We start from the raw sequence: 52758 nt of genomic DNA, 5'->3' as shown, positions 1-52758 counted from the left end.
TATAATTGATTTAATAAATCAAAGAAAATAAAATTAAATTATGCTCACTGAAAAAACTAAAAAAGAATTATTAAGACTTAGCAAGGTAAATGATTACACAATAAATAAAATAGAAACAAACCAAAATTTCAAACATCAATCCAAATGTGGAGATCAAATTTTGTTCCAAATAATAAGAACAAATAATGGAAAATTTAATTTAAAACATCATGCATCTGGATGTATGATTTTACTTGCAAGCGCCAACGCTTTAAATAAATTGTGCAATAACAAAGCAAAGTCTGAAATTCTAAATTTAGTGCAAAAAGTGTTAAGCGGTAATTTTGCAAATCTAGATGAAATTGACGTAAGTCTAAAAATTTTTGACGTATTTACAAATACAAATAGAAAAGACTGTTTTTTACTGCCATACAAATCATTAAAAGATAGTTTGGAAAATTACAAGCCTTCAAGGAGAGCTATTAGATGAAAATCTATTCACACTCATCAGTCGGATATGAAGGAGAACTAATTGAGATTGAAATAGATATTAAAAAAGGAATTTCTGGAATTGATATCGTAGGACTTGCTGGGAGTGAAATTAAAGAATCAAGAGAAAGGGTAAAATCGGCTATCAAAAATTCAAATTTTCATTTTCCTAAAGATAGAATATTAATAAATCTTGCACCGGCTGGAATTAAAAAGCTTGGAACAGCTTTTGACCTTTCGATTGCTATTAGTATTATTAAAGTCCAAGAAAGCAAAGATAATAAAAATTTGGAAATCTTAATATTGGGAGAATTACAATTAGATGGCAAAATAAGATCAATAAAAGCAGTTTTACCAGCCATTGCACTTGCTAAAGAAAAGGAAATAAAATTTGCAATAGTTCCCTTTGAGAATTTAGAAGAAGCTAGGCTAATAGATGGCTTGAATATTTGGGGTGTTAAAAATTTAAAAGAAACTATAAAAATATTAGAACAATTAAACGACAATATGCTCCCCCCAAGAACAAATACTAAACTCCAATCAAAAATTGAAGAAGATTATATTATAGATTATGACTTTAAAAACATAAAAGGACAACAAAGAGCAAAAAGAGCAATTGAAATAGCAATTGCTGGTGGACATAACATCATGTTATTTGGTCCACCTGGAAGCGGAAAAACACTTAGTATTAAATGCGCACAATCTATTCTTCCCCCACTTACAAACAAAGAACTTATAGAAACAAACAGAATATGGTCAATATCCGGGAAATTAATAGACAGAAAGATAATCAAACAAAGACCTTTTAGAAATCCCCATCATACTGCCAGCAAAGAAGGAATAATCGGAGGGGGGCCTAACCCTTTACCTGGAGAAGTGTCTCTTGCTCACAACGGAATATTATTTTTAGACGAAGCTTTAGAATTTAAAAAATCTATATTACAATCTTTGCGCGAACCCATTGAAGACAAATCAATTTCAATCTCAAGAGCAAATTCTAGAGTATTCAAATACCCAGCCAATTTCCAATTAATGCTTGCAATGAATCTTTGTCCTTGTGGAAATCTTGGTAAAAAAAATACAGATTGTTTTTGCTCACAACAAGAAATTTCAAATTATTGGAAAAAACTTGGAGCCGCAATGCTTGATAGAATTGATATTAGAGTTCCAACAAGAGCAATTAATAATGAAAATTTACTCGGCAAAACAAGCGAAAGTTCAAGTGAAATAAAAAAAAGAATAATAAAAGCAAGAAACATTCAAAATATAAGATACGAAAATTTTGCAAACATAAATAAAAATTCTGATCTTAATTCCGATTACATTGAAAAATTTTGTGAATTAAGTGCAATTTTAAAAAATGATTTGATTTACATTCTAAACAAACTCAACATATCTTCAAGAGCAACACATTCAATACTAAAAATTGCAAGAACAATCTCCGATTTAAAAGAAGAAAAAAATATTTCAAGAGAAGCCTTGCTTGAAGCAATTGAACACAGAAAAAACGGAGAAAATATGCTTGAAAAATGAAAACCCCTAAAATATTTGGGGTCTTAATACTAAAATTCTATTTTATCAATATAGCTTTTAAGCTGATTAGCAGAACTGTTAAACCTCTCAAGCTCTTTAGGGCTTATCTTAAAGTTTAAAACTTCTTTGACTCCTTCTTTGCAAACTATAGCAGGCGCTCCAATATAGATGTCTTTAATCAATCCCCCATACTGACCATTAATATAAGAAGATATTGGCAGAATAACATTCTGGTCTCCAATTATTGCATTTACAATATTCTTAATACCAAGTCCAATAGCATAATAGGTTGCTCCCTTTAACTTAATAACTTCATAAGCAGCATTTACAACCTTTTTATGAATTTCATCAAGCTCAGACTCAGTTATTTTACCTTCAGCAAGGTATTCTGATAAAGGCTTCATTGCTATTTTTGTTTCATCCCAAGTAACAAAAGAACTGTCACCATGCTCACCCATAATATATGAATGTATATTTTGAGTATTAACATTAAAACGATCACTTAAAAAATATCTGAGTCGAGAAGTATCAAGAATAGTACCAGTACCAATAACTTTGTGAATAGGAAATTTGGAATATTTCATCGTAACATAAGTCATAATGTCTACAGGATTACTTGCAACTACAAAAATACCATCAAAACCACTAGACACAACATTAGTTACAATATCTTTAAAAATTTTAGAATTTTTATCAACTAAATCAAGTCTTGTTTCACCGGGTTTTTGATTAAGTCCTGCTGTAATTACAACAATATCTGCATTAGCACAATCTTTGTAAGTACCAAACAATACATTAATATTCTTCTTTAAAAACATTTGGCCATGATTAAGGTCCATGACCTCCCCTTTTGCTTTATTTTCATTCACATCAATAATCATAAGTTCATGTACAAGCGAATTGTCTATTGTCAAAGCATAAGCAAAGCTTGAACCCACCCCACCAGCTCCAATAAGAACAACTTTATTAGACTTAAGCATAAAGTACTCCATATAAATTAAAACTCTATACAACTAATTTTAAATAAGCAACGATAAAAATATTTTATCGCATTTCCAAGGGCTTTGCCAATCACGTAGCACAAAAAATTAAAAACAAATTTAATTATCATTGGATTTTAGAACTGCAAGAAAAGCGCTTTGTGGAATTTCAACATTTCCTACCATCTTCATTCGCTTTTTACCTTCTTTCTGCTTTTCTAAAAGTTTCCTCTTACGAGTAATATCACCACCATAACACTTGGCAGTAACATCTTTTCTAACAGGAGAAATTGTCTCTCGAGCAATAACATTAGAGCCAATAGCGCCTTGAATAGCTATTCTAAATTGTTGTCTTGCTATTTCATCTTTCAACTTTTTACAAATTCCAATAGCCTTAGTTCTGGCACTGTCTTTAAAAACCAATTGAGAGAGTGCATCAATTCTATCCCCATTGACCAGTATATCTAATCTTACTAAATCTGTATATTCATAATCTAAAAGTTCATAATCAAAAGAAGCATATCCACGACTCACAGATTTAATCTTATCATAAAAATCAAAAAGGATTTCAGAAAGAGGCATTTTATAAATAAGTTCAACACGCTTAGTGTCAAGATAAATTAAGTTTGTCTGAACTCCTCTTTTTAATAAACACACACTCATAATATTCCCTAAGAATTCTTTAGGAACAATAATATTAGCCTTAATATAAGGCTCAAGAACGCTTTCAATAGATTCATTTCCAGGAAATTGCTCAGGAGTTTCAATAAAATAAGATTCTCCCTTTTTAGGAATTATTTTGTATCTAACAGAAGGAGAAGTTAATATCACATTTAAATTAAATTCACGCTCAATACGTTCTTGAATAACTTCTAAATGTAAAAGCCCAAGAAATCCACATTTAAAACCATGTCCAAGTGCAGATGATGAATCTTTCTCAAATGTTAAAGACGCATCATTAAGTTTTAATCTGTCCATTGCCTTTAAAAGATCATCATATTGATTAGCATCAACGGGATACACTGAAGAGAACACTACGGGCTTAACTTCTTTAAATCCCTCAAGAGGAGATACTGCTGAAAAATCACAAAGGGTTACTGTATCCCCAATTTTAACATCTGATATATTTTTTATTCCTGCAATAAAATATCCAACATCTCCTGCTTCTAAGCTATCTTTTCTTTCAAGTGATATTTTAAAAATTCCAATCTCTTCAATTAAATGCTCGCTATTAGTATGCATTAACCTAATCCTATCGCCCGTTTTGATTTGTCCTTCAAAAATTCTAAAGTGGACAACCACTCCTCTATAAGAATCATAATGTGAATCAAAAATTAATGCTCTTAAGGGATCCTTAATACTTCCCTTAGGAGATGGCACATACTTACAAATAGCTTCAAGCAAATCATCAATTCCTATTCCATTTTTAGCAGAAATCGAAATAGCAATTTCTTCATTTAATCCTAAATCATTTTTTATTTGCTTTTTTACAAAATCAACATTAGCATTTGGAAGGTCTATTTTATTAATAACAGGAATAATTTCTAAATCGTGCTCAAAAGCCATATAAAAATTAGAAACTGTTTGAGCTTGTATTCCCTGACTTGCATCAATTAATAAAAGAGCACCCTCACAAGATGAAATTGCCCTTGAGACTTCATAAGAAAAATCAACATGGCCTGGAGTATCTACAAAATTTAACTCATAAAAATTGCCATCATTACTTTTATAAGTAATTGTTACTGCCTGACTTTTTATTGTAATTCCTCTTTCTCGTTCAATATCCATACTGTCAAGCATTTGACTTTTAAAATCACGATCGGATATTATTTTGGCCTTTTGAATAAATCGATCGGCTAATGTAGATTTTCCATGATCAATGTGTGCAATAATGCAAAAGTTTTTCTTGCGAATACTAATACTAATCCTCCCAAACTACAAGTCAAGATTTAAAAATTAATTTTTTTCAAATATACAAAATTTTTAATTTGACTTCTTGATTTCGCAATATAAGGAGAAAATCTTGGTGCAAGATCTACTATTAATTTCCAAGTATCTATTGCTCTAAATTTATAATTGCCATTAGAATATGCATAAGTAGCAGCAGCAACATTATAAACTATTTTCCAAAAATCTGTAGATTCAAAAGCATTTTTTATTGCCTTATACTCATTAATTTTTTGAACAAAAGATCTTAAATTTTTAAACTGATACACAGGTTCATAATAACAAACATAATCATACATTCTTGTTAAAATTCCTACTGCGGCTATAAGTCCATGAGTAATTGAAAGTTCATAAGCTTTTAAACGCAAATAAACTTTTGACAATAATTGATGAGCATCAATAACATTATAGTTTTTAAATCTGTAAAGATTAAAAGTAAAATCAATACCAAAAGCTCCTCTTACTTGTTTTAAATAAGAAGTTAAATAAAATGAAACATTAAATTCATTATTTGGCACACTATTTTCGCCTTGAGAATAATCATGATAGCTATAATAATCTTTTTTAGTTGAAAACTTGTTTAATATATCATTCAAATAATCAATCGTATCAACATAATTATTCTCAAGTTCAGCCATTTTAGCTAAAGAAAAAAGTATTTTTTTTTCAAAAGATTCATCTAATAAATAATCTTTATCTTCAAAAGACTTGTAAAGGTTTAATTTTTCAAGAATAGCATTGCCAGACATGCCATAAGCTACTGACAAATAATAACTGGCCTCAGGATAAACACCTTTTCTAAGCAAAGCTTCCTGCAAATAATTAATAGCATGTGTAAGATTAGACTTACTAAATTCAGATTTAGAATAAAGAAATTGCCTGCCTTTTTCAAGTAAAATCCAATACGGAAAATTTTTATTACTTGAAGAATTCAAAGAAATAGAAAAAGGCAACGCAAAAAAAAATAAAACCACATTCCTCATAATAATAAATATATTAAATTAACTCATAAATTACGAGAAAATTTAATATTAAAAGAAATAATAAATCAAAATTAAACAAACTTAAATATCATTAAAAATACCATTACAAAAAGAGCAACAGATTCGATTAATCCTAAAACTAATAGATATGTGGCAAATCCTTTTCCGGTCTCAGAAAACGCATCGCAAGCACCCGCTGCGGCTTTACCTTGAGCAAATCCAGAAACAGCAATAGCAAACCCACCACCAATACCAGCTCCAAGCAACAACCATGGATTTGTCTGCATCATTACCTCATATAATGTGTTCATCAAAATATATCCATATATTATTTGAGTCAGCGGTGCTGAAACAAAAACGATCAATAAAAATGGCGCCGGCTTTCCTTGCATATAGCACCTCTTCCATGCTCCAATAGCAGCACTACCTGCTGCACCCATACCCAACGCAGAACCTATTGCTGAGATTGTTAAAGCTGAATTAACCCCTATTAAACCTATATCCATAAGTACTCCTTTTTTATTTATTTTTTCATTTTTCTAAAAGGCCTATAAGCATATCCAATCCATTCTTGCCCTAAATGGTTTGAAAATTCAAGCATATTAAGCCTTAATCCATGAACAATTACTGAAAGCAAAGATAGCATTATATTTAAAACATGCCCAAAAAGTATAACAATAATTCCAGCTACTATAAAACCAATATTAGAAGATTTTAACAAAGGTATTGACATAGTATTAAAACTTGCTGAAATCGAAAGTCCTGCAAGTCCAACTGCAAAAAGTCTAATATAAGATATTATATCTGCAAACCCCGACACAGTGGTTAAAAACTGCTCTATAATACCTCCAAAACTTTTAAATATACACTTGAAAAAATTTGAACCATCCTGCTTACCAAAAACAAATACAAGTGCAATGCCAAAATATATTACATTATAAACAATATTATACATGGGGAATCGAGATTGACTTAGTATTAAATTCAAAACAAGATAATAAAGTCCAACTATACACATAATCCAACCAATCTGTGCAATTGAATGAACGTGGGGTTTTTCTTTTACTTGTCTGAAAAAATTCCAAGCATGCGCTAATGAAATTTGCAAAACTCCTATTGAAAAACAGATAAAGATAATATTTTGTACACTATTTTTATCTGTCAAATAACTAACTTTAAATGAATTTAAAACGGGAAACATTTCAAGAATTAAAGGACTACCAAACCAAGTCCCAGTCATAGCCCCATAAAGTATCGATGATACACTTAGATAAAATATCAACCCATGAACTGGCGTTAAGGGTTTACCTTTAAGAAGAAAACTCAAAGTAAGTAAAATTCCTATCAAAAAAAATATCACTCCATAAGCCGCATCACCTATTATCATACCAAAAAACACAAAGAAAAATAACATAAAGATAAAACTTATATCTCTTTCTTTATACCCAGGAATTGTCTCTAAAATATTAAAAATAGGTGCAGCTAAACTGGCAATTCCTTTTCTTTTTATATAAGTTGGAATAATATCATTTTCTTCGGGATCTGCAAATTGAGCTGCAAAACCTGCTTTTAAAACTGCATTTTTAAGAGCTTCTTGACTTTCAGCTGGAATAAATCCTGTAATATACGAAAAATCTTCAAAATCAGTTTGCATATCAGCTAAAACTTGCTCAAACTCTACGATTTGATCGTAATTTTTTATCTCATCTCTTAAAATATCAATATATTTATTAAAAAGAGAAATTTGAGTCAACTTTTGATCTAAAATTTCATCAACAACCTTTAATTTATTATTAATATAATTAAGATCAAAATTAAATTTAAATTCGTCAGCAATTTCAATTTTTTGCTCAAACTCGCCAACATTCACAAAATAAGAAGTGTTTTTTACGTTTTTAATCAAAAACACATTAACATTGGGATCTTTTAATAAATTTTTATATTCACTTTTTTGGATTTTAAAAAATTGAATATAAATGTTAGATTCTTTCAATTTGTTAATATTTTCTAAAGAAAAATTTCCCCAAACAGAAATCAAATTCCTTTCATGCAATAAAGATCTTTTAATATCTTGAAATTCTTTAATTTCATTTCCCAAATTAACTATGCTTTTTGCAATATCTAAAAAATTTCCATTAGAAGATTTTAAAGCTTTAACACCCCCCCCATCCTCTTTAAGCAGAGAAAAAGCTTGTATTAAAATTCGTCTATTATCAATGCTTTTTTTTAAAGATTCTGAATTCTTATTGCAAGAATTAATATGAACTGCTCCAAAATCTCTTAAAATCTCTAAAGATTCTTTTTTATATTTTGATAAAGTTAAAAGTAAAACTTTTTTCATTTTTACAATCATAAGCTGTTCCTATTTTTTTTTATCAAACTAGATTTAGCAATTTTACCTCTTACAACAGCAGCAGTTTGCTGATCTCCAAGATATATATTAATTTTTTTTATATTAGCCTTAGCTGTTGGTATCATAACTTTCTCAAATAAATTGACTCTCTGAGATGTTACTCGAAACTCTTTTAAAAGCAAATCGATCTGTTTTTTTAAAATTTTGAGTTCTACGTCAATTTGAATCATAACTTTAAGAATCTCAATTCCCTTATCTACCCAATAAGGGGTAAAAAGTAAATCATGCTTTATTTCCTTATATTCAATAGAATCGAATATAGGGATTACAACCCCCGCAATATTTAAAGACTTTTTGACTACTGTTTTTACTTGAATCCAACTCTCAAAAGGAAACTTTTCGCTAAAAAGAGAAATCCAATTAGAAATACTCTCCTTAAGTTTTTGTTGCTCAAGATTTTTAATTTTGTAAGAATTCTCAATTTTGACAATTTCCATATAAAGCTGTTGCTTCTTAAGCTGCAAAGTAGGCAAATATCTCTTAAACATTTTGAGTTCATCTTTTTGCTTTTTAAGATCATTTTTGGTCAATTTAATTTTAGACATAATCAACAAGTCTCTTTTTAGGCCAATATTTTTCAATAAGGTCTTTTTTTATTCCCGTTTCTTTTGGGCTAAAACAACTAGCAAGAATATCCCAACCCAAATCCAAAGCCTCTTCTAAGGGAATATTAACAGACAAATCCATCATCTTACTTTCAAACATATTGCTATACTTGAGTAATTTTTCATCCCACTTAGTCATATTAAATCCCATAGCCTTTTTTTCTACAGACTCTTTTGAAGATGCATAAAGTTTGATCATTGAATCCATTATAGTCCTATGATCGTCTCTAGTTCTATTATTTACCATTTGTTTAAGTCTTGAAAGCGACCCAAAAGGTTCTATTCTGCCACCTTTTAAATAATACTGACCTTCTGTAATATAACCGGTGTTATCAGGAACAGGATGAGTAACATCATCACCCGGCATTGTTGTAACCGCAAGTATTGTAATCGATCCTGCACCTTCAAAATCAATAGCCTTCTCATAACGATATGCAAGCTGAGAATATAAATCGCCAGGATAACCTCTGTTAGAAGGGACTTGTTCCATTGTAATGGATATTTCTTTCATTGCATCAGCAAAATTTGTCATATCTGTAAGAAGTACTAAAACCTTTTTACCTTTAAGAGCAAACTTTTCAGCAACAGAAAGCGAAATATCAGGAACAGTTAAAGATTCAACAACAGAATCATTAGCGGTATGAACAAAAAATATTGCCCTACTTAAAGCGCCCCCTTTTTCCAAGGAATCTTTAAAAGTTAAATAATCATCATTCTTAAGCCCCATTCCACCAAGAATTATTAAATCAACTTCTGCTTGAAGTGCAATTCTTACAAGCAGCTCATTATAAGGCTCGCCAGAAACAGAAAAAATTGGTAATTTTTGAGATTCAACAAGGGTATTAAAAACATCTATCATTGGAAGCCCTGTCCTTATCATATTTCTGGGAACAATACGTTTTGTAGGATTTGCAGAAGGACCCCCAATTTCAATCAAACTATCATCAAGAGAAGGGCCCCCATCTCTAGGATTCCCAGAACCATCAAAAATTCTGCCTAACAAATTGTCGGAAAATGAAACCTGCATTGAATGCCCTAAAAACTTTATCTCGTCTGAGGTAGAAACACCTCTTGTACCACCATAAACCTGAAGAGAAACTTTTTCTCTATCAAGTTTAATTACTTCGGCTAGAGAACTTGTATCTTTTGCTTTCACAATAGCAAGCTCACCATACTTAATACCTTGAGCTGTAACAGTTATTACATTGCCCGCTATAGACTCTATTTTACTGTAGATTCTTTTCATATATATATTTCTCCAAACCCCCTAAATTGCCTTTTTAAAATTTATCAATTCACTCAAAGCATGCTCCAATTTATTAAACTTATAATCCTTAAAAGAAGAAAGATTCATGTCTAAAAGATTTTGCCTCAATTCATTTATAAAATCTCTTGCTTGAAGCTTATCGGGAAACTCAAAGTTAGTTTTAAGAATGTTGTAAACTATATCAAACATATAATTTTGACGCTCAGAATTTACAGCAGCATCAACAGAATCAAATGAATTTTGCTGTAAATAGCATGAATCAAGAAGTTCAGACTTTAAATAAATTAAAAAATCCTCATTACTTATGCCCTCTTCCCCAACAACTTTCATCATTTGATTAATTTCATTACCTTTTACCAAAAAAGATCTTGCATATTCGGTCTTTTCAGAATCAATAACACCTTTATATTTGCTCCAAGATTCAAGAGGGCTAATAGCTGGAAATTTTCTAGCATCAGACCTTTCTCTTGTAAGTCCGTGAAATGCTCCTACAACCTTTAAAGTTGCTTGAGTAACTGGCTCTTCAAAATTACCTCCAGCAGGGCTTACAGAACCACCAACTGTTACAGATCCAATACCACCGTTATTAAGAACTACAATGCCTGCCCTTTCATAAAAGGAAGCAATAATAGATTCAAGATACGCAGGAAAAGCCTCTTCACCAGGAATTTCTTCAAGACGACCAGACATTTCTCTCATAGCTTGCGCCCATCTTGAAGTTGAATCTGCCAAAAGAAGAATATCAAGGCCCATTTGCCTGTAGTACTCACCAATAGTAATAGCAGTATAAACAGAAGCTTCTCTGGCTGCAACTGGCATTGAAGATGTATTACAAATAATACAAGTCCTATCCATTAAAGATTTACCGGTTTTTGGATCCATTAACTCGGGAAATTCTTTAAGAGTTTCTACTACTTCTCCTGCTCGCTCACCACAAGCTGCAATAATCACTACATCAACATCAGCATTTCGACTTGTAACCTGCTGAAGAACCGTTTTTCCAGCCCCAAAAGGCCCCGGAATGCAAAAAGTCCCCCCTTTAGCAACTGGAAAAAATGTATCTATAATTCTAGTTTGAGTCAACATAGGTTCACTAGGAATAAGCCGTTCCTTATAATTAGTAATAGGAACTTTAACGGGCCAATGAAAAGACATTGTAATATTATGTCTCATACCAGAATCATCTTCAATTACAGCAATTTGCTCATCAATCGAATAATCACCATCATTTACAATCTCCACAATTTTATAAGAATCCCTTTTATAAAATGGTACCATTATCTGATGGTGAACAGTTCCCTCAATTACAAAACCTAAAAAATCTCCTGCAATAACGATGTCTCCAACTTCGGAAGTTTTTTTAAAATTCCACTTTTTATCTTTATTCAAGGGCCTTAGATATACTCCCCTTTCTAAAAAAAATCCACATTGCATAGCCAATTCGGGCAAAGGATTTTGAAGCCCATCATACACTTGAGTTAAAAGACCTGGTCCAAGCTCAACTGTTAAAAGTTTGTCTGTAAATTCAACTAGATCTCCAACAGTTATCCCTTTTGTCAATTCAAAAACTTGTGCATCAACTTCATTGCCTCTAATACGAATTACTTCTGCTTTTAAATTTCTACCAGCAGTCTTTACAAATAAAACTTCATTCATAGAAACTGAACCTTCTACCTCAATAGTAACTAAGTTTCCATTAACTCCAACGACTTTTCCTTTTGTATTCATCTAAATTCCTTTTCTAAACTTTTTCATTAGTTTGATCAATTAAATTTTTACAAATATTGTCAAAATTTTGAATACCCAATTTTTCTCTAAATAAATTATGCCTTAAAAATAACCTTAACTTTAAAAAGTAAATTATTAATTTCTCAAAATCAAATTCATGCCCAACCTCAAGATCAGTTAAAAATTGCCACTTAAGAAGGTCAAAACTTAATTCTATTTCAAAAGGATTTTCTTTCAAGCAGATGTTTTTCAAAATACTCAGATAATAACTTGAAAAATAAGTAGATTCTAAATAAAAATCCTTAGACAACCCCAATTTTTCTGCCCTTAAAGACGCAAGTGTATATCTTATTGTATCCTCAAAATCAAGAAAAAGATCAATAACTCTTGACTTACCTCTATCTACCTTAAATTCTAACAACCCTTTTAAAAAATCGAAGTCCTTTTTACTTAAAGAAATTTCAACATTATTAAAAAAATCTGAAACACTATAATTTTTCAAAGATTTTAAATCAATGTAGGGCAAAGAAGATAAAACATAATAATATGAATCCAACACAAAAGTCTCCTAGACCACTTTTATAACTTCCTTAAATCTTGGATTAAGATAATCAAAAAGAATGTCTGCAATAGTTTCAGCTGAAAAATCATAATGCAAACCAATATTCTTTTTTTGAATCTTAAAACCCTTACTTATCCCCCTGAAAGGCCTAAGCTCCATCCCTTCCTTAAGCTTATGGCCAAGCTTTAATCTTAATATCTGCTCTAAACTAGAAAAATCAGATTCATTTAATTGAATAACTAATTTTTCCTCCTCAGCCCATGAATCTGTTATTTTAATTATAAGCTCTGCTAAAAAATTATAATCACTAAAAACTCCCGTTACACTATCTTTTAAAGCATTTTCAAAAAGAGATTTAAGATTCTTTTCAACGCCAATAATTAAATCTCTTATTGCCTGACGAGAAGCTTCAAGAGCATGACATTTGTAATCATTAGCTTCTTTTTCTGATTTTGCCTTTAATACTCTAGCAGATTCTTCTGCTTTAGCAACTATTTCTTCTGCCTCTCTTTTAGCCTTTAAAATAACATCATTAGCTGCTCTCTCGGCTTCTTCAAGTCCATCTTTTTTAATTTTATTTATCAGATCCTTTACTTCAAATTGCATTAAAACTCCTTATCATATAAGATCAAAATAATAACTTAACACTTATTAGCAAACAAAACTTTTAAAAAAGCACACAATAAATTTTTAATATCAAAAATTTTATAATATTTAAAAACATATCAAGTTGACACAATAATACTTCTTTAAAGAATATATTTATTCTCCATTATTAGAAATAATACAACCATTAAAAAAATGGCCCAATAATTTTATAAACATTGCCATCACGCACTATATCAAGATTTTTGCTTGAAAATTTATTTTTAAGTCCTTCTCTAAAGATTTCAATACCCCTTTTATTTATCTTATCCCAAAATTCATCATCAACAAAATTTAAAGTTAATATCTCAATAATAATCAGATAACCTCTTCCAAACTTAGATCCATAGCCTGACGTAAAAGTTGTTGTAACACTAAAAAGACCATCTAAAAGACCATTTGCAGCCTTACCCCTAAAAGGTCTGTTGGGATGAATATCATAAGAATTTCCAAATTCATTCTCAAGAACAAAATCAACATCTAGGCAAATGTGAAACAATACATTTTCAAATTCATTAAATTTCGATATATTCATTTAAATTAAATCTCAACTATAGTTTTTCCAGACCCTCCATCACTAGGGTGAGCAAAACAATATTTTCTAATAAACTTCAATTCTTTTAGTAAATTGTGAACTTCTCTCATAAGATGCCCCTCACCTTTTCCATGAATGATCTCAAATTTATTAATGCCATTTAATATAATATTATCTATTTTCTTATTTAAAAAGTCTAGAGCATCAACAGACCTCATACCCCTAATATCAATGGTAAAACTTAATAAATTTTCTTTATTATAATCAATTGAAAAGTTAAAATTTTTACCATCCTCTTTTTTTTCTTTAAAGTTTTCCAAAGATATCTCTGAGCTAGAAACAGTAACATTAAAAGCACCCACATTAACAGTTATCTTCTTTTTTGAGATCCCGACTATTTTTCCTATTGCATTAGAATTTAGTATCTTAACTCTGTCTCCTATTTTAAAATCTACAACCATATTTCTCTTGCTGTTAAGAGAATTTACTTTATTTAACTTGCGGTCTACATTTTTTTCCAAATCTGATATAAAGGCTTTATTCTTTGCAACATTAATATTGCCCTCTTTTATTTCTCTAACCAAATTTTCTAAAACTTTTCTTGAATTTTTTAAAAATTCATTCTGCTCATTTAAAAGCTCTGTCTCAATATTTTTTTCCTTTAATAAAAGATCTTGATAAAAATTTTCCAATTCTTTTTCTTGCAATTCTATTTGGATTAATTTTTTATCCATATTCTCTTTAATTAAAAGTAAATCTTTTTCTTTTTCTATTAATTTTTCTAAAATTTTATTAATTTCTGTTTTTTGAGATGAATAAATTTCATTAGCACGAATTACTATGCTCCTGTCAATCAAAGCCTTACTAGCAACATTAAATGCATAACTTTCACCAGGAATGGAAAAAATTAAATTATAATTAGGCTGCATCGTCTCTAAATCCATCCGCATAGAAGCATTAACAACACCTTCGTGGGTATATGCAAAATATTTAAGAGCATTATAATGAGTTGATATTAAAACATAAGAATTAATATTGATTAAATACTCAAGAATTGAAATAGCAAGCGCCTGACCTTGATCAATGTCAGTCCCTGAGCAAAATTCATCAAATATTACAAGGCTATTTTTTGTAGTATGTTTTAAAATATAAGAAATATTGCTCATATGACTTGAAAAAGTTGAAAGAGAATTAGAAATTGACTGTTCATCACCAATGTCAATGAAAATGTTATCAAAAATTTTAAAAGTGCTAGATTCACCAACAACAATAGGAATCCCAAATTGAAACATTGCACTAAGTAATCCAATTGTCTTTAAAGTTACCGTTTTTCCACCAGCATTAGGACCAGTAATAATTACAACACGATTCTCAGCAGGAGTAAAAGTTATTGCCTTTGAATCCTTTAACAGAGGATGATGTGCATCAAAAATACTTAATGCATTTGAAATCTCAGGAAATATTCCTTTGGTTTTGATTCCATAAATCGCTCGTGCTTTTAAAGAATCATAATACAAAAAATTATTATAAAGATTATCTAAAAGAACAATGTTGTTATGAACTCTAGCAGAAAGATTTCGCAAAATTTTTAAAATTATTCTTTCTTTTTCTAAACTCAAATAATTTAACCTATTATTATCATTTGCAATATCATTTGGTTCAATGTAAAATGTTTCGCCTGATGATGAAATAGAAATAATATTGCCCTTAATTTTGCCTTTAAAATTAGACTTAAGAGCAAGGGTATATTTATTGGACTTATAATAAACAAAATTAGAAGTCAAATATTCTGCGTTCAAACTAATTATTTTTTTTATCTGATTTTCAACTCGTCTATTTAAATTTTTAATTTCAAATTCAATCAAATCATATTCTTTGACAACACCACTTTTCAATTCAAGAGCATCAACATCTATATGCTCTTTTAATTCATTAAGCAAATCTTTTAGCTCTGGGTTTAAAAATAATAAATCAGATATAATCTGAACATTAAGATGTTTGATATCACTATTTTTTTGTAAAAATAAATTTATTCTTAAAACTTCATCTAAAAACATTAAAATATCTCTCAAATTCTCAATAGAAACTCTTGAATTTTCTTTTGATAATAATGAAATGGGATATTTTAAACTATTTATAAAAGAGTTTGGATATCCTTTATAACTTTCAAAAAGCAGTCTAATCAAACTTACAAAGGAGAATATTTTCTCCAAACTTTCTTTTGTTTTTAATATTTTTTGATTACTTAGTAAATCAACAGTGTCTGGATTAGAAACGTATTTAAACACTAAAGATAAAATTTCATAAAAGTCGATATTTTTTAAATATTTATCTTGTGCATCTTGCATAATTTTTATAATTTTTATAATTTTTAAGCTCTGCCAAAATCTTTAAATAGCTTTCGTATCTAAGTTTAGAAATCCCATTACCTAAAGAACTTGTAACAGAACAATAAGGTTCGCTAACATGTAAACAAGATTTATATTTACAAAAACTAGCAAAATTTTCAAACTCTTTAAAATAATATTTAAGATTCTCAAAGGGCAATGTTTCAATTCCAAACTCCTTTATTCCCGGAGTATCAACTATTATTCCACTCTCAGAATGAAATGATATTGAATAAACGGTAGTATGTTTTCCTCTAGAATACTTATGTGAAATTTCATTTACCGATTGAGAAGCTCTTGAATCAATCAAATTTATCAAAGAAGATTTACCAACACCAGACTGGCCAATAAAAGAAGTTCTTGAATTTTTCAAAACCTCTTTTACTTCTTTGATACCCTCAGAAGTTTTAACAGAAGTTTTTAAAACCTTGTATCCTAGATTTTCATAAATTTCAGAAAATTCTTGTGCGCTTTGACTTATTCCTTTGTCAATTTTATTAATCACAATAACAGGAACAATATTTTGTTCTTCTGCAACAACAAGAACTCTGTCAATAAAAAAATTTTTCATCTCAGGAAAATTAGCAGAACTTACAATCAAAACATTATCAATATTAGAAACAATTGTCTGCCTAAGATCTGCTTTCTTGTTGTAACGCCAAAGAATATTCTTCCTATTTAATCGCTTATCAATATATACTTTGCGAGAACTATAAATATACCCTAAGACTATATCCCCTGGAACTAAAGGACTGTACTCCTTAAAACCTGTTTCTAGAACCTTGCCCTTAAAAATTCCTTCATAAATTAACTTGCTGCTAAGTTCTAAAATAGAATATATATTATTAACTCCCCAAATAATTTCAAATTCAAGATAATTCAAACTATCGTTCCTTTAAAGCAGAGATTATATTTTTTGCAAAAATTTTGATAAAAAGTCAAATTTTTATTTCCGGTCAAATAAAATTCATCATCTACATCTACATCTACATCTACAAAATTATTTTTATAATAATTACCTTTATGTCCAGGAAAATTCATTAATCTAATAAGATTTTGTACCACTAATTCACGATTCTCATAAACAGGAATTTTTAAAAAATCTTCTATTACTGTCTTGAGATGCAAATAATGCGTGCATCCAAGGAAAACAATTTCTCTACCGGTATTTACAACTTCAAATTTTAAAGCCTCTAAACATCTAAAAGCATCTTTTTTGTACTTCTCTCCATATTCAACAAAATTAACAAGCTCTCCAGCAGCTTTTACAATCAAATCATTATGCATATTTACTTGATCTTTAACAAATTTGCTTTCAAGAGTAGTATTTGTTGCAATTAAAAGAACTTTTTTTAAAGCAAGATCTGAAACTGAACTTACATCTGGTAAAGTATAGACTACTGGAAAAACAAAATTTAATTTATTGTATACACTAACAGAAATTGTATTGCAAGCCAAAACCAATGCACCAATATTATAGTTTTTTTTAAGCTTCTCAATTAAAAACAAAACTGCTTCTAAAAGATATTCAGAACTTTTTTCTCCATAAGGAAAATTTTTATTATCGGCAACATAAACATATTGGAACCCTCCTATTTTACTTTTAATATATTTAAAATAAGAAAGTCCCCCTATACCTGAATCAAAAATAATTATTACTTCTTTGAAATTTTCCATTACAAAATAATAATCAACCCTAAAAAGTAAAGTATAAATATTAACAAAGTTAATATCAAGAATTAAAATAATAAAAATTGTTAAATGTTTTTTTAAAAAAAGTTTTAAGCTATAATGAAATTGATTTAGCAATATTAATAAGTATTTAGGATGATAAATAAAATGTTTGCAAGCATTAAAGATATTTTAAAAAAGCCAATTTTAAAAAGCAATGTTACAATAAACGGCTGGATTAGAACCAAAAGAAGTAATGGTAAGATTGGATTTATAGAAATTAATGATGGCTCAACGCTTAAAGGAATTCAAGCTGTAATAAACGAAGAAGAAAATCAATTTAGTGAAAAAGATCTAAAAAAATTAACAACCGGAGCAAGTATATCATTAACAGGCCTATTGGTGGAAAGTCCTGCAAAAGGGCAAAATTATGAAATAAAAACACACAGTTTTGATGTAATCGGCGAAACAGACCCAGAAACTTATCCATTGCAAAAGAAAAGACATTCTTTTGAATTTTTAAGAGAAATTCCCCATTTAAGAATACGAACCAACACATTTGGAGCTATTGCTAGGGTAAGAAACAAAATTTCATACAAAATTCATGAATATTTCCAAAAAAATGGTTTTTTTTATATTAATACACCAATAATTACATCAAATGATGGGGAAGGTGCTGGAGAAATGTTTAGAGTTTCCACACTAAAATTTAATAAACCAAACAATACGCTTAGCAATATTGATTTTAAAGACGATTTTTTTGGAAAAGAAGCTTTTCTCTCTGTCACTGGTCAATTGCATGGGGAAGCATATGCAATGGCTTTATCTAAAATATATACATTCGGCCCAACATTTAGAGCAGAAAATTCTAACACCACACGACACGCTTCAGAATTTTGGATGATAGAACCAGAAATGGCTTTTTATAAGCTTAATGACAATATTGATCTAGCAGAAGATCTCTTGAAATATCTTTTAAGTTCAATTTTAAAAGAATGCTCACAAGATATGGATTTTTTAGAAAATTACATTGAAAAAGGTTTGATTAAAAAACTAGAAAATGTAATAAACTCAAATTTTGAGGTTATCACCTATACTAAAGCAATTGAAATTCTTGAAAACTCAAAAAAAAATTTTGAAATAAAACCTTACTGGGGAATAGATTTGCAAACAGATCATGAAAGATACCTAACAGAAGAGACTTTTAAAAAACCGGTAGTGGTCATAGATTATCCAAAAAATTTCAAAGCATTTTACATGAAAGTAAATAAAGACAATAAAACCGTTAAAGGAATGGATATACTAGTTCCAAAAATTGGAGAGATTATAGGAGGAAGCGAAAGAGAAGATGACCTTCAAAAATTAGAAAATAGAATAAAAGAATTAAACCTAAATATGGAACATTTAAACTGGTATCTTGATCTAAGAAGATTTGGTTCGACTCCTCATTCTGGTTTTGGACTTGGGCTTGAAAGGTTGGTGCAATACTCAACAGGAATATCTAATATAAGAGATTCAATACCATTCCCAAGGACTCCCAAAAATCTTTATTTTTAATAAAAAAAAGGAAACAAAAAGATGAAATTAATAAAACTTTGCAAATTAATGCTACTCTTTATTTTTGCAACAAGATTATTTTCAGTAAAAGTAAAAGATGAAAAATTAAACAAAAAATTGGAATTATTTTCAAACGTAGAAACAAAAATCAAAAAAAATTCTAAAACTTACGATTCAAGCTCAAATAGCAAAAAGATCAAAAAAGAATCAATTTTAAAAAGAGATACAAACAGTGAAAAAAATATAAATTCCAATATATACATACAAAAATCAAAAAAAATTAATTACCCCAATAGAAATTTAGGCAATAATATCAATCAAAAAACTGTAAATGATGTGAATTCTGCAAAAACTAGTTATGTTAAAGTTTATCCTAGTTATAAAAATGATAACTTTCAAGAAATTAAAAATGCTAATAAATTTCCGGTTAAAACCGAAAAAACTCACATGCTAATAGGCCCAATATTAAAAGATAATCTGGGAATAATAATTAAAATGCTAAAAACAAAGGGATATACTTTAATAGAATACATAGAGGACAATAATTAAGATTTAGTTTTTGCTAAAAATTTTAAAATCTCATTAAGCTCATCATCTATGTATTTAAAACTATTCTTATATTCACTTTCATTTTTTAATCCTGTCAGCTCATGATTTCCATAATGAATCCAAGTATTTAATTCTTCTTGGTTAGAATATTTATTAACATAATAATCAGGAATATAATCTACAAATCCATGATCCTTATAATCATAAACTGCTATTTTAACATTTTTATTCTCTATGCCTTTTTTCAAAACTTCATTTCTTAAATAAACAATGGTACGACCTGTATCAAAAATGTCATCAACAAATAAAACTTTATCGCCTGCCCTTAAATATTTTGGATCATAAGTCCAACCATCTATCATTATCTTTTTTTGCTCATTAAAAATATCATAAGATCTAGCAACAACAGCAGCATATAAAAGAGGTTTATCTACTTTTACAAATTTAAAAAATTCGCTAATAATATTGCCAAGATAGGCTCCTCCTCTCAAAGAGACATACATAATATCTGGAATAAATCCATCTTTATAAATTTTATAAGCAAGCTTAAATCCATTAATTCTTATCTCTTCATAAGAAACATATTTTTTCATAATTCAAACTTATTCCTTTTATTCTTTTTTAATAAAAATAAAATTTATTTAATCAAAATATTTTAACTTGCAAATTAACACACAAATATTTACATAAAATAAAAAAGGGCTAAGATCAGCTCTTAACCCAAAACCAAAATTTACTAAAATGAAATTTTAAAAGAATCGTTTCCTCTTAAAATTTTATAAGTATTTTTTCCAATCTCAAGAGCATCATAAAATTCTCTTAAATTAGAAACACTTTTTGAATTTACAGAAAGAATTACATCTCCTGATTTCATCTTAATATTTGATGCTAAATTTTTATCAATATAATCAACAACAACGCCTTTAATCCAATTTCTTAAATTAAGCTGAGCTTTAATATCCTCAACTAATGGATACACAACAAAACCTGGAAGCATCTTTGAAGAAGAAAGCTCTTTATCCTTAGGTCTAACAGCAAGAACAATTTCAATATTTTTTTTGACATTGCCTCTTAAGATTTCTACATTTACTTTTTCACCAGCATAAAAATCACTAATATATGATGTAACATCCTGAAAAATGCTCATGGAAACCCCATTAACCTTCATAATAATATCTCCTGCCCTAAGCCCCGACTTAACAGCAGGCGAACCCGGATAAAGAGAAGCAATAATTGCAGCTGAAACATCATTACTTTCAACCCCCAAGCTTTTTAGCACCTCAGAATCTCTTGTCTTTAACGGATAAAAAGAAATTCCAAGCCACGCTGATTCAATTTTTTTACCTTTAAGGAAAAAATCTACAGTGCTTTTAATATTGTTAACAGGAATTGCAAAACCTAGCCCAATATTTCCGCCAGAATTTGAAGCTATCCAGGCATTAATTCCAATAACCTCACCTTTTATATTTACAAGAGGACCACCCGAATTACCCCTGTTGATTGCAGCATCAGTTTGAATAAACAAATTCCTTGATTGCAAATTAGGATTTGCAGAACGTTGCAATCCACTCACAATGCCTGCTGTAACTGTAAAACTAAATTGAAAAGGACTGCCCACTGCCATAACCCAATCACCTATTTCAAGCTTATCACTATCTCCAAGATCAGCTACTTTAATAGTTGCATCATTACTTTCAAAACTAATAAGAGCAATATCTTTTTTTTCATCTTTGCCAACTAACTTAGCCTTGTGCTTTTTTTTATCATAAGATACAACTTCAAGCTCAGTTGCCTTATCTACCACATGACTATTTGTAACCACATAAAATAATGATTTTTTTTGAGAATCTCTCCCAATTATTACTCCAGACCCTGCCCAATTGCTTTTTCTCTCAGAATCAAATTCTGGCATATCAAAAAAGAAAAATGGAATAGGAAAGCTCTGCTTGATTACCCCTGTTGCATGAACTTCCACAGATGATGGTAAAATTTTCTTGGAAACTTCCCTAAAAGAATCTTGCAAGGCTCGTACAGTATTGTCCTTTTCTTCTGCAAAAACAATGTTGCTTCTATTAGAATCTAAATAATGCATTCCAATAAAAAACCCAATACCCAAAGCCAAAAAACTAAGAAGAAATCCAGAAAAAAACTTTTTTTCCACTTTTATAACCTCCACATAATTACTCAATTCTACAAATAATATTTAAATATTTGATTAATTTAAAATTCAAACTTCACTTAAAATTAAAGGCAATCCATCAAAAACAGCAACAGTATGTTCAAAATGTGCAGAATAACTAAGATCAGATGCAAAAACAGTCCAACCATCACTTTTTATTGAAACCTTGTGCCCCTTTAAGTTTACCATAGGCTCAATAGCCAAAACCATACCCTCTTGAATTCTAATATTTTTAAAAAAAGGAGCATAATAATTTGGAACACTTGGTTCTTCGTGAAGTTCAAATCCAACACCATGTCCTGTATATTCTCTAACTATTCCAAAACCAAACGGTTTTATATAATCTTCTATTGCCTCTGATATATTTAAAATTCTATTTCCAACTTTCATCTCAGCAATACCTTTGTAAAGAGAAGCATTTGTAACTTCTAAAAGTTTATCGATACTAGAATCCACATTTCCCACTTTAAAAGTTTTCGCCATATCGCTATAAAACCCATCAAGAATAACCCCACAATCAATACTAACAATATCCCCATTCGCTAATTTCCTTTTTCCGGGAATGCCGTGAATAACCTCTTCATTAACAGATGCGCAAATAGTACCCCCAAACCCACGATATCCCTTAAAAGCGGGTTTAGCTCTATTTTTAATAATAAAATCATAGGCTATTAAATCAAGTTCCTTGGTACTAATACCAGGAACAATATTTCTCTCGACCTCTAACAAAGTAAGCGCTAACAAACTTGCTGAAGCTTTGATTTTTTTAATCTCATCTTTAGATTTCAATCTTAGTTTAGTCAAAATTCAACTTCCTTTCTCTAAGTGTATCTATCATATTTTTATAAAGTCTTCCTTCATCAGTTTCGTAAAAAGAATAAGAAGTCAAAATAGACTCTTTACCTTTTTCCATTTTCCCCAAATAAAGATAATTAATTCCTTGTTTTAAGTAAATTTTTGATATAAGTTCACGTTCATAGTTAGTACTAGAATCTTTATCATAAAAACTACTAGGCAATAAAGATATTCCTTTATTAAAATATCTTTCCGCTTCTTTATAGTCTTTTTCAGAAAAGCTCAAAACTCCAAGATTATAATAAATTCCAAACATATATTTTTGAGATTTATTGTCAAAAATTATCTTTTTTGAACTAATAAAATCTCTTTTAAGAAAAAAATAATAAAATTTATAAAAATTATACCAATCTTGTTTACTTTCAGAAAAATTATAAATTCTAAAAAATAAATCGAGATCCTTTAAATCTGAATAAAGCAGCAAATTCCAAGCCAAAAATTGAGCAATACTAGAATTGTATTCAGTCTTGTAAAATAGTCGCCACAAATAAGATTTTTTTGCCTCATACTTAGAATTTGCATAATTTAATGCAAAATAAAGTTTAAAAAATAACGGGTCTTCCTTATAATTAGTTATAATTTCATTAGCTTTAAAATAATTTTTAATTTTAAAATATATATTTGCTAAATAATAACTTATTATCTTATTATCTTTAAACATCTCATTAGCCTTATTTAAATAAGAAATTGCTCTTTTATGATCATTCTCACTATTAGCTATGAGTGCAAGATTCAAATAAACAAGAACATTGTAATTGGGAAATCTTGTATAAAGCTTTAAATATTCATTCTTGGCATTCTTAATATCTCCTTTTTTAAAATAAGCATCGGCAAGTAAAAAAAGTAAAGTGGGATCTTCTTCATTTTTAATAGACTTAAGATTGGAAATTGTATAATCTAAATCATTAAGATTATAAGAAATATATGCAAGCTCTTTTAAAAAATTTTTGTCTTCTTTGATTTTTAAAAGTATGCGCTTAGCAGCATCTATGTTTTTTTTCTCTATATACAAAAGCATTGCATTTATTAAAAATGCATTGTTTTTAAGATTTGAACCTATCTCTTCAAAAATACGAGCATCCTTTTCTTTATAGATTTTATCAATAAATTTGTTAAAATCTATAATACCATTATCTGAACTTAAATTTTTAATAAAAACTTCATCATAAAGGCTTTGATACTCTTCGCTATTTAAAAGATATTGATTTGCAATTCTATAAGCGTCTTTTAAAAGCCCAATTTTAAGTTTAGAATAAACTTCTAAAGCTCTTAATTTCAAATTTCCTGGCAAAACTTTAACACCAAGATCTACTATCTCCCCCATAAGATGATAATCACCAGTATTTAAAGCCCAAATTTTAGCTCTTTTAGCAAGAGCTAGCCATTTAAATTCAGTATTAGCATAATATGATGAAAATAGCATTGCTTTTTTAGCATCTGAAAATTTTTTTTTATCAATATAAAAATCAATCCCCATAATAAGCTTGCTAAAATCTTTCTCACCTTTTAAAAGATATAAAATATTGGAATTGAAATAGAAATAAAAACCTCCTAAAAAACCCAATAATAAGAACAATGAAATGAACACTAAAGTTTTATTTTTTTTCAATACAACTCTCCATATTTTTAAGTAAAGCATCAAGTATACCATTTATAAACTTGTAAGAGTTTTTACTGCCATACTTTTTGGCAATCAAAATTGCCTCATCAATTACAGCACGTTTTGAATTTTCAAAATTTTGGAACTTTAAAGAATAAACGCCCATTCTAAGTATTGCAAGATCAACCTTATCCATGCGATCTAAAGACCAATTCAAAGAAATATTCCTAATCAAGCTATCAATATGCTCTAAATTATTAAAAGTACCATTTACTAAAGAAGAATAAAACGACTTGATAGATTCATTTTCTATGTCTAATCCTTTATCTTCAATATTAAAAATATCAAAAATATCGTCCATTGCGCTTTGATTAATATCAATGCTATAAATCTTTTGAAAAGCCAAGACTCTAACTTCATGCATTAAATCCATAATAAAATTATATAAATAAAAATATGTTTTATTTTAGACTAGAATCCAAAATTTGTATATTTGCAGACTTGTTAAGCTTACCATACATATCTTGCTGCACTTGAACAACAATTTGCTGTTGTTGAACATTAATCATATTGTTTCTTATTGCATCTTTGACAATCAAATCTGCAGTAGGAGAAACTTTATCATTCAAACCTAAAAATCTCTGAGCATATTTTTCTGTAACTTTAATAATATGAAACCCTTCCTTTGAAGCAATAGGCGAAGATATATCACCCTTATTAAAATTAAAAACCTCTTTCACAAAATCAGCTCCAAGAAGATTTTGAGCATTTTGATCGCCCCTTGACAAAAATCCAAGATCACCATTTTTAGCCTTAGAAGATTCGTCATTTGAATATTTTCTTACAGCTTCTTCAAAAGTAATTTTTTTTGATCTTATTTGGCTTAAAATATTTTTTGCTTGATCTAAAACATCTGATCTTTTTTTATCTTTAGTAGAAAAAAATATATGACTAACTCTTGAAATATCAGGATTTACAAATTTAGTTTTATTAGCCTCATAATACTCAACAATTTCTTTCTCACCAGGAGTTTTAATTTCAGAAAACTTGGGCTGAGCCTGCTTTAAAACAAGTTTTTGAGAAGATAGAGATCTTTTCATTGAAGACAAAAGCTCGCCCCAATTTGTACCTTGTTTTTCTATCATCTGCTTGATTTGTTCATCAGTAAAATTCACAAGTCCAAATTGAGTTCTAATTGTTTGCATAACCTCATCATCTGAAATTTTAATTCCTTGTTTTGAAGCCTCTTGGCTAAAAAGAACATCTGCTATTAAAACTTGCAAAACTTGCTTTTTCTCAGCAGCAGTCAGGTCTCTACCTTGGGTCTTTTTAAAGATATCAACCTTAGAATCAAAACCGGTTTTAGTAATAATTTCATTCTTATGTAAATTAATAATAGCAACAGGAGTATTTTGAGCAAAAGAGCCAATCCCTACAGTCCCCAATATTACCCAAAATAAAAAACTCTTCATAGTATAACCTCTTATTAAAGAATCACTTACCCACTAATTTAACAAAATTTTACATTTAAATCTAGTTAATAAAACATTTTCATCTATATAAAAAACTAGAAATTCCTTGTCCACCGCCAATACAAATAGATACTATTCCTTGTGTTTTATTATTCATTTTCATAGAACGAGAAAGTGTTAATAAAATTCTTGAACCGCTAACTGCAAATGGATGCCCCAAAGCAATAGCACCGCCATTTACATTAATAATATCACTAGTTATATTGTATTTTTTAAACAAGGCCCTTTCAATACTTAATGCTTGGGCAGCAAATGCCTCATTTACCTCAATCAAATCTATTTCGCCAGGGTTTAAACTTAATTTACTAATAATACCTTCAATAGCCATATAAGCGCCAAAACCCATATAAAGTGGATCAAGCCCCACACTTTTAAATCCTCCAATATAAGCTAATGGACTTAACCCTAAGCTTTTTAATTTTTCCTCACTTGCTAAAATTAAAAAACAAGCACCATCATTTAAACTTGAAGAATTTCCGGCAGTTACTGTGCCTGATTCTTTAAAAACAGGATTAAGAGATGCTAGCTTATTTAAAGTTAAATTATCTCTTATTTCCTCATCACTTGAGACAGTCCTCTTAGAGTTGGTCTTCTTATCAAAAACGGTCAGAGGATAAATTTCATCCTCAAAATATCCAAGTTCTCTTGCCTTTGATGCCTTTACATGAGAATTATATGCAAATTCATCTTGCATTTCTCTTGTTATACTATATTTTTCTGAAAGATTTTCAGCTGTAAGCCCCATAGAAATAAAATTTAGAGGATCTGTTAAGACGTCTTTTTGGATTGAATCTTCAATTCCAAAATTACCAAATTTAAGGCCGTCAAATCTAATCTTTCTGGGTAATAAATAAGGAGAATTGGTTAAATCTTCCACCCCTCCAGCTAATACAATATCATTGTCTCCAAGGGCAATAGAATTAAATGCAAGCTCCAAAGCCTTAAGACCAGAACCACAAACTTTATTAACGCTAAATGCAGGTACATTATCGCCTAAACCAGACTTTAAAGCAATTTGTCTTGCAATATTTTGACCAAGTCCCGCAGATATTACATTGCCAATAATAACCTCATCCACTTTACATAACTTATTTCTTCCAAGCAAAGCTTTAACAACTTTTGAAGATTCGTCAATAATATCTAAACCCTTAAAAGAACCTCCAAACTTGAAATTGGGTGTTCTAAGTCCATCAATAATAGCTACCTTTTTTATCACAATTACTCCTAAAGTCTTAATAAACTTATTGAATTATACAATACAATAGATCATATAAAAACTAAGTTTATTTAATAAAATAAACTATTTAGCCTGAATTATTTAATAAACAAGCTAAAATGTTATAATTTTAAAATGCAGTTTAAAAAAATATTTTTAATAATATTTATAATTTCTACTTTAAAAGCTTATTCTTATAATTATGCAATCCAATACAAAAATGAAGGTATTGACAAATATTATTTTGAAATACTAAATGATGGGTTTGGATTTTCATTAAGCGATTTTTTTGATGACTTAAGAAGTGGTTCTCTAATTTTTACCTATGCTTCAAAATACAATTTTATAATAAATTTAGAAGCACACATGCTAACCTATAGAGGTTATAAAGATTCACCGAAATCTTTAATTAGTAGAACAGACTTAATTGAAATAGGTTTCATGTATTATTTTCCAATCCTATTACTAATTAATGGAAAAAATTTTGGAGAAATAGACTTAGGAATTGGAGTCAAAAACTTATTATTTGGAGACTGGGGAGGACATTTAATGCAAAGCATAATTCACCTCATTTTAAATCAACACCGCCCAATTCCAAGTATAAAAAGCTACGACAGCTATAATTATAGAGGATTTTTAAGTTTTGCTCTAAATTACTCTTACATGAATTTTTTAAATTTAGAAAATTATATGGACTTATCTTATTTTGCAGATTATTTTATTAAAAACAGTATTGGAATTACCTTAAAAAATGAAAATATTGGATTTGATATAAAACTTTATTCCCAAATTCAAAATCAAATCAAAAGCTTTAAAACATATTCAAAAACACAAGAAGCAGAAATAGGAATTGGAATAAATTATCAATTTTACTCTAAAAATTTTTTCATAACCAATAATTTAAACATTAAAAATTTTTCAACCAAGGAAAATTTTTTAAGCGTTGGAGGATTTGGAATAATCATTACACCTGAAGAATACAAAAAAATATCAGAATCAAATAATGAATTTAATGTTTTAAGTAATAATTTTTACTTTGGGTTTGATATTATGATCCCATTAAAAATAAGAAATTCATTATTTTATAAAATAAATAAAAACATCAATCATTACTTTTCAATATCAACAAATTATTACACTAATCATAATGAAACTAATAGCTTTACAAATCAATTCTCATCAGGCATCATGTATGAATTTTTACCACAAAAAACATTCAATCCTTATCTAATTTCAGGATTATTTTTTGCCTATAATCAAAATAACCAAGATATTAAAAGCATCTTCAGACCAATAAGAATAAAAAACATTTTTCAAGTTGGAATTGAAAATGAATTAGGATTTTTGTTCACAATGCTAAAATACCGCAACACCGAGTATATTTTCAAAATATATTCAAAAGTCAGTTATATTCCTCTAGCTTATAACTTAAATGAAAAAAAATTAGAAAAACATTCTATTAACTTTAATTATTTGGGAATTGGATTAATTGTTAAATAACAACTAATACTGATGATCTTTGTTAACAAATTTAGTAATGTGTGGCAAAAATAATATATCTGCCCTACCTGTAGGACCGTTTCTGTGTTTTGCTACAATAACCTTAGTTTCTATTGGTTCTATTTCAGCAGAAGACTCAAATTTAAAATCCTTATCCCTGTGAAGCAAAATTACAATATCAGCATCTTGCTCTAATGCTCCTGATTCCCTTAAACTGGCAAGATTAGGCTCTCGCCCTTCCGTATCTCTTGTAAGCTGAGACAATGCAACAATAGGAATCTCAAGCTCTCTAGCAAGCTCTTTGAGAGATTTGCTAATCGAAGCAACTTGTTCATGCCTTGGAAGATTTTTTGTTTCAAAAGAAATCAGACTAATATAATCAACAAATATTATATCTATACCATAAAATCGCTTAAGTTTTCTAGCTTGAGTTGCTAAAGTTAGTAAACTAATATTGGGAGTATCTTCAATATAAAGCTCAGAATCACTAATTTCATTTACAATATCATTTAATGACTTTATCTCTTGTCCAGATAAAATGCTATTTTGAACCTTAAAGCTATCAATACAAGATTGAGAAGATATTATTCTTTTTATTAAAGCATCCGCTGTCATTTCAAGAGAAAAAAATCCTACTTTTTTCTTTTCTTCTTTTCTTAATGCTATAAAAGAAGCAATATTTAAAGCAAATGCCGTTTTACCAATGCTAGGACGAGCACCAACTATAATAAAATCACTGTTTCTAAATCCCCCAATAAGAGAGTCAACATTTCTAAAGCCACTTGGAATGCCAAAGTTTGCTTCTTTTTTCTTCATACTGCGCTCATATATCTCATTATGAACACGTTCTGCAATAACTTTAGCATGATAAAGGTTTTTGCTAGAATAATCTAATTCAATTGAAAGAATCTTTTGTTGAGATTCTTCAACAATCTCATTAATAGATTTTGTAGAATCATTTATATAGTCATTAAGTTCTTTAGAAACATTTAAAATGCTTCTGCGAACACTCTGTTCCTTTACAATTTTTGCATAAACATTTATAGTTCTATCTGTTGGCAAATAAACTGAAAGTGAATCCAAATAATCGGGCAAATTGATTAAATCTTTTTTAATCAAAAGTTGTGTTTTTGAAACATGCTTAGATACTTCTTCAAAAACGGTAATAGGATCAATATTTTCTCTTTTTTCATAAAGCGAAACCATTGCTTTAAAAATTAACTTATGAGTTTCATTGTAAAAATCATCAGCTCTTACATGAAAAGCAATTTGCTCTATCTTATCTGAATTATAAAATATACTAGAAATTACTGCTTTTTCCGCACCATCATTAAAAAGAAGTGCAGAATTTGAAAAAGCCGCTAAAGCCACAAACTACACCCCTACCCTTTCAGCTTACTCATCTTCTTTATTCAACTTTTTACTTAAAGACTTTTTATCCTATTGTTTTTTTTCTTTTTTTATCTCTACTTTAATAATAGAGCTAATACCTTCATAAAGCTTAATTGACACATCATAAGTTCCAAAAGTCTTTAAGGTTCCATGATGTATATCTATTTTTTTTCTCTCTATATTAAAACCAAGTTTTAAAAGTTCATCAGCAATATTTAAACTGTTAATACTATGAAACAATTTGCCAGAATCATTAGATTTCATAAAAAATTCTAATTTAACAAGATCAAGCTTAGATTTCAGATCGTTAGCCATTTGCTTTTTTGTTTCTTGCTTTTTTAATATTGATCTTCTTTTTTGATTAAAAATCTCAATATTATGTTTATTTGAAAAAACTGCAAAACCTTTTGGTAGTAAATAGTTTCTTGCAAATCCATCTCTTACCTCTACAGTATCCCCTTCTTTTCCAAGATTAATAAAATCTTCCTTTAAAATCACTCTCATAATTACCCCCAAATAATTATTTTTTTACAAAAGGCAACAAAGCCATATATCTTGCCCGTTTAATTTCTAATGCCAAGCGTCTTTGGTGCTTAGCAGAAGTTCCAGTAATTCTTTTGGGTAAAATTTTACCTTGCTCGGTAATAAACTTTTTAAGAAAATCAAAATCCTTATAATCAGGATGTTTACCAGAATCACAAAATTTACATGACTTTCTCTTAAAAAATCTGAAATTTGAATTTTTCTTAAAGCCATCCTGCTGATTTTCAAATCTTGAATCCCTTTGATTTGCATCTCTATCTTTATACATAACTTAAACTCCATTAAAAAGGTATATCTTCACTAAACTTATCATCAATAATATCAATATCTTTAACTACATCTTCTTTTTTATGATTTGTCAAACTATTGATATCTGAATCTTGCATTTGAATGGTATTAGAACCTGAGCTAAACATTTGCAAATTATCTACAAATATATTGACCTTACTCCTCTTATCACCCGTATTCCTATCTTGCCAGCTTTCATATTTAAGAGACCCACTTACCACAACTTGTTTGCCCTTTTTCAAATAATCGCTGAGACTTTCAGCTCTTTTTGAAAAAATAACACAATCAAAATATTGTGGATAATCAATCCATTCATCGTTTTTCTTCATTCTTCTATTATTAGCTATAGAAAACCTAAGAACAGCCATGCCACTTTCTGCATAAGAAAGCTCAGAATCTCTTGTAAGCCTACCAGACAATACTAATGAATTAATATCAGCCATTCAAAATCCTCTTATTTTTCCTAAATATCTGTGCTTTCAGAACCTGTTGGTGTTTCAACTTTAGAGGCACCTTTAAGACTGTCTTTGTCAATATTGTCTCTAAATTCTCTAAAATTTCTTCTTTTGATTTTTTTAGTATTAATCTTTCTAACTACTTTAACCAAAATCATATACCTAAGCAAGTTTTTAATTAACTTAAGCCTTGATTCAAGTTCTTTTAAATTATTACCTTCCATACTAAACTCTATTATTTCATAACGACCCCTGGCCTGCTTTTTGATAGGATATTCCAAGGCTCTCTCCCCAATAAAATTGCTAACAATTTCAGTTGCACCAAAAAATTCTAAAGATTTTTTAACTTCTTCTAAAGAACCTTTATATTCAATTTCTTCACTTTTAAACAAAAAACATGCCTCATATCTTTTAATCATTACTAAAACTCCTTATGGTCTATCGCATTGCAAAGTATGCAATAAAGGCTACTTAGTTAGTATATAAAAGAGACTAATTTTTTTCAACAACAAAAACTTTTTATAACATACAAAATGTATCTAAAAAATAATGCTATAATGTTAAACCCTAATCTTCTTCTAATTCGCTAAGCTTATAGGTTTTCCCTAACTTGCCTTGCTTTTCAAGTTTTTTGTCTTCTTTCATTTCAATATAAGTCTTAAAGCCTTTTTTTACATTATCAACTGCAACCATAACACTAGCTTCAAAAAGACTCTTTGGAGAATAGTTATCAATAGCCTTTTTAATATAATAAACATTAGATCCATAAAAAAGTTGAACCCTGCCATTAACAAGTCCTATTTTAAGAACTCCAGCCTCTTTCAGCAAATCATTATCAACAAGCTCAGTATTAACAACATCTACATGCAATCTTGTAGAACAAACATCAAGCTTTGTAATATTATCAAATCCACCAAGACCTTGAATTAAAAGATGAGCAATCCCGAGACTCTCTAGCTTGCCTTCTTGGCCTTCAAAAAATGGATCGTCTGTAACAAATATTTGAAAATCAAAATATCTATAAAGCCAACTAAAAGTAAAATAATAAAGAACAAAAAATATTGCCCCCAAAGGTACTACACTAATCCAATTTGTCTTAGAATTTCCTTGAAGTATTCCAAACATAAAAAAATCTAAAAATCCATTAGAAAAGGTATTGCCAATCGTAACATCAAAAAAATTAGCAAGCAACAATGCAAATCCCGAATAAGTGGCATGAACAAAATAAAGCAAGGGCGCTGTAAAAATAAATAAAAATTCCAAAGGTTCAGTTATTCCTGTTAAAAAAGCTGTCAAGGCCCCAGATAAAAGAAGCGCTGCAACCTTATTTTTATCTTCATGAACAATACCCTTGTAAACCCCCAACGCTGCTCCGGGAAGTCCAAACATAATAGAGAGATAAAATCCACTGCTAATCTTGGCAAAGCCTGATGAAAATTTACCAAGTGATGGATCTAATAACTGAGCATAAAATATATTCTTAAGACCTCTAACAGCATTGCCATTAATTATCTCTACTCCTCCCAAAGAAGTAAAATCAAAAGGAAAAGATAAAATAGAATGCAATCCTAAAGGCAATAAAAGCCTATTTAAAAATCCATAAAGAAAACTGCCAAAATATTCAAACTTAAAAACAAACACACCTAAAGATGCAATTAATTTGTCAAAACTCGACCAAATCAAACAAAAAAATATCGCCAAAACAACGCAAAAAGGCAAAATTATTACTATGGGCACAAAATGGGACTCTGAAAAAAAAATAAAAGGCTTAGGCAGCTTCATATTATAAAATTTGTTATGCAAATAGCCAACTACAAGACCTACAGCTAAAGAACCTGCAATTCCTGTATTTAAAGTTTGAACGCCAAGAAAATTTATACGCCCCACAGAAGACATTGACTCTGCTTCAACAAGCCCTGAGAAAGTCTCAATAAAATAATTTCCAGTAATATTAAATGTTAAATAACCAATAAGGCCCCCTAAAGCAGCTGTTCCCTGCCCCATTCTTGCAACTCCAATAGAAATTCCAATAGAAAAAATTAAGGGCATATTGAGAAGAATAGCATTGCCTATAGCTTTCATTAAACCCAAAACATTTTGAATAAAAATTTTATCAACATAAACAATACTAGAAGAATTTGAAAATGCAGATCCAATGCCAATCAATAAACATGCAACTGGTAAAATAGAAATAGGCACTCGTAGTGCTTTAGAAACTTTTTGCAAACTTGAAAAGTTAATTATTTTAATAAAATTAATCATGCTAAACCTCTCCAATACTAATTTCAGCAAACACTATTTATTATAAAGCTTTTTTTGTAAAAAAAAACCTCACTTACTAAACAAGCCAAATAATAAGATTAGATAAATCAAGCAAGAGTAAGATTTAATTTGATCTTGAGAAAAACTTACAATTAAAGTAATGTATTATATATTTTTTATAAATAAATGATAAAACGGAGGCAAAGTTATGCTTAGAGAAAACAAACTTAAAAATTACTCGTTAAGCGAAGTTAATACAAGCAAAATACCAAAAAATGAACTTTTTAGTTCAATATCGCATCTTTTTGGAATTATTTTGTCTATCATCGGAACAACAATTCTTGTTACAATATCTACTCTTAAGAAAAAAGATTTACATGTACTTGTATTCTTTATTTACGGGTTTTCAATGACTCTATTATATGTAATGAGTACTCTTTATCACATATTTCCAAAAGGAAGTAAAATAAAAAAAATATTTAGAAAATTTGATCATATTTCAATATTCATTCTAATAGCAGGAACTTATACTCCTGCATGTGCCATCCTTGTACCAAACAAATCAGGACTAATAATATTATGCATAGTGTGGAGCTTAGCTATAATTGGAATAATTTTTAAAGTAATATTTACAAATAGCCCTGGATGGTTTAATGGATCCATATTTATAATCATGGGGTGGATTATCATTTTTAAAATTAAGCCCATTTATAAGACCCTCAACGGACAAGGATTTTTTTGGTTAGTTTTTGGTGGAATCGTATATACAATAGGCGCAATAGTATACGCATTAAGTAAAAAATTCAATCCAACAATTAATATGAAAATGCATGATGTATTTCATGTATTGATAATAATCGCATCAGCATCTCACTTTTGGTTTATGCTAAAATACATTTCTAATTTTTAATTAAATATATTCAAAAAACCTTTCAAATCGTTAAAAAGGCCCAGACCAAAAAGAAACAGTCCCAAAAAAACACCAAAGCCATAAAAAGAATAAATGGTTTTGGCCTTAAATCTTTTGCCACGCAAAAGTTCAATCAAACTGATAAAAATTTGTCCCCCATCAAAAATAGGTATTACAATAAAAAATAGATTCATGCCAGCAAGAATTAAGCTCAAGAAAGAAATACTATTAATCCAATACAATACCCCTAAAGAATAAGATGAAGAGAGAATGCCTACAATTCCAATAGGGCCTGATACATTTTTAGAAGTATTTAAAAAATTTGTTATTAATAAAAAAATAGAATACAAAATGTCTTTCAAAGCGTTTACAACCTGAAAAAAAGAATTCTTAATGGCACTTGAAACATTTTCTACTTTAACTATCCTTTCTAAAGGCGGTGAAAAATATATACCAATCATTTTATTTTTATCATGAAATATTAATTTTGAAGAAAAAATCTCGCCATTTCTAGAAAACTTAATCTCCGCAACATCCGAATTTAAATTCTTAAGAAAATCATCTAAATCTCTTTTATTTTTCAAAAGAATATTATCAATGCTAATTATTTCATCACCCGGTTTCATTCCTGCAATCTTAGCAGGCAAATTTAAAACCACATCTGCTACCACAAGATCAACCCAAGGGCCAATTTCTTTTAAAAAATCTTGCAAACTAACAGTCTCTTTAAAAGTAATATTTTCTTTTTCCCTTAAAACATCAAATATAACTGTAGATTTTTCCTCAGGAATAACTTTTCTTAAATCAGAAAAATATTCAATTTTTTTATTATTAATCTTTAATATAACATCACCATCTCTAAATTTATCTTTTAAAAAAGAATCTTTATTTAAAATACTAACCCTTGAAGAATAATCAAAATATATAACACCTGCCATACTTATAAAAATGAAAACAATAAATGAAAAAATCAAATTAAACAAAGGACCTGCAAAATATATTAGAATTTTTTTAAAATGTGAAATTCCAAACAAAGAATCTTTATCCGCTTCTAATTCTTTATTTGCCTTAAGTTCTTTTTCTAAGTGATCAAATCCTTTAAGCTTACAATATCCTCCTAAAAGGATTGGAGAAAGCCTATACTCAGTATTATTAATTTTAAACTTTAATATGCTAGGACCTATACCCACAGAAAAAATTTCAACCTTAACTTTAAAAAGCTTCGCAAATAAAAAGTGCCCTAGCTCATGAATAAATATTATAAAACTAAGAGCCAGCACACTAAAAAGAATATACATAATTTCCTCCCAAAATCACTAAGATAGGTATAAATAAAATATAGGACCTGTTAAAAGAAAAGAGTCAATCGAATCAAGAGCTCCGCCTCTACCAGGAACAATTTTCCCAGAATCTTTTACTCCAGCACTTCGCTTTAATCCAGATTCAAACAAGTCGCCAATAATGGTAAAAACTCCAATCAAAATGCCTAAAACAATAGATTCTCCATAGCTTAAATTTATTAATCTAAAAAACACTGCAAATATAGCAGCAAACACAGAAAACAAAATGCCTCCAAAAAATCCCATTAATGTTTTATTTGGGCTAATAATAGTGGGACGATAACTGTTTTTCCCTAAAAAATAACCAAAAAGATATGCAAAAGTATCATTTCCACTTACCATAGCAAAAAGTATTAACATCAAAAATGGTGCCTTAGGTAAAGTTGTAATAGAAACCGTAAAAGACATTAATGCCCCAGGATATATAAGTATAAAAAGTATTGACGTTGCTTGAGAAAAAAAGTTTCCAATCTCATGTTCTTTAATAAACACCAAATCAACAATCCAATTGCTAAAAACTAACGCTATAACCAAGTAATATATTACATTCATGCCCAAATAAAAAACATTAAAATGAATATATGTTAAAATTGGAGGAACAAACCCTAAAAAAAAAGATAATATGCTCGAAAGTCCTGAGGATTTGAATTTTAATTTTAATAAATCATTAACTTCTTTTGCTGCAAAGCCACTAAATATAAAAATTAAAATATTAAGAAATAAATAATTTTTAAAATCTAAAAATATTAAAAATAAAATCAAAGGAACAAAAAATAGAAATGTTCCCAACCTTGCAAAAAAAGCAAATCTCTTAACCTTACTCAACAAATCATCTCCCAAAATTTCTTCTTCTAAATTGGAAACATTCCAAATCTTTACTATACTTATTGTCATAATATTCAGGCCACAAAACATTTGAAAAAATTAATTCAGAATAAGCAATCCTCCATAAGAAAAAATTACTTATTCTAATATTTCCGCCTGTACGTATTAAAAGATCAAGATCGGGTAGTTCTGGATTGTCTAAAAAACTGGAAAAAGTATTCTCATTCAAAGACTCTAAATCAAAATCGCTTGAAACAAATTTTTTAACAGCTCTAAGTATTTCATTACGACCCCCATAATTGATTGCCAAATTTAAAATAAGATTATTGAAATTTTCAGAAAAGCTAATAGAATCTTTTATAGAACTTTTTACTTCCTTGCTTAAAGACTCAACATCTCCTGAAACTATTATTTTTATTCCATTTTTTTTATAAAAATCAAATTCAGCTCTTAAATAGTTGGCAATTAAAAACATTAAATTTTCTATCTCACAATCATCCCTTTTCCAATTCTCAGTAGAAAATACATAAAAGGATAAATATTTAATACCTATCCTTAAAGAATACTTCACTATTTCTTTTGCTCTTTTAAGACCCTCTTTATAACCTTCCAAAGAAGACAATCCTCTGCCTAAAGCCCACCTTCTATTGCCATCCATAATAATTCCAACATGACCTGGAAGAGAACCTTTATTCATGGATTAAGCTTCCATTATTTCTTGAATTTTAGATTCTAAAATTGAATCTATCTTTTTAATACAAATATCTGTAGATTTTTGAATATCATCTAAAATTCTTTTTAAACTGTCCTCTGTAATTTCCGATTCTTTTTCTTGCTTTTTAACCTTATTGTTTAAATCCTGTCGTATATTTCTAGTTGAAATTTTATGTTCTTCTGCTATTTTTTTAGCATGCTTTACAATCTCTTGCCGCCTTTCACTAGTTAAATTTGGAACCTTAATTCTAATAACTGAACCATCATTTGAAGGATTCATAGAAAGATCAGAATTAAGTATGGCTTGCTCTATCTTATTTAAGATACTTTTATCCCAGGGCTGAATAACAACAAGCCTTGCTTCAGGAATTCTAATACTTGACACTTGAGTTATAGGTGTTCTTCGGTCATGGTATTGAATACAAATTCTATCAAAAATATTACTAGTAATTCTACCTGTTCTTAACGTTTTATATTCATTATCAAGTGATAAAAGAACCTTGTTCATCCTTTCATCTAGAAAAGCCTTATAATCTTCCATATAAACTCCTCCTTGCTGATAAAAAGCACATTATCTACCCTATTCTTAAATATTTAAACTCAACCATTTCTACCTTGCTTGAAATTGCTTTTGAAATTTCTTCAAGCATTTCCTTTACAGTGATTTTATCATTCTTTACAAAACTTTGCTCAAGAAGAGAAATCTCAGCAAGATGTTTTTTGATTTTTCCCGCAACTATACCCTTGATTATGCTTTTCGGCTTACCACTAGATTCTAATTGCTTGGTAAATATTTCTTCTTGCTCTTTAATATAATTTGGACAAACATCATCATTTCTCAAATAAACAGGAGCAAACGCAGCTACGTGCAAAGCTAAATCCATAGCAAAATTTTGAAAAATTTTATCTTCAGTTTTAGAAAAATCATTTACTTTTAATTTAACTAAAACGCCTATCTTGGATTGTTCACCATGCAAATAAATTCTTACAAACTCATTAGATTGAATTTCAGTAATAAAAATCTTTTTAACCTGAATATTTTCTTTTATTGTAGCTGCTAAATTTTTAAGCTCTAACTCTTGAGAAGTAGTTAAAGAATCTCTTCCGCTTTCTACCAATTCCTTAATCAAAGAATCGCCAAAATTAACAAAATTGTGATTTAAAGCAACAAAGTCTGTTTCACAAGAAACAAGCAAAAGCCCAGCATGAATATTGTTTGAATATGAGAATACTCTGCCTTCTTTTGCATCTCTGTCAAGTCTTTTCTCAGCAGATGCGATTCCCATTTCTCTAAGTTTTTTTTTAGCTAATTCAAAGTCTCCACCAGCAGCAGACAAAGCTTTTTTACAATCTCCAAAACCAGCATTGGTTTCTTCTCGAAGCTTTTTTACATCTTGAGGACTAATAATGCTCATAAATTACTCTCCCCTTTCTTCAATAGAATCACTTTTATCGTTTTTAATTTCAATTTCTTTCATCAAATCTTCTTCATTCAAATTTTCAATTATTTGAATACCAACCTCTTTATCACTTTCTAAAATAGCATCAGATATTATTTTAGTAAACAAAGCAACAGAGCGAATCGCATCATCATTGCCAGGAATTGGACAATCAATAACATCTGGATTACAATTCGTATCAACCACAGAAATAATGGGAATTTTTAATTTTCTAGCCTCATTAATAGCTATTTGCTCTCTCTTAGGATCAATGATAAAAATAGCACCAGGAAGCGTTTCCATGTCCTTGATGCCTGTTAAATTTTTAGCTAATTTTGATTTTTCACGATTAAGTTGTGAAATCTCTTTTTTGCTTATCATGTCAAAAGTTCCATCAACTTCCATCTTTTCTAGCTTTTTTAATTTTTGAACAGATTTTCTAATCGTATTAAAATTAGAAAGCATGCCTCCAAGCCATCTATTGTTTACATATGGCATATCACTTCTTCTTGCTTCTTGTTCTATTATTTCACTAGCTTGCTTTTTAGTTCCAATAAAAAGCACCTTTTTGCCATCTTTTATTACACTTTGAACAAGCTCATAAGAATCTTTAATACCCTGCAAAGTTTTTTGAAGATCTAAAATATGTATTTCATTTCTCTCAGAAAAAATAAATCTTTTCATTCTAGGATCAAGCCTTTTTACTTGATGACCAAAATGAACTCCGGCCTCTAACAGACTCTTCATCGTAACAATTGCCAAATCAACCTCCTATTGTCCTTCTCTTTTACTCACCATGAAAACACACGGCGGAAATTATCCCCTCTTTTATAAGAATATAATAAAACAATCCAATTAATAAGTCCACCGCATTAAAAATAAACGTAATTCTCTTTAATAAAATTATCAACAAATTATATTAATAAAAAAATATTAAAAGCTAAATTAATATCAAACTCTTTTAAAAATCATTCCTTTATAGATCGTTCTTATTTCTTTCAGAGAATTTAATCAAACCTATTAAAATAACTGACCCCAAAATAGGAAATAAATAAATAATAAAATCTATTTGCCTTTCATAATAATCAGAATAGAAAAAAGGGATAAAAAACAAAAATAAAATTCCACCCAAAAAGCTTATTAAATAAACTACTAAAAATTTAAAATTTAATATGTTTAAAAACATAACAAAAAAGCTTACCAAAAAAGAAATAACAATGTTTGTTAAAATCAAATGAGAAAAAAATACTATCATAATCCCCCCTTAAAAAGAACTAATTAGATAAACTAAATCCCGACAAATCCCCAAGATTAATAAGAACACTATAAGCATCATCAACAATGCTGCCGACACCCATAACAAAAATTGCCAAATTATACTTAGGGGCAATATCTTTTGTAAAAAAATCTTCATTTATATGTTTTAGATCAATTGGCCTTTTATCTTTATCTAAAAGATTGGACTTTTTAATAGATTTTGAAAAACCTATATATTCTCCTTTGTCAATATGGGACCTATATATAGTTTTCTTCTCAAGAATAACAGATGAAGAAGTATTTCCATTTCTCACAATAATGAATGCCTCACCAGGAACATCTTTTCTTAATTCCCCAAAATTTATTTCAAAATATAAAGACAATTTGCTATCTACCCATTCTTTATTTAATTTAAAAACAGGCTTACCTGAATAAATAGTAGAACTTAAATTTATTTTATAAAACCCTCTATTATTAAATTCGCTAACATTGTCAAAAACACCTTTTAAGGATTCAAAATCTTTTTCTACGCTTTTTTGGAAACTACTTATATGATAATTGGCACCTTCCGGATAAAACTTATAATATATATCAAAACCTCTTAATTTACCAGCTTCTTGGCTAGAAAAATAACCCGCTGGTAAAAAAAAAGCCACAGAATCTCTTGAAATTCGATTATCAACCTTTTCTGGTAAAGGAAGTATTAAAATATTGTCAAGACCACATCCAAAAAATCCCATACAAAATACAAAATATAAGATAAAAAAAATTATAAAACCTCCCCAAACAATACAAATTAATTTTGCTTGAGTTCTAAAATTTTATTATTTGCTATATTTATATATAAATTATTTTCATAAGGAAACTTAACAATTTCTTCATATACTCTAACAGCAAGATTCTTATCTTTTTCCTCAATCAATATTGCCTTACTCAAAAGAGCTCTTACCTTTAAAAAATCCAAACTAGTACTATTGATAAGATCTTCATAAACTAATAAAGCATCTTCTTTTAATCCCATTTTTTCATAAACTGCAGCTTTATTAAGAGAAGCAATTTCACTTTCAATACCCTTTGCCTTAATAACAATATCTAAATCTTTAATAGCATCATCATACTGTGCTTGACTTTGAAAATAAACAGCCCTGGCCAAATAGAACCTTGAAATAAAATAAGATGAAATTTCTTTTTCCTTTGAAATAAGTTCCTTTATCCTAAGAAATATTTTTTCTCTCTCTTTAGCATCATTTTCTTTTAAATAATCATTTAAATCTTTTTCAAGATTTTCTACTATTTCTCCACCACTCTTTACATAATCCTTGCCTAAAGAATTATAAAAAACAACAATAATAGCTACAAACACAAAAATAACAGCAATAAAGAAAACTAAAAGATTATTCCTAGCCATTATTCATCCCTCTTTAGCAAATTTTCAAATGGCTTATAAGATTCCTCATCATTGCCCTTAAATAAATAAGAAGAAATTTCTTCTCTTGATCTTTGATTTTCATACTCCCTATAAGAGAGTAGTACTGACTTGTCTTTAGAATCAATACTTGTTATTACTACTTTAAGCTTGTCTCCAACATTTAATTTTTCGAAAGTTTCTAAACTAGATTCTTTTGTATCCCCCAGTTGAATTTTACTAATAAATCCCATTATTTTATTATAAACTCTTACTTGGAAGCCTTTTGATTTTTTCTCCACAATCTCAACCTCAATAGCATCGCCTTTTTTATAACTTTTAGAAAAATCTTCCCAGGGACTCTCTTCTAACTGCTTAATTCCTAATCTAACATTCCTCTTTCGCTTGTCAACTTCAAGCACTTTCCCATTCACTAAATCACCTATCTTAAAATACTCTTCAGGATCAATCTCCTCAAGCCAAGAAATATCAAACTTACTAACATACGCATCTATACCCTCTTCAATATTTACAAAAGCGCCTGTTTTTGTAATATTGGTAACAACTCCTTGAACAACCCTTCCAATAGGATATTTCTCAGTTAATCTCTCCCAAGGATTCTCATTGATCTGTTTAATACCTAGGGATATTTTTTGATTTTCTTTATCTATCTCTAAAATTTTAACTTCTACAATCTGACCAAGTTTTATTAATTCTTGAGGACTTTTTACTACTCTTATCCAAGAAAAATTACTTATATGTAAAAATCCCGACAATTCGCTGTCAAGTTCAATAACAGCTCCAAAGGGTAAAATTTTTACAACTTTCCCTTTTACAATGCTATCAATTTTATATTTATCATCTACAGAATCCCAAGGATTTGCTTTTAATGCTTTAAGAGACAATTCCATTTTGCCTGTTTGTGGATTTATCTTAATAATTTTCAACTTTAGCTTATCACCAACCCTAACAAAATCTTCAACATTTTCAACTTGATTAAAGGCAATATTTCTTTTATGCAAAATTCCTGTAACAAAATTTTTAATTTTTACAATCGCACCATATTCTGTAATACGCTCAACCACACCATCAACTACATCTTCTTCATTATAAGAACCTACTAACTCTATTCTCTTGGCAAGATCTCTTTCTTTTTCTAAGGTGCGCCTATCAAGAATAAGTCTCAAACCATCTGCTTCGCTTGCTTCAAGGATATAAAATTCAACAACAGACCCTCTTTTTAATTTCTCATCCTTAGATTTAGAGCTTAAATAAAAAGGCATAAAGCCAGAAACATTTTCATTAATTTGAATCTTATAACCATTTGGAAGCTCAACCAGCACCTTGCCTTTAATTATTTTTTTATTTTGAATATATTCATATACTTTATCTTGAAAATTTAAAGAATTAAGCTTTTCAACACTTAAAATAAGACCTAATTCTCCACCTATTCTTACAACGATTGCTTCAAGTTTATCACCAACTTGGGGAACGTTTTCAAATTCTTCAATCTTAATAAAGCCTTCCGATTTATAACCAATATCTACTAGAACATAATCCTTCATAATGTTAACAACCGCTCCAGAAACACGACTTCCAAGCTCTACTCTTTCAAGTACTTTCAAATAATTTTCTTGTAAATCTTTTTGATTTTCCATTCTCACCTCTCTCTTACTTTTTTCAAATTAAACTTTTCTATTATAATATTACATACATCGTCTAATCCTTTGTAGCTTGTATCAAGGTAAAAAACCCCTTTTGATAATTTTAACTTACCATATTGTTTTTTCTTGTCAACATCATCTCTTCTTTTAAGAGTACGCTCTAATTCTTCTAAAGTTTCATTCCCATTTCTTTGTTCATATCGCCTCAAAGCTCGAACTTTAACAGAAGCATCAAGATATATTTTAAATTCAGATTCTGGAAAAACTACAGTAGTAATATCTCTACCTTCTATTATATAATTATCGTCGCTAAATTTAACAACCTCTCTTAACTTTTTATTCACAATGTTTCTTATGCCAACATAAGAAGAATAAAAAGAAACTTGAAAATCAATTTTATCATTTAAAATTTGATTTTCAACATTCTCTCCATTAAGCAAAAAAGTGGAATTATTAAAACTTATATCATTCTCAAGAATCAAATTTAAAAGACTATCCTCACTAATAAAATCGCAGCTATTCATAAGAGATCTTTGAGCAATTAAAGTTATTATTCTATAAAGATGTCCAGAACTTATAAATTTATAATTCAGTTTTAAACCAAGCTCTCTTGCAATTGAGCTTTTCCCTGATGCTGAAGGCCCATCAATTGCTACTATCATTTAATTTCTCCAACCTGGATTTTAAACTATTTATCTTAGATAACGGAACAATTTTTACTTGGCCTTCCTTTAAACTATCCAAACTAATATTGCCAATTCTAATTCTATGAATTTTTTTTAAAAAAATATTTTTACTTAAAAACACTTTTCTTATTTCTCTATTTTTTCCTTCATCTAAAATCAATCTAGCAGAATTTTTATTTAAAATTTCATAAGATTTTAATTTAAAAAATTCTTTTTTTACCTTTATACCCGATTTAAAAGAAATAAGCAAATTTTCATCAATATCTTTTTTTGATTCAATAATATATTCTTTTTCGATTTTTTGCCTTGGATGAATAATATCGTTTGCAAATTTACCATCGTTGGTGAATAATAAAAGTCCAGAGCTTTTAAAATCAAGCCTACCAATTGAAAACACACGCTCTTTAAATAAAGGCTGAACTAAAGATATTGCCAATTTTCTTCTATTAACATCAAAATTGGAACATAAATAATTTCTAGGCTTATTAAGAGCTAGATAAATTTTATTATTAATTTGAAGATCTTTAAAAACAAAAATCTGTTTTTTATAAATTATTCTATCGCCTAAAGATACTTTATCCCCAAGCTTGGCAATAGTGTTATTAACTCTTACAAGTTTCTTTCTTATCAGCTCCTCGCAAAATCTTCTTGACCCTACTCCCTTTTCAGCTAAAAAAACGTGAACTCTAGGGGTTTTAAGTGCAATCATTAATTTTACAACCTCGATACAATACTAATTTGTTATTTAAATATCCTAAATTTACAATATTAAGCATTTGGCACTCAAGAGATACTAAAAAATAAGAAAATCTCTCAAAAGAATAATTATCGGCATTAAAATCCAAAAGAGAATCAAAAACTATGCTACTCTCTTTATTTAAGATAGAAATAATTTTCATCTTTTTCTCAAAAATTTTCAATTCATATTTATTACAAACGGCTTTAAATTTTTTATCACACAAAAAATTTTTATTAATAACTTTCTTCTTAAATGCGCCAGACTTTCTCTTTAAATTTCTCTTTTTATTATTATTAGCAATAGCATTAATATTTTTAACAAAATTATCACTATTGCTAAAAATAAACTCTTCAATCATTTTTGAGTCATAGAATTTAAAATTTTTTGCTTGATTTAATTGTAATTTTTCAGTTTCTCTATTCTTGCTAGAACATATTAATTTTCCCACAACTTTGCGCTCAGCTTTATTTTTGTATTCAAGCTTAAGTGGAAATAAAATTTGAGTTTTCCAATAAAACAAATTATTAGCAAAATAAAAAAAATCAATCAATCCCTGAATGCTTATACCAAGGTCACCTGAAACAGATATAAATTCTTCAATTATTTGATTTAAACTCAAAGTCCTCAGAACATGTCTATTCATACTAACATATTCAAAAAAAAGCTCTATTCCACCTGTAAAATTATCAAGACTGATAGAATAACTATCCAACTCAGACATTTAAATTTTCCATATTACTTAGATTCATCTTCTTTAAATTCAATAAAATTATCATACTCTTGATCAAAATTATTAAAAATTATTTTTCTAAGCCTCTTATCCAAATCATTTGCAAGTTCTACTTCTTTGCTAAGATACTCAATAACACTCTCTTTTCCTTGCCCCAACTTGCTATCTCCTAATGAATACCACGAGCCTGTTTTTTGTATTAAATTATACTTAACGGCAGCATCTAAAATACCAGCTTCTCTTGAGATACCTTTACCAAAATAAATTATCAATTCTACTTTACGAAAAGGTGGAGCAACCTTATTCTTTACAATCTTAACTCTAATCTTATTCCCAATAACATCATCACTTGAACCTGATCTAGTTACTTGTTCAATCTTTCGAACCTCAAGTCTAAGAGATGAATAAAACTTTAAAGCATTCCCGCCAGTAGTAGTCTCAGGATTACCAAACATAACACCAATCCTAATCCTTATTTGATTAATAAACATAATGCAAGTATTGGATTTAGAAAGTATGCCGGTAATCTTTCTAAGAGCCTTGCTCATTAGTCTTGCTTGAAGACCGATCTGAGAATCCCCCATTTCTCCATCTATCTCTAATTTGGGGGTTAAAGCTGCTACAGAATCAACTACAATCAAATCAACACCGCCACTTCTGATTAAATGCTCAGCAATCTCAAGGGCTTGCTCTCCGGTATCAGGCTGACTAAGCCAAAGTTCTGCAACATTAACTCCTAAAGCTTTTGCATAAACAGGGTCAAGAGCATGTTCAGCATCAATAAAAGCAGCCATCCCGCCTTCTTTTTGCACCTCAGCAATCGCTTGAAGGGTTAAAGTGGTCTTGCCAGACGACTCAGGGCCAAAAATTTCTATTATGCGCCCCCTAGGATATCCACCAATACCAAGAGCCTCATCTAATACAATAGATCCACTTGAGATGCTTTTTATACCTTTTCCGACAGGAGATTCTCCCATCTTAATAAGACTTCCCTTCCCAAAAGCTTTTTCTATTTGAATTCTTGCAAGTTCAATAGCTTCCTCTTTATTTGCTCTTTCTATGCCAATAACAGCTTTTTCCCTTTTTTCCTTTAACTTTGACATTCTTAAATTTTCCCTAACTAAATTTTATGGGTTCTATTTTCTTTACAAAATATCTAAAATTAGTATTATTTATAACAAAATTAAGCCTGTCCCCTTCTCTAGAATCAAGCAAATTTTCTCCAAAAGGCGATTTATATGAAATAATGCCTTTATCGGGGTTTGATTCCCAAGGTCCAAGTATTAAATAAGATTCATCTTTACCTGTAGCTTCATTTAAAATGACAACCTTAGTCCCAAAACCAACAACAGAACTTTGAAGATCCTTAGTATCTATAACTTTTGCATTTTCTATTTCCAACATTAAGGAATTTAACCTTTTTGTCAAAAACTGTTGTTTTTCCTTAGCAGAATGATATTCAGCATTTTCTTTTAAATCGCCAAGTTCACGAGCTTTTCCAATTTCTTTTGAATTTTCTGGAATTTCAACTTCTTTTAAATGTTTAAGCTCTTTTTGCTTTTTATTCAAAGAACTTAATATGGTTAAAAATCCAATTTCCATTCTCTCGCCTGCAAGCCGCATCTTCTCATCTTCAAACTCAACCGAATCAAATAATTGCCTTATTATAGATTTAATCTCTAAAAGATCCTTTGGCGGGAAATCTTTTACATAAAAACAAGTCATATAAACCCTTTTTGCAAGCTCTTCATCCCTCGCGACCTCTAAGACTGATTTAAGATATCCATCTTTAACTAAAAGATTAATTGCCATTTTATAAATTCTTTTACTTGCAACAGAATTATTTTTATTATTAATTTTGATAACACTATCTGTTAAAATTTTAATCAAATTGGATAAAAGATCCGAATCTGAATAACTCAACTCTATAGAATAAGTTTTATAATGCTTCAAAATCCAAATATAAGCATCTTTATAGATCTTATAATTTTTTATAACATAGTTAAATAATTTTTCTACTTCTCTGGGATCTTCTTTGTAAAGCGATTCAACCAATCTCTTATTAACAGAATGAGGAAAAAGTTCTTTGTAGTATAAAATCCAATTGCTTAGTTCTTTTTTAATCAAAACAACTAACTCTTTTTTAATTTCTGCATTCAAAATTGAATCAAAAAGATCCACTATTCCTTTTGGATATTCTTTTAAAAGAGATTCCAAATTAACATCTTTTTCTATATTAACTTTTGATGGCAATTCTTCAGAAAAATTACCTAAAGATTTAAGAATAACGTAAGAACTTATAACATGATGATCAACCTTTGTAAAATTGTTAACATAAATTAAAAAATAATTAAGCATCTCTTCTTCAATATGCAAATCCTTAGCAATTCCCTTAACATTACAATAGTTTATAAATATCTCGTATCTTTTATAAAAATCTTTCTCAATCTTAAATTTATCATACATTTTTTCATTCAAATTGGAAGATCTCTCATTATATACATAACAATCAAGCTTGCCAGAATCCATAACAAAATGGGGATTATCCTTTAAAATTTGCTTTGCTTTCAAACTCCATGAATTCCAAGAACTTTGAGTTATCAAGCTTGGAACTAACTCTTTTTTTATTCCCTTTAAATCAATGGCTTTATAGCTTTTTATAATAACCTTTATAGCCCACTCAATATCTTTTTTTATTCTATCTGCAAGTTCCTCTCTAGGCGTTACAGCTTTTAATACTCTAATATCCTCTCTGCTTAGAGGAGACAAAGCCGACATAGCCATATCAAAACCAATAAAATGCCCTCTTTTGGAAACAAAATCAACAGTAATGCCATTATCATTTACACCCCTTACTATTCCAACAGACCAAGTCTGATGATAAACAAAATTACCTTTTGCAAAAAACAAATATTTTTCAAAGTCTGAATATACATCAACAAAGTTCTTATCTAAGTTTTCAATATCAGACTTTACAAGATAATCTTCAATATTTTTAACATCTTTATATCTTTTTCTTAAAAATTTAACCAAATTTTCTCTTGCCTTATGATTTTTGTTATCAAGCTTTAAAATACCTTTTAAAATTTCTATTGTCTCATCAACATTATCAGTCAAAGAATAATGATCAAATAAATCCTCATAAAGAACTATGGCCTTTTTAAATCCAAGATCTTTTTCAATTTTTTGCAAAATAAGCAAAAAAGAATCAAAATCATCCGAAACATAATGAATAAGCTTAGCCCATACTTCTCTGATTCCTGACATTTGTTTTTTATCAATAAAACGATAAATGGCTTTTCTAAAATAGAAAATTGATTTTTGCAAATCAATAGTTTCATAATAAGTAGCAAGCTGTCTAACAAACACAGTATCGTCAATATCTGCTTCAACAATTCTAGTCCAAATACTTGGAAGCTTCTCATTTTCATTGTTCTGAGCATATATTTTTGCAAGAGTATAAAGAGCATGCTTATTCTCAGAAATTAAAAGCATTTCATTGCATATATGCTCAACAAGAGCCCATTTTAAATTTTGAGAAAACAAATCAATAACGGCAAGCAAATTCATATCATTTAAGGGTCGCCTACTATATATGAGCATTCCAGAAATATAAAGACCCGCTATACTTTTTTTAACATCCTTTAAATGCCTGCCACAAATATCAAGAACATCCTCTGTTAACCCCTCATCAATAATATTATCTATCAAATCATCCAATTCTTTTATTTTGGCAAGAGAATAATTATTAACAACTATTCTTGTCCATTTATCTTCTTGTAAAATACTATCTAATTTCTCTATGGTAGTAACATTAGACATCAAACTCTCCTAATATCGATTTTTTAGCATCAAGCAACTAATTTACATACTGTTGATAAATACCTAAGTCTATTTCTTTTATGTATAACAAAATTTCATCAATACGTGCTCTATCTTCTTTTATCCTTACATAATGATCAATAAGCCAAAAATATTTATTAATAAGCCTTGGAAGCAATATGCTCTCATTTATTGATCTATAAGACTTTTCTTTAAGTTCATTGCGCAAACTGTAAACAGACTGCTTTAGCTGTCCAAGCTCTATAGGCCTTAACTCTCTTTTAATATTAAAAACACCATTAAGAGAGCCATAAACAGGAATCCATTCTTTTATAAGATCGTCTGAAATGTTTCTTTCAGACTTAATAAGATCTATTAATCTTAAAATCATATCAGACTCAAGAGAATATATATCTATCTTTTGAGGATTAATAAAAAAAGCCTCTCTGAATAAGACTTTAGCTTCTTTAATTTCATCAACCAACGCATAAGAATCAGCAAGCTCTGCAACAACATCTGAGTTATCTTTAAAATCTCCTAATATTTGCAAAAAAACATTAATTGCTCTTTCGTAATTTCCCATACCTTTATAAGACTTAGCAATTTTTATTAAAAGGTCCAAATTTTCTGGATGCATTTTGTATATATTTTTATATATATAAAGACAGGTCTGAAACACAAAATATTTTATAGAATTGCGACCTTGCAAAAAATTACAACCCATCTTTTTCAAATATCGTCCTGCAAAATTATTCCACTCTCTTATTAAAAATTCTGCCTTTTCATAATCTTGACCTATTCTATCAAGGCTTTCAACTTGACCATTCCAATACACAGAACTTTTCAAAGCTGTTAGAATTTCAATATTATCAAAATCAAGAGAATGAGCCTCTTCAGATTTTACTAAAGCTTCTTTGAAATTACCTTTCCTAAAATCTAAATAAATCTCTTTAATCAATTCAACGATTCTTTCTGATGACACATTCCCACCATTTTAAACAATATATACAAACCCCCGCTACACTTTATATAATTATATCATTTATCAATTTTTAGTCAAACAAGAAATTAAGGCAAAATAACAATATTTCATTTATTATTCTTTTAAAGAAAATCTTATATTATAATATTAAAAAGAAAATTGTGGAGTCAAATTCTAGCTATATGGAACCTAATAAAATTATCAATAAATCTATTTATTACTATAATTCAAAAAAATATTCACAGGCAATAAAACTCCTAGAAAAAGAAATTTTTTTCTACAAAAATTACTATTTGTATCACTATGTCTTGGGAATGTCTTATCTTCGTATTGGGAACCTTGGCAATGCTCAAACATATCTTAAAAAAGCTTATACTTTAAACCCAGGTGAATCAAATATAAAACAAGCTATTGCTATACTTTTAGTAAGCCAAGGCAAAGAAGAAAAAGCTATTCATATATGGCTTAAAATGATAGAAGAAAATCAAGAAGTGGATCGATCAGAGCTGTCTCTTGAAATTATTCGAAAAAATCCTATCAAAGATTCTGCCTTTTTTAAAAATAGCAACCTATATGAAAAATTGTTTCCAACAATTAAAGCAATACCCGATAAAAATTCAACAAAGTTAATCATAATAATCATCATAGGGGGGATTGTATTTATTTCAATGTTAGCAATCTATTTTGTTTTTTATGAACAAAAAACAAAAACATCCGCAAATCTAAAAACAGAAATAAACAAAAATTTAAACAATATTGCTGCTTACATTGATGACATTAAAATAAATAACAAAGAAAAAATAAAAAATGAAGAAGGTCAATTCATATTGATACTAACCAGCGACGAAATTAAAAATTCTTTCGAAAAAATCAAAATTTATTTAAAAAAGGGAAAAGATAATTTTGCAAGAGTAGAAATAAATAAAATATTAAATTCAAATGCATCAGAATCAATAAAACTAAAAGCCAAAAATCTTGCAAGTTTTATATCAAGACCAGATTTCATTAGCTTTAATGAACATCTAAACCTAAAAGATATTAAAAAAGATCCATCAATATATTCAAACGTGTATGTAAAATGGGAAGGAGTAGTAAATAATATCGAAAAAAAAGATAACATAATTCAATTTGACTTCTATGTAGGATACAATAAAAATGTACTCTCAGGAATTATCCCAACAAAAACAACCTTTGATATTGATATTGATTTTAAAGACAATGTTGAAATACTTGGACAAATAGAATACAAAAAGAACAAACTTACCTTAAATGCAATAACAATTAGAAAGATAGATAAAAATGCAAATTAATCCTAATGTCTTTACCAAAATTCCAAAAAATAATTAACATTTAAAATTAAAAAGGGGTGCACAGTAATTTTTCATTACATTTGATAAGATTTATTGATTCTTCAAAAGAAAGCAGCAATTCTTCCTTTTTTGTCAAATCCCTTACTTTCATTTTATTTTCTTTATATTCTTCTTGACCAACAAAAATTAAAAATCTTATTTCTTTGCTTAAAGCATATTCTATTTGCTCTTTAATATTTTTACCATTTTTATTTTTAAAATAGACTTCACAAGAAATATTTTTAACCTTGGAATAATCATGATTTCTAAACCTAGTAGCAAGTTCATAATAATAATTTTGCAAAGCACTATCTAAATTTACAATCAAAACTTTAGATCTAGCTTTAGTTACAAATATTTTAACATAACTAAACTTTTCAAGATCAATTATATCCTTTATTCTGTCAACACCAAAAGATCCCCCAACTCCTGAAACTTTTTGAATAGAGTTTGAGAACGAAGAAACCAAATTATCATATCTTCCCCCACTACAAACACTACCCATATTACTACCAAACACCTCAGATTCAAAAACAATCCCTGTATAATAATCAAGCCCACGCGATATTTTAAGATTTAAGTTAAAAGAATCTTGAATTTTTAATAAACTAAGATGCTGAAAAACATCTTCTACTCTCTTGATAGACTCATTATCCCCTAAAATACTTTTTAAAGCTTGTATTTTATCTTTAAAAGTCCCTTGCAAGCTCACTAAATTTAAGATTGAATCTACTGCTTCTTTTTCAATCTCAAGAAGCAACGCTTCTTTAACCTTATCAATTCCTATTTTATCTATTTTGTCAATATTCCTTAAAATAAAAATAGATTTTTCTTTAAGTCCTAATTTTTCAAAAAAAGAATTTAATATACCAAGATGAGAATAATGAATAATAAATTTTTTATTAATACCTTCTATAAAATTCAAAAAAATCTCTTCAAGTCCATAATATACAACAGAAAGAATCTCAGCATCACCCCTAAAACTGTCCTCTCCAACTATATCAAAGTCAAATTGCATAAATTCTCTGTATCTACCCTTTTGAGAATTTTCTCCTCTGAAAACTTTTCCAAATTGAGAGCGTCTGAAAGGAAATTTTAAAGTAGAAATATTTGTAGCAACAAATCTGGCAAAAGGAACAGTTAAATCAAATCGCATGGAAACATCTCTGCCCCCATTATCCTTAAACCTATAAATTTGCTTTTCGGTCTCATCTCCACTCTTTTTCAAAAGCAAATCTGAATAT

The 52758-nt window shown here is 28.9% G+C and carries 51 protein-coding genes (1 of these 51 cut by a window edge); 7 read left to right on the top strand and 44 right to left on the bottom strand.

The features are described 5' to 3' along the window. Window positions 1-40 precede the first annotated feature (40 nt). Together LRB30_RS01290 and LRB30_RS01285 are read left to right on the top strand one after the other, a co-directional pair. Complete coding sequence (locus LRB30_RS01290; RefSeq protein ID WP_231018664.1) at window positions 41-469, top strand: iron-sulfur cluster assembly scaffold protein; 429 nt, start codon at window positions 41-43, stop codon at window positions 467-469. Further along, window positions 466-2001, top strand: a complete 1536-nt coding sequence (locus tag LRB30_RS01285; RefSeq protein ID WP_231014566.1) for a YifB family Mg chelatase-like AAA ATPase — start codon at window positions 466-468, stop codon at window positions 1999-2001. The genes LRB30_RS01290 and LRB30_RS01285 overlap by 4 nt, the downstream gene beginning before the upstream one ends. Before the next feature lie 29 nt (window positions 2002-2030). On the opposite strand, the gene LRB30_RS01280 is transcribed toward LRB30_RS01285, so the two are convergent. The 14 genes from LRB30_RS01280 to murI form a co-directional block, all read right to left on the bottom strand. Then, window positions 2031-2981, bottom strand: coding sequence for an L-lactate dehydrogenase (locus LRB30_RS01280; protein WP_231014565.1), 951 nt, complete (start codon window positions 2979-2981; stop codon window positions 2031-2033). A gap of 120 nt (window positions 2982-3101) precedes the next feature. Then, a complete protein-coding gene (gene lepA, locus LRB30_RS01275; protein WP_231014568.1) occupies window positions 3102-4907 on the bottom strand; it encodes a translation elongation factor 4 in 1806 nt (601 codons plus the stop codon). A 23-nt stretch (window positions 4908-4930) separates the two neighbouring features. Next, window positions 4931-5911: a hypothetical protein gene (locus LRB30_RS01270; protein ID WP_231014564.1), complete on the bottom strand. Its 981-nt coding sequence runs from the start codon at window positions 5909-5911 to the stop codon at window positions 4931-4933. A 71-nt stretch (window positions 5912-5982) separates the two neighbouring features. Continuing rightward, window positions 5983-6417 (bottom strand): ATP synthase subunit K, encoded by a 435-nt coding sequence (locus tag LRB30_RS01265; protein WP_002556692.1) that lies wholly within the window; start codon window positions 6415-6417, stop codon window positions 5983-5985. Between the two features lie 17 nt (window positions 6418-6434). Continuing rightward, window positions 6435-8264, bottom strand: coding sequence for a V-type ATP synthase subunit I (locus tag LRB30_RS01260; RefSeq protein WP_231018663.1), 1830 nt, complete (start codon window positions 8262-8264; stop codon window positions 6435-6437). Then, window positions 8261-8869, bottom strand: coding sequence for a V-type ATP synthase subunit D (locus LRB30_RS01255; protein WP_231014562.1), 609 nt, complete (start codon window positions 8867-8869; stop codon window positions 8261-8263). The genes LRB30_RS01260 and LRB30_RS01255 overlap by 4 nt, the downstream gene beginning before the upstream one ends. Further along, a complete protein-coding gene (locus LRB30_RS01250; RefSeq protein WP_231018662.1) occupies window positions 8862-10175 on the bottom strand; it encodes a V-type ATP synthase subunit B in 1314 nt (437 codons plus the stop codon). The genes LRB30_RS01255 and LRB30_RS01250 overlap by 8 nt, the downstream gene beginning before the upstream one ends. A 21-nt stretch (window positions 10176-10196) precedes the next feature. After that, window positions 10197-11924, bottom strand: a complete 1728-nt coding sequence (locus LRB30_RS01245; protein ID WP_231014560.1) for a V-type ATP synthase subunit A — start codon at window positions 11922-11924, stop codon at window positions 10197-10199. 13 nt (window positions 11925-11937) lie between these two features. Continuing rightward, the gene (locus tag LRB30_RS01240) at window positions 11938-12483 is read right to left on the bottom strand and encodes a hypothetical protein (RefSeq protein WP_231014559.1); all 546 of its coding nucleotides are present in this window, start codon (window positions 12481-12483) and stop codon (window positions 11938-11940) included. A 9-nt stretch (window positions 12484-12492) separates the two neighbouring features. Next, complete coding sequence (locus tag LRB30_RS01235; protein ID WP_231018661.1) at window positions 12493-13092, bottom strand: V-type ATP synthase subunit E; 600 nt, start codon at window positions 13090-13092, stop codon at window positions 12493-12495. A 187-nt stretch (window positions 13093-13279) separates the two neighbouring features. Next, window positions 13280-13666, bottom strand: coding sequence for a hypothetical protein (locus LRB30_RS01230; RefSeq protein WP_231014557.1), 387 nt, complete (start codon window positions 13664-13666; stop codon window positions 13280-13282). Window positions 13667-13671: 5 nt separating this feature from the next. Continuing rightward, window positions 13672-16014 (bottom strand): endonuclease MutS2, encoded by a 2343-nt coding sequence (locus LRB30_RS01225; RefSeq protein WP_231018659.1) that lies wholly within the window; start codon window positions 16012-16014, stop codon window positions 13672-13674. After that, on the bottom strand, window positions 15995-16936 hold the full coding sequence (gene rsgA, locus LRB30_RS01220) for a ribosome small subunit-dependent GTPase A (RefSeq protein ID WP_231018657.1): 942 nt from the start codon (window positions 16934-16936) through the stop codon (window positions 15995-15997). Before rsgA ends, LRB30_RS01225 begins: the two co-directional genes overlap by 20 nt. Continuing rightward, the gene (murI, locus tag LRB30_RS01215) at window positions 16933-17730 is read right to left on the bottom strand and encodes a glutamate racemase (protein ID WP_231014659.1); all 798 of its coding nucleotides are present in this window, start codon (window positions 17728-17730) and stop codon (window positions 16933-16935) included. The genes rsgA and murI overlap by 4 nt, the downstream gene beginning before the upstream one ends. A 162-nt stretch (window positions 17731-17892) precedes the next feature. Here murI and asnS point away from each other — a divergent pair, with 162 nt between their 5' ends. Next, window positions 17893-19281 carry an asparagine--tRNA ligase gene (gene asnS / locus LRB30_RS01210; protein ID WP_231014658.1) on the top strand — a complete coding sequence of 463 codons (1389 nt, stop codon included), beginning with the start codon at window positions 17893-17895 and terminating at the stop codon, window positions 19279-19281. Between the two features lie 21 nt (window positions 19282-19302). Next, window positions 19303-19830, top strand: a complete 528-nt coding sequence (locus LRB30_RS01205; RefSeq protein ID WP_231018655.1) for a hypothetical protein — start codon at window positions 19303-19305, stop codon at window positions 19828-19830. Here LRB30_RS01205 and LRB30_RS01200 read toward each other — a convergent pair. The 7 genes from LRB30_RS01200 to LRB30_RS01170 form a co-directional block, all read right to left on the bottom strand. Beyond that, window positions 19827-20423 carry a phosphoribosyltransferase gene (locus LRB30_RS01200; protein WP_231018653.1) on the bottom strand — a complete coding sequence of 199 codons (597 nt, stop codon included), beginning with the start codon at window positions 20421-20423 and terminating at the stop codon, window positions 19827-19829. The genes LRB30_RS01205 and LRB30_RS01200 overlap by 4 nt on opposite strands. A 143-nt stretch (window positions 20424-20566) precedes the next feature. Continuing rightward, window positions 20567-21991, bottom strand: a complete 1425-nt coding sequence (htrA, locus tag LRB30_RS01195; RefSeq protein WP_231014666.1) for a DegQ family serine endoprotease HtrA — start codon at window positions 21989-21991, stop codon at window positions 20567-20569. Window positions 21992-22057: 66 nt separating this feature from the next. After that, window positions 22058-22813, bottom strand: a complete 756-nt coding sequence (gene map, locus LRB30_RS01190; protein WP_231018651.1) for a type I methionyl aminopeptidase — start codon at window positions 22811-22813, stop codon at window positions 22058-22060. Further along, window positions 22806-24473 carry a tetratricopeptide repeat protein gene (locus tag LRB30_RS01185; protein ID WP_231018649.1) on the bottom strand — a complete coding sequence of 556 codons (1668 nt, stop codon included), beginning with the start codon at window positions 24471-24473 and terminating at the stop codon, window positions 22806-22808. The genes map and LRB30_RS01185 overlap by 8 nt, the downstream gene beginning before the upstream one ends. Next, window positions 24460-24888, bottom strand: coding sequence for a transcription antitermination factor NusB (nusB, locus tag LRB30_RS01180; protein WP_231014638.1), 429 nt, complete (start codon window positions 24886-24888; stop codon window positions 24460-24462). Before nusB ends, LRB30_RS01185 begins: the two co-directional genes overlap by 14 nt. Before the next feature lie 37 nt (window positions 24889-24925). Then, a complete protein-coding gene (locus LRB30_RS01175; RefSeq protein WP_231014636.1) occupies window positions 24926-25936 on the bottom strand; it encodes a peptidylprolyl isomerase in 1011 nt (336 codons plus the stop codon). 79 nt (window positions 25937-26015) lie between these two features. Beyond that, complete coding sequence (locus LRB30_RS01170; protein ID WP_231014635.1) at window positions 26016-27212, bottom strand: acetyl-CoA C-acyltransferase; 1197 nt, start codon at window positions 27210-27212, stop codon at window positions 26016-26018. A gap of 135 nt (window positions 27213-27347) precedes the next feature. Here LRB30_RS01170 and LRB30_RS01165 point away from each other — a divergent pair, with 135 nt between their 5' ends. Next, a complete protein-coding gene (locus LRB30_RS01165) occupies window positions 27348-28712 on the top strand; it encodes a hypothetical protein (RefSeq protein ID WP_231018647.1) in 1365 nt (454 codons plus the stop codon). A gap of 3 nt (window positions 28713-28715) precedes the next feature. Here the strand turns inward: LRB30_RS01165 and dnaB are convergent, their stop codons facing one another. From dnaB to LRB30_RS01135, 6 genes are all read right to left on the bottom strand, one after another. Next, window positions 28716-30083: a replicative DNA helicase gene (gene dnaB / locus LRB30_RS01160; RefSeq protein WP_231018645.1), complete on the bottom strand. Its 1368-nt coding sequence runs from the start codon at window positions 30081-30083 to the stop codon at window positions 28716-28718. A gap of 69 nt (window positions 30084-30152) precedes the next feature. Beyond that, window positions 30153-30608 carry a 50S ribosomal protein L9 gene (rplI, locus tag LRB30_RS01155; protein WP_407928727.1) on the bottom strand — a complete coding sequence of 152 codons (456 nt, stop codon included), beginning with the start codon at window positions 30606-30608 and terminating at the stop codon, window positions 30153-30155. Between the two features lie 16 nt (window positions 30609-30624). After that, entirely contained in the window at window positions 30625-30915 is a 291-nt protein-coding gene (gene rpsR / locus LRB30_RS01150; RefSeq protein WP_014023370.1) for a 30S ribosomal protein S18, read from the bottom strand. Window positions 30916-30928: 13 nt separating this feature from the next. Further along, window positions 30929-31378: a single-stranded DNA-binding protein gene (locus LRB30_RS01145; RefSeq protein ID WP_231014285.1), complete on the bottom strand. Its 450-nt coding sequence runs from the start codon at window positions 31376-31378 to the stop codon at window positions 30929-30931. A 20-nt stretch (window positions 31379-31398) separates the two neighbouring features. Further along, window positions 31399-31809 (bottom strand): 30S ribosomal protein S6, encoded by a 411-nt coding sequence (gene rpsF / locus LRB30_RS01140; RefSeq protein WP_231014284.1) that lies wholly within the window; start codon window positions 31807-31809, stop codon window positions 31399-31401. Between the two features lie 148 nt (window positions 31810-31957). Then, window positions 31958-33652: a PTS transporter subunit EIIC gene (locus tag LRB30_RS01135; protein ID WP_231014282.1), complete on the bottom strand. Its 1695-nt coding sequence runs from the start codon at window positions 33650-33652 to the stop codon at window positions 31958-31960. A gap of 208 nt (window positions 33653-33860) precedes the next feature. Between LRB30_RS01135 and trhA the strand changes: the two genes are divergently transcribed. After that, a complete protein-coding gene (gene trhA, locus LRB30_RS01130) occupies window positions 33861-34562 on the top strand; it encodes a PAQR family membrane homeostasis protein TrhA (protein WP_231014281.1) in 702 nt (233 codons plus the stop codon). Here the strand turns inward: trhA and rseP are convergent. The 16 genes from rseP to LRB30_RS01050 all read right to left on the bottom strand — a co-directional run bounded on the left by rseP (window position 34559) and on the right by LRB30_RS01050 (window position 50165). Continuing rightward, entirely contained in the window at window positions 34559-35860 is a 1302-nt protein-coding gene (rseP, locus tag LRB30_RS01125) for an RIP metalloprotease RseP (RefSeq protein WP_231014279.1), read from the bottom strand. The two genes, trhA and rseP, sit on opposite strands and share 4 nt — an antisense overlap. An 18-nt stretch (window positions 35861-35878) precedes the next feature. Beyond that, a complete protein-coding gene (locus tag LRB30_RS01120) occupies window positions 35879-36730 on the bottom strand; it encodes a phosphatidate cytidylyltransferase (protein ID WP_231014287.1) in 852 nt (283 codons plus the stop codon). 1 nt (window position 36731) lies between these two features. Further along, complete coding sequence (gene uppS / locus LRB30_RS01115) at window positions 36732-37424, bottom strand: polyprenyl diphosphate synthase (protein WP_231018643.1); 693 nt, start codon at window positions 37422-37424, stop codon at window positions 36732-36734. Window positions 37425-37427: 3 nt separating this feature from the next. Next, on the bottom strand, window positions 37428-37982 hold the full coding sequence (gene frr / locus LRB30_RS01110; protein ID WP_231014276.1) for a ribosome recycling factor: 555 nt from the start codon (window positions 37980-37982) through the stop codon (window positions 37428-37430). A 34-nt stretch (window positions 37983-38016) separates the two neighbouring features. Continuing rightward, a complete protein-coding gene (tsf, locus tag LRB30_RS01105; protein WP_231014274.1) occupies window positions 38017-38856 on the bottom strand; it encodes a translation elongation factor Ts in 840 nt (279 codons plus the stop codon). Window positions 38857-38859: 3 nt separating this feature from the next. Further along, window positions 38860-39642: a 30S ribosomal protein S2 gene (rpsB, locus tag LRB30_RS01100; RefSeq protein ID WP_231014272.1), complete on the bottom strand. Its 783-nt coding sequence runs from the start codon at window positions 39640-39642 to the stop codon at window positions 38860-38862. Window positions 39643-39856: 214 nt separating this feature from the next. Continuing rightward, the gene (locus LRB30_RS01095) at window positions 39857-40135 is read right to left on the bottom strand and encodes a hypothetical protein (RefSeq protein WP_231014270.1); all 279 of its coding nucleotides are present in this window, start codon (window positions 40133-40135) and stop codon (window positions 39857-39859) included. A 19-nt stretch (window positions 40136-40154) separates the two neighbouring features. Continuing rightward, window positions 40155-40877, bottom strand: coding sequence for a hypothetical protein (locus LRB30_RS01090; protein WP_231014269.1), 723 nt, complete (start codon window positions 40875-40877; stop codon window positions 40155-40157). 56 nt (window positions 40878-40933) lie between these two features. Then, window positions 40934-41545, bottom strand: coding sequence for a hypothetical protein (locus LRB30_RS01085; RefSeq protein WP_231014268.1), 612 nt, complete (start codon window positions 41543-41545; stop codon window positions 40934-40936). Continuing rightward, complete coding sequence (locus tag LRB30_RS01080; RefSeq protein WP_231014267.1) at window positions 41545-43200, bottom strand: 30S ribosomal protein S1; 1656 nt, start codon at window positions 43198-43200, stop codon at window positions 41545-41547. The genes LRB30_RS01085 and LRB30_RS01080 overlap by 1 nt, the downstream gene beginning before the upstream one ends. A gap of 2 nt (window positions 43201-43202) precedes the next feature. After that, complete coding sequence (cmk, locus tag LRB30_RS01075; RefSeq protein WP_231018641.1) at window positions 43203-43868, bottom strand: (d)CMP kinase; 666 nt, start codon at window positions 43866-43868, stop codon at window positions 43203-43205. After that, a complete protein-coding gene (locus tag LRB30_RS01070; RefSeq protein ID WP_231018639.1) occupies window positions 43852-44601 on the bottom strand; it encodes a pseudouridine synthase in 750 nt (249 codons plus the stop codon). Before LRB30_RS01070 ends, cmk begins: the two co-directional genes overlap by 17 nt. Then, window positions 44588-45352, bottom strand: coding sequence for a hypothetical protein (locus LRB30_RS01065; RefSeq protein ID WP_231018638.1), 765 nt, complete (start codon window positions 45350-45352; stop codon window positions 44588-44590). The genes LRB30_RS01070 and LRB30_RS01065 overlap by 14 nt, the downstream gene beginning before the upstream one ends. A 14-nt stretch (window positions 45353-45366) precedes the next feature. After that, window positions 45367-46464, bottom strand: a complete 1098-nt coding sequence (recA, locus tag LRB30_RS01060; protein WP_231014697.1) for a recombinase RecA — start codon at window positions 46462-46464, stop codon at window positions 45367-45369. A 13-nt stretch (window positions 46465-46477) separates the two neighbouring features. Then, window positions 46478-49183 (bottom strand): transcription elongation factor GreA, encoded by a 2706-nt coding sequence (greA, locus tag LRB30_RS01055; RefSeq protein WP_231018637.1) that lies wholly within the window; start codon window positions 49181-49183, stop codon window positions 46478-46480. A 37-nt stretch (window positions 49184-49220) separates the two neighbouring features. Continuing rightward, on the bottom strand, window positions 49221-50165 hold the full coding sequence (locus tag LRB30_RS01050; protein ID WP_231014416.1) for a tetratricopeptide repeat protein: 945 nt from the start codon (window positions 50163-50165) through the stop codon (window positions 49221-49223). A 182-nt stretch (window positions 50166-50347) separates the two neighbouring features. Here LRB30_RS01050 and LRB30_RS01045 point away from each other — a divergent pair, with 182 nt between their 5' ends. Then, complete coding sequence (locus LRB30_RS01045) at window positions 50348-51475, top strand: tetratricopeptide repeat protein (protein ID WP_231018636.1); 1128 nt, start codon at window positions 50348-50350, stop codon at window positions 51473-51475. A 46-nt stretch (window positions 51476-51521) separates the two neighbouring features. Here the strand turns inward: LRB30_RS01045 and hisS are convergent, their stop codons facing one another. Beyond that, a protein-coding gene (hisS, locus tag LRB30_RS01040) for a histidine--tRNA ligase (protein WP_231014412.1) crosses the window boundary here: on the bottom strand, window positions 51522-52758 show its 3' portion. It continues 134 nt past the right edge of the window; only the last 1237 of its 1371 coding nucleotides appear in the window; its start codon lies beyond the right edge, outside the window; its stop codon occupies window positions 51522-51524.

The sequence above is a fragment of the Borreliella americana genome, from assembly GCF_021043605.1.
Lineage (GTDB): Bacteria > Spirochaetota > Spirochaetia > Borreliales > Borreliaceae > Borreliella > Borreliella americana.
Note: the sequence above shows the minus strand (reverse complement) of the source record. Positions and strands in the feature narration are given on the sequence as shown.

Coding starts and splice junctions, on each gene's coding strand:
- LRB30_RS01290 (WP_231018664.1), top strand. CDS start 41: ATGCTCACTGAAAAAACTAAAAAAGAATTATTAAGACTTAGCAAGGTA.
- LRB30_RS01285 (WP_231014566.1), top strand. CDS start 466: ATGAAAATCTATTCACACTCATCAGTCGGATATGAAGGAGAACTAATT.
- LRB30_RS01280 (WP_231014565.1), bottom strand. CDS start 2,981: ATGCTTAAGTCTAATAAAGTTGTTCTTATTGGAGCTGGTGGGGTGGGT.
- LRB30_RS01270 (WP_231014564.1), bottom strand. CDS start 5,911: ATGAGGAATGTGGTTTTATTTTTTTTTGCGTTGCCTTTTTCTATTTCT.
- LRB30_RS01265 (WP_002556692.1), bottom strand. CDS start 6,417: ATGGATATAGGTTTAATAGGGGTTAATTCAGCTTTAACAATCTCAGCA.
- LRB30_RS01260 (WP_231018663.1), bottom strand. CDS start 8,264: ATGATTGTAAAAATGAAAAAAGTTTTACTTTTAACTTTATCAAAATAT.
- LRB30_RS01255 (WP_231014562.1), bottom strand. CDS start 8,869: ATGTCTAAAATTAAATTGACCAAAAATGATCTTAAAAAGCAAAAAGAT.
- LRB30_RS01250 (WP_231018662.1), bottom strand. CDS start 10,175: ATGAAAAGAATCTACAGTAAAATAGAGTCTATAGCGGGCAATGTAATA.
- LRB30_RS01245 (WP_231014560.1), bottom strand. CDS start 11,924: ATGAATACAAAAGGAAAAGTCGTTGGAGTTAATGGAAACTTAGTTACT.
- LRB30_RS01235 (WP_231018661.1), bottom strand. CDS start 13,092: ATGCAATTTGAAGTAAAGGATCTGATAAATAAAATTAAAAAAGATGGA.
- LRB30_RS01230 (WP_231014557.1), bottom strand. CDS start 13,666: ATGAATATATCGAAATTTAATGAATTTGAAAATGTATTGTTTCACATT.
- LRB30_RS01225 (WP_231018659.1), bottom strand. CDS start 16,014: ATGCAAGATGCACAAGATAAATATTTAAAAAATATCGACTTTTATGAA.
- murI (WP_231014659.1), bottom strand. CDS start 17,730: ATGGAAAATTTCAAAGAAGTAATAATTATTTTTGATTCAGGTATAGGG.
- asnS (WP_231014658.1), top strand. CDS start 17,893: ATGTTTGCAAGCATTAAAGATATTTTAAAAAAGCCAATTTTAAAAAGC.
- LRB30_RS01205 (WP_231018655.1), top strand. CDS start 19,303: ATGAAATTAATAAAACTTTGCAAATTAATGCTACTCTTTATTTTTGCA.
- LRB30_RS01200 (WP_231018653.1), bottom strand. CDS start 20,423: ATGAAAAAATATGTTTCTTATGAAGAGATAAGAATTAATGGATTTAAG.
- nusB (WP_231014638.1), bottom strand. CDS start 24,888: ATGCATGAAGTTAGAGTCTTGGCTTTTCAAAAGATTTATAGCATTGAT.
- LRB30_RS01175 (WP_231014636.1), bottom strand. CDS start 25,936: ATGAAGAGTTTTTTATTTTGGGTAATATTGGGGACTGTAGGGATTGGC.
- LRB30_RS01165 (WP_231018647.1), top strand. CDS start 27,348: ATGCAGTTTAAAAAAATATTTTTAATAATATTTATAATTTCTACTTTA.
- rplI (WP_407928727.1), bottom strand. CDS start 30,608: ATGAGAGTGATTTTAAAGGAAGATTTTATTAATCTTGGAAAAGAAGGG.
- rpsR (WP_014023370.1), bottom strand. CDS start 30,915: ATGTATAAAGATAGAGATGCAAATCAAAGGGATTCAAGATTTGAAAAT.
- LRB30_RS01145 (WP_231014285.1), bottom strand. CDS start 31,378: ATGGCTGATATTAATTCATTAGTATTGTCTGGTAGGCTTACAAGAGAT.
- rpsF (WP_231014284.1), bottom strand. CDS start 31,809: ATGATTAAAAGATATGAGGCATGTTTTTTGTTTAAAAGTGAAGAAATT.
- LRB30_RS01135 (WP_231014282.1), bottom strand. CDS start 33,652: ATGATTAATTTTATTAAAATAATTAACTTTTCAAGTTTGCAAAAAGTT.
- trhA (WP_231014281.1), top strand. CDS start 33,861: ATGCTTAGAGAAAACAAACTTAAAAATTACTCGTTAAGCGAAGTTAAT.
- rseP (WP_231014279.1), bottom strand. CDS start 35,860: ATGTATATTCTTTTTAGTGTGCTGGCTCTTAGTTTTATAATATTTATT.
- uppS (WP_231018643.1), bottom strand. CDS start 37,424: ATGAATAAAGGTTCTCTTCCAGGTCATGTTGGAATTATTATGGATGGC.
- frr (WP_231014276.1), bottom strand. CDS start 37,982: ATGGAAGATTATAAGGCTTTTCTAGATGAAAGGATGAACAAGGTTCTT.
- tsf (WP_231014274.1), bottom strand. CDS start 38,856: ATGAGCATTATTAGTCCTCAAGATGTAAAAAAGCTTCGAGAAGAAACC.
- LRB30_RS01095 (WP_231014270.1), bottom strand. CDS start 40,135: ATGATAGTATTTTTTTCTCATTTGATTTTAACAAACATTGTTATTTCT.
- LRB30_RS01090 (WP_231014269.1), bottom strand. CDS start 40,877: ATGGGATTTTTTGGATGTGGTCTTGACAATATTTTAATACTTCCTTTA.
- LRB30_RS01085 (WP_231014268.1), bottom strand. CDS start 41,545: ATGGCTAGGAATAATCTTTTAGTTTTCTTTATTGCTGTTATTTTTGTG.
- LRB30_RS01080 (WP_231014267.1), bottom strand. CDS start 43,200: ATGGAAAATCAAAAAGATTTACAAGAAAATTATTTGAAAGTACTTGAA.
- cmk (WP_231018641.1), bottom strand. CDS start 43,868: ATGATAGTAGCAATTGATGGGCCTTCAGCATCAGGGAAAAGCTCAATT.
- LRB30_RS01070 (WP_231018639.1), bottom strand. CDS start 44,601: ATGATTGCACTTAAAACCCCTAGAGTTCACGTTTTTTTAGCTGAAAAG.
- LRB30_RS01065 (WP_231018638.1), bottom strand. CDS start 45,352: ATGTCTGAGTTGGATAGTTATTCTATCAGTCTTGATAATTTTACAGGT.
- recA (WP_231014697.1), bottom strand. CDS start 46,464: ATGTCAAAGTTAAAGGAAAAAAGGGAAAAAGCTGTTATTGGCATAGAA.
- greA (WP_231018637.1), bottom strand. CDS start 49,183: ATGTCTAATGTTACTACCATAGAGAAATTAGATAGTATTTTACAAGAA.
- LRB30_RS01045 (WP_231018636.1), top strand. CDS start 50,348: ATGGAACCTAATAAAATTATCAATAAATCTATTTATTACTATAATTCA.